The sequence below is a fragment of the Chitinophaga sp. Cy-1792 genome, from assembly GCF_011752935.1.
Classification (GTDB): Bacteria; Bacteroidota; Bacteroidia; order Chitinophagales; family Chitinophagaceae; genus Chitinophaga.
In genome coordinates this window covers 1,211,099-1,268,769 of the sequence record NZ_VWWO01000002.1, presented here as the reverse complement: position 1 = coordinate 1,268,769, position 57,671 = coordinate 1,211,099, and the positions used below count along the sequence as shown (strand labels likewise).

Annotated in this window: 55 protein-coding genes (1 of these 55 cut by a window edge); 34 read left to right on the top strand and 21 right to left on the bottom strand. The window is 46.9% G+C overall.

Annotated elements, in window-relative coordinates; all coding sequences use genetic code 11:
* Positions 1 to 382 precede the first annotated feature (382 nt).
* The 4 genes from F3J22_RS19270 to F3J22_RS19255 are packed head-to-tail and all read left to right on the top strand — an operon-like array spanning position 383 to position 4,590.
* Positions 383 to 1,648: a hypothetical protein gene (locus F3J22_RS19270; RefSeq protein ID WP_167019572.1), complete on the top strand. Its 1,266-nt coding sequence runs from the start codon at positions 383 to 385 to the stop codon at positions 1,646 to 1,648.
* Positions 1,649 to 1,672: 24 nt separating this feature from the next.
* A complete protein-coding gene (locus F3J22_RS19265) occupies positions 1,673 to 2,104 on the top strand; it encodes a ubiquinol-cytochrome c reductase iron-sulfur subunit (RefSeq protein ID WP_167019571.1) in 432 nt (143 codons plus the stop codon).
* Positions 2,105 to 2,115: 11 nt separating this feature from the next.
* On the top strand, positions 2,116 to 3,189 hold the full coding sequence (locus tag F3J22_RS19260; protein WP_167019570.1) for an imelysin family protein: 1,074 nt from the start codon (positions 2,116 to 2,118) through the stop codon (positions 3,187 to 3,189).
* Between the two features lie 21 nt (positions 3,190 to 3,210).
* Positions 3,211 to 4,590 carry a di-heme oxidoredictase family protein gene (locus tag F3J22_RS19255; RefSeq protein WP_205195417.1) on the top strand — a complete coding sequence of 460 codons (1,380 nt, stop codon included), beginning with the start codon at positions 3,211 to 3,213 and terminating at the stop codon, positions 4,588 to 4,590.
* 57 nt (positions 4,591 to 4,647) lie between these two features.
* Here F3J22_RS19255 and F3J22_RS19250 read toward each other — a convergent pair whose 3' ends face one another.
* Positions 4,648 to 5,829 carry a carboxymuconolactone decarboxylase family protein gene (locus F3J22_RS19250; RefSeq protein WP_167019569.1) on the bottom strand — a complete coding sequence of 394 codons (1,182 nt, stop codon included), beginning with the start codon at positions 5,827 to 5,829 and terminating at the stop codon, positions 4,648 to 4,650.
* 296 nt (positions 5,830 to 6,125) lie between these two features.
* Here F3J22_RS19250 and F3J22_RS19245 point away from each other — a divergent pair, with 296 nt between their 5' ends.
* On the top strand, positions 6,126 to 7,025 hold the full coding sequence (locus F3J22_RS19245; RefSeq protein ID WP_167019568.1) for an AraC family transcriptional regulator: 900 nt from the start codon (positions 6,126 to 6,128) through the stop codon (positions 7,023 to 7,025).
* A 14-nt stretch (positions 7,026 to 7,039) separates the two neighbouring features.
* Here the strand turns inward: F3J22_RS19245 and F3J22_RS19240 are convergent, their stop codons facing one another.
* From F3J22_RS19240 to F3J22_RS19230, 3 genes are all read right to left on the bottom strand, one after another.
* The gene (locus F3J22_RS19240; RefSeq protein ID WP_167019567.1) at positions 7,040 to 7,543 is read right to left on the bottom strand and encodes a hypothetical protein; all 504 of its coding nucleotides are present in this window, start codon (positions 7,541 to 7,543) and stop codon (positions 7,040 to 7,042) included.
* A 116-nt stretch (positions 7,544 to 7,659) separates the two neighbouring features.
* Positions 7,660 to 8,643 (bottom strand): aldo/keto reductase, encoded by a 984-nt coding sequence (locus F3J22_RS19235; RefSeq protein WP_167019566.1) that lies wholly within the window; start codon positions 8,641 to 8,643, stop codon positions 7,660 to 7,662.
* Positions 8,644 to 8,847: 204 nt separating this feature from the next.
* The gene (locus F3J22_RS19230; protein ID WP_167019565.1) at positions 8,848 to 11,934 is read right to left on the bottom strand and encodes a lantibiotic dehydratase; all 3,087 of its coding nucleotides are present in this window, start codon (positions 11,932 to 11,934) and stop codon (positions 8,848 to 8,850) included.
* Between the two features lie 241 nt (positions 11,935 to 12,175).
* Here F3J22_RS19230 and F3J22_RS19225 point away from each other — a divergent pair, with 241 nt between their 5' ends.
* The 5 genes from F3J22_RS19225 to F3J22_RS19205 all read left to right on the top strand — a co-directional run bounded on the left by F3J22_RS19225 (position 12,176) and on the right by F3J22_RS19205 (position 14,860).
* On the top strand, positions 12,176 to 12,328 hold the full coding sequence (locus F3J22_RS19225) for a hypothetical protein (protein ID WP_167019564.1): 153 nt from the start codon (positions 12,176 to 12,178) through the stop codon (positions 12,326 to 12,328).
* A gap of 43 nt (positions 12,329 to 12,371) precedes the next feature.
* On the top strand, positions 12,372 to 12,539 hold the full coding sequence (locus F3J22_RS19220; protein ID WP_167019563.1) for a hypothetical protein: 168 nt from the start codon (positions 12,372 to 12,374) through the stop codon (positions 12,537 to 12,539).
* A 41-nt stretch (positions 12,540 to 12,580) separates the two neighbouring features.
* Positions 12,581 to 12,763 (top strand): hypothetical protein, encoded by a 183-nt coding sequence (locus F3J22_RS19215; protein ID WP_167019562.1) that lies wholly within the window; start codon positions 12,581 to 12,583, stop codon positions 12,761 to 12,763.
* Positions 12,764 to 12,890: 127 nt separating this feature from the next.
* Positions 12,891 to 14,111 (top strand): lanthionine synthetase C family protein, encoded by a 1,221-nt coding sequence (locus tag F3J22_RS19210; RefSeq protein ID WP_167019561.1) that lies wholly within the window; start codon positions 12,891 to 12,893, stop codon positions 14,109 to 14,111.
* A 125-nt stretch (positions 14,112 to 14,236) separates the two neighbouring features.
* Positions 14,237 to 14,860 (top strand): response regulator transcription factor, encoded by a 624-nt coding sequence (locus tag F3J22_RS19205; protein ID WP_167019560.1) that lies wholly within the window; start codon positions 14,237 to 14,239, stop codon positions 14,858 to 14,860.
* Positions 14,861 to 14,935: 75 nt separating this feature from the next.
* On the opposite strand, the gene F3J22_RS19200 is transcribed toward F3J22_RS19205, so the two are convergent.
* Positions 14,936 to 15,094 (bottom strand): hypothetical protein, encoded by a 159-nt coding sequence (locus tag F3J22_RS19200; RefSeq protein ID WP_167019559.1) that lies wholly within the window; start codon positions 15,092 to 15,094, stop codon positions 14,936 to 14,938.
* 342 nt (positions 15,095 to 15,436) lie between these two features.
* Positions 15,437 to 16,498, bottom strand: coding sequence for an SDR family oxidoreductase (locus F3J22_RS19195; protein ID WP_167019558.1), 1,062 nt, complete (start codon positions 16,496 to 16,498; stop codon positions 15,437 to 15,439).
* An 85-nt stretch (positions 16,499 to 16,583) separates the two neighbouring features.
* On the opposite strand from F3J22_RS19195, the gene F3J22_RS19190 reads away from it, so the two are divergent.
* Entirely contained in the window at positions 16,584 to 17,366 is a 783-nt protein-coding gene (locus tag F3J22_RS19190) for an AraC family transcriptional regulator (protein WP_167019557.1), read from the top strand.
* A gap of 42 nt (positions 17,367 to 17,408) precedes the next feature.
* Here F3J22_RS19190 and F3J22_RS19185 read toward each other — a convergent pair whose 3' ends face one another.
* Positions 17,409 to 18,080 carry a bifunctional 2-polyprenyl-6-hydroxyphenol methylase/3-demethylubiquinol 3-O-methyltransferase UbiG gene (locus tag F3J22_RS19185; protein WP_167019556.1) on the bottom strand — a complete coding sequence of 224 codons (672 nt, stop codon included), beginning with the start codon at positions 18,078 to 18,080 and terminating at the stop codon, positions 17,409 to 17,411.
* A 106-nt stretch (positions 18,081 to 18,186) separates the two neighbouring features.
* On the opposite strand from F3J22_RS19185, the gene F3J22_RS19180 reads away from it, so the two are divergent.
* A complete protein-coding gene (locus F3J22_RS19180; RefSeq protein ID WP_167019555.1) occupies positions 18,187 to 20,043 on the top strand; it encodes a response regulator in 1,857 nt (618 codons plus the stop codon).
* Between the two features lie 45 nt (positions 20,044 to 20,088).
* Here the strand turns inward: F3J22_RS19180 and F3J22_RS19175 are convergent, their stop codons facing one another.
* Together F3J22_RS19175 and F3J22_RS19170 are read right to left on the bottom strand one after the other, a co-directional pair.
* Positions 20,089 to 20,895: an FkbM family methyltransferase gene (locus F3J22_RS19175; protein WP_167019554.1), complete on the bottom strand. Its 807-nt coding sequence runs from the start codon at positions 20,893 to 20,895 to the stop codon at positions 20,089 to 20,091.
* 306 nt (positions 20,896 to 21,201) lie between these two features.
* Positions 21,202 to 23,109, bottom strand: a complete 1,908-nt coding sequence (locus F3J22_RS19170; protein ID WP_167019553.1) for a T9SS type A sorting domain-containing protein — start codon at positions 23,107 to 23,109, stop codon at positions 21,202 to 21,204.
* Between the two features lie 187 nt (positions 23,110 to 23,296).
* On the opposite strand from F3J22_RS19170, the gene F3J22_RS19165 reads away from it, so the two are divergent.
* The 4 genes from F3J22_RS19165 (at position 23,297) to F3J22_RS19150 (ending at position 26,759) form a co-directional block, all read left to right on the top strand.
* Entirely contained in the window at positions 23,297 to 23,890 is a 594-nt protein-coding gene (locus F3J22_RS19165; RefSeq protein WP_167019552.1) for a TetR/AcrR family transcriptional regulator, read from the top strand.
* 44 nt (positions 23,891 to 23,934) lie between these two features.
* Positions 23,935 to 25,176, top strand: a complete 1,242-nt coding sequence (locus tag F3J22_RS19160; RefSeq protein ID WP_167019551.1) for an MFS transporter — start codon at positions 23,935 to 23,937, stop codon at positions 25,174 to 25,176.
* Positions 25,177 to 25,202: 26 nt separating this feature from the next.
* Positions 25,203 to 25,766: a cysteine hydrolase family protein gene (locus F3J22_RS19155; RefSeq protein WP_167019550.1), complete on the top strand. Its 564-nt coding sequence runs from the start codon at positions 25,203 to 25,205 to the stop codon at positions 25,764 to 25,766.
* Between the two features lie 147 nt (positions 25,767 to 25,913).
* A complete protein-coding gene (locus tag F3J22_RS19150) occupies positions 25,914 to 26,759 on the top strand; it encodes a TIGR02452 family protein (protein ID WP_167019549.1) in 846 nt (281 codons plus the stop codon).
* 46 nt (positions 26,760 to 26,805) lie between these two features.
* On the opposite strand, the gene F3J22_RS19145 is transcribed toward F3J22_RS19150, so the two are convergent.
* Positions 26,806 to 27,624 (bottom strand): hypothetical protein, encoded by an 819-nt coding sequence (locus F3J22_RS19145; RefSeq protein ID WP_167019548.1) that lies wholly within the window; start codon positions 27,622 to 27,624, stop codon positions 26,806 to 26,808.
* A 384-nt stretch (positions 27,625 to 28,008) separates the two neighbouring features.
* Here F3J22_RS19145 and F3J22_RS19140 point away from each other — a divergent pair, with 384 nt between their 5' ends.
* From F3J22_RS19140 to F3J22_RS19085, 12 genes are all read left to right on the top strand, one after another.
* Positions 28,009 to 28,587, top strand: coding sequence for a Crp/Fnr family transcriptional regulator (locus F3J22_RS19140; protein ID WP_167019547.1), 579 nt, complete (start codon positions 28,009 to 28,011; stop codon positions 28,585 to 28,587).
* A 46-nt stretch (positions 28,588 to 28,633) separates the two neighbouring features.
* Positions 28,634 to 30,163: a hypothetical protein gene (locus F3J22_RS19135; RefSeq protein WP_167019546.1), complete on the top strand. Its 1,530-nt coding sequence runs from the start codon at positions 28,634 to 28,636 to the stop codon at positions 30,161 to 30,163.
* Between the two features lie 333 nt (positions 30,164 to 30,496).
* On the top strand, positions 30,497 to 31,852 hold the full coding sequence (locus F3J22_RS19130) for a carbohydrate porin (RefSeq protein WP_167019545.1): 1,356 nt from the start codon (positions 30,497 to 30,499) through the stop codon (positions 31,850 to 31,852).
* Positions 31,853 to 32,153: 301 nt separating this feature from the next.
* Complete coding sequence (locus tag F3J22_RS19125) at positions 32,154 to 33,083, top strand: AraC family transcriptional regulator (RefSeq protein WP_167019544.1); 930 nt, start codon at positions 32,154 to 32,156, stop codon at positions 33,081 to 33,083.
* Positions 33,084 to 33,227: 144 nt separating this feature from the next.
* Positions 33,228 to 34,904, top strand: a complete 1,677-nt coding sequence (locus F3J22_RS19120; RefSeq protein ID WP_205195415.1) for a DUF6377 domain-containing protein — start codon at positions 33,228 to 33,230, stop codon at positions 34,902 to 34,904.
* A 194-nt stretch (positions 34,905 to 35,098) separates the two neighbouring features.
* A complete protein-coding gene (locus tag F3J22_RS19115) occupies positions 35,099 to 35,989 on the top strand; it encodes a sugar phosphate isomerase/epimerase (RefSeq protein ID WP_167019543.1) in 891 nt (296 codons plus the stop codon).
* Between the two features lie 250 nt (positions 35,990 to 36,239).
* Positions 36,240 to 36,896 (top strand): FadR/GntR family transcriptional regulator, encoded by a 657-nt coding sequence (locus F3J22_RS19110; RefSeq protein WP_167019542.1) that lies wholly within the window; start codon positions 36,240 to 36,242, stop codon positions 36,894 to 36,896.
* A 10-nt stretch (positions 36,897 to 36,906) separates the two neighbouring features.
* Entirely contained in the window at positions 36,907 to 37,743 is an 837-nt protein-coding gene (locus F3J22_RS19105; protein ID WP_167019541.1) for a sulfite exporter TauE/SafE family protein, read from the top strand.
* A gap of 24 nt (positions 37,744 to 37,767) precedes the next feature.
* Entirely contained in the window at positions 37,768 to 38,160 is a 393-nt protein-coding gene (locus F3J22_RS19100) for a DUF1634 domain-containing protein (RefSeq protein WP_167019540.1), read from the top strand.
* Positions 38,161 to 38,384: 224 nt separating this feature from the next.
* Positions 38,385 to 38,900 carry a GNAT family N-acetyltransferase gene (locus F3J22_RS19095; RefSeq protein ID WP_167019539.1) on the top strand — a complete coding sequence of 172 codons (516 nt, stop codon included), beginning with the start codon at positions 38,385 to 38,387 and terminating at the stop codon, positions 38,898 to 38,900.
* 43 nt (positions 38,901 to 38,943) lie between these two features.
* Positions 38,944 to 39,579 carry a trans-aconitate 2-methyltransferase gene (locus F3J22_RS19090; RefSeq protein WP_167019538.1) on the top strand — a complete coding sequence of 212 codons (636 nt, stop codon included), beginning with the start codon at positions 38,944 to 38,946 and terminating at the stop codon, positions 39,577 to 39,579.
* 221 nt (positions 39,580 to 39,800) lie between these two features.
* Positions 39,801 to 40,616, top strand: coding sequence for an HAD-IIA family hydrolase (locus tag F3J22_RS19085; protein ID WP_167019537.1), 816 nt, complete (start codon positions 39,801 to 39,803; stop codon positions 40,614 to 40,616).
* A gap of 168 nt (positions 40,617 to 40,784) precedes the next feature.
* On the opposite strand, the gene F3J22_RS19080 is transcribed toward F3J22_RS19085, so the two are convergent.
* A complete protein-coding gene (locus tag F3J22_RS19080) occupies positions 40,785 to 41,144 on the bottom strand; it encodes a DoxX family protein (protein ID WP_167019536.1) in 360 nt (119 codons plus the stop codon).
* A gap of 176 nt (positions 41,145 to 41,320) precedes the next feature.
* Between F3J22_RS19080 and F3J22_RS19075 the strand changes: the two genes are divergently transcribed.
* A complete protein-coding gene (locus tag F3J22_RS19075) occupies positions 41,321 to 41,671 on the top strand; it encodes a helix-turn-helix domain-containing protein (protein ID WP_167019535.1) in 351 nt (116 codons plus the stop codon).
* On the opposite strand, the gene F3J22_RS19070 is transcribed toward F3J22_RS19075, so the two are convergent.
* From F3J22_RS19070 to F3J22_RS19060, 3 genes are all read right to left on the bottom strand, one after another.
* Positions 41,672 to 42,613 carry a leucine-rich repeat domain-containing protein gene (locus F3J22_RS19070; protein ID WP_167019534.1) on the bottom strand — a complete coding sequence of 314 codons (942 nt, stop codon included), beginning with the start codon at positions 42,611 to 42,613 and terminating at the stop codon, positions 41,672 to 41,674.
* Between the two features lie 159 nt (positions 42,614 to 42,772).
* The gene (locus F3J22_RS19065; protein WP_167019533.1) at positions 42,773 to 44,074 is read right to left on the bottom strand and encodes an O-acetylhomoserine aminocarboxypropyltransferase/cysteine synthase family protein; all 1,302 of its coding nucleotides are present in this window, start codon (positions 44,072 to 44,074) and stop codon (positions 42,773 to 42,775) included.
* Between the two features lie 86 nt (positions 44,075 to 44,160).
* Complete coding sequence (locus F3J22_RS19060; RefSeq protein ID WP_167019532.1) at positions 44,161 to 45,147, bottom strand: YncE family protein; 987 nt, start codon at positions 45,145 to 45,147, stop codon at positions 44,161 to 44,163.
* A gap of 122 nt (positions 45,148 to 45,269) precedes the next feature.
* Here F3J22_RS19060 and F3J22_RS19055 point away from each other — a divergent pair, with 122 nt between their 5' ends.
* The 3 genes from F3J22_RS19055 to F3J22_RS19045 all read left to right on the top strand — a co-directional run bounded on the left by F3J22_RS19055 (position 45,270) and on the right by F3J22_RS19045 (position 48,260).
* Complete coding sequence (locus F3J22_RS19055) at positions 45,270 to 46,577, top strand: methyltransferase (RefSeq protein ID WP_167019531.1); 1,308 nt, start codon at positions 45,270 to 45,272, stop codon at positions 46,575 to 46,577.
* 132 nt (positions 46,578 to 46,709) lie between these two features.
* Entirely contained in the window at positions 46,710 to 47,168 is a 459-nt protein-coding gene (locus tag F3J22_RS19050; RefSeq protein ID WP_167019530.1) for a DinB family protein, read from the top strand.
* A 60-nt stretch (positions 47,169 to 47,228) separates the two neighbouring features.
* Entirely contained in the window at positions 47,229 to 48,260 is a 1,032-nt protein-coding gene (locus tag F3J22_RS19045) for an LLM class flavin-dependent oxidoreductase (protein WP_167019529.1), read from the top strand.
* Here F3J22_RS19045 and F3J22_RS19040 read toward each other — a convergent pair.
* Positions 48,257 to 49,009 carry a DUF72 domain-containing protein gene (locus F3J22_RS19040; RefSeq protein ID WP_167019528.1) on the bottom strand — a complete coding sequence of 251 codons (753 nt, stop codon included), beginning with the start codon at positions 49,007 to 49,009 and terminating at the stop codon, positions 48,257 to 48,259. The two genes, F3J22_RS19045 and F3J22_RS19040, sit on opposite strands and share 4 nt — an antisense overlap.
* A 119-nt stretch (positions 49,010 to 49,128) precedes the next feature.
* Here F3J22_RS19040 and F3J22_RS19035 point away from each other — a divergent pair, with 119 nt between their 5' ends.
* Complete coding sequence (locus F3J22_RS19035) at positions 49,129 to 49,509, top strand: YidH family protein (RefSeq protein WP_167019527.1); 381 nt, start codon at positions 49,129 to 49,131, stop codon at positions 49,507 to 49,509.
* A gap of 124 nt (positions 49,510 to 49,633) precedes the next feature.
* On the opposite strand, the gene F3J22_RS19030 is transcribed toward F3J22_RS19035, so the two are convergent.
* Complete coding sequence (locus F3J22_RS19030; protein WP_167019526.1) at positions 49,634 to 51,160, bottom strand: cytochrome c; 1,527 nt, start codon at positions 51,158 to 51,160, stop codon at positions 49,634 to 49,636.
* A gap of 85 nt (positions 51,161 to 51,245) precedes the next feature.
* Positions 51,246 to 52,376, bottom strand: coding sequence for a mechanosensitive ion channel family protein (locus tag F3J22_RS19025; RefSeq protein WP_240155131.1), 1,131 nt, complete (start codon positions 52,374 to 52,376; stop codon positions 51,246 to 51,248).
* 88 nt (positions 52,377 to 52,464) lie between these two features.
* Between F3J22_RS19025 and F3J22_RS19020 the strand changes: the two genes are divergently transcribed.
* Positions 52,465 to 53,997: an MFS transporter gene (locus tag F3J22_RS19020; RefSeq protein ID WP_167019525.1), complete on the top strand. Its 1,533-nt coding sequence runs from the start codon at positions 52,465 to 52,467 to the stop codon at positions 53,995 to 53,997.
* A 51-nt stretch (positions 53,998 to 54,048) separates the two neighbouring features.
* On the opposite strand, the gene F3J22_RS19015 is transcribed toward F3J22_RS19020, so the two are convergent.
* The 4 genes from F3J22_RS19015 to F3J22_RS19000 all read right to left on the bottom strand — a co-directional run.
* The gene (locus tag F3J22_RS19015) at positions 54,049 to 54,501 is read right to left on the bottom strand and encodes a hypothetical protein (RefSeq protein WP_167019524.1); all 453 of its coding nucleotides are present in this window, start codon (positions 54,499 to 54,501) and stop codon (positions 54,049 to 54,051) included.
* 812 nt (positions 54,502 to 55,313) lie between these two features.
* Positions 55,314 to 56,009, bottom strand: coding sequence for a GNAT family N-acetyltransferase (locus F3J22_RS19010; protein WP_167019523.1), 696 nt, complete (start codon positions 56,007 to 56,009; stop codon positions 55,314 to 55,316).
* Positions 56,010 to 56,064: 55 nt separating this feature from the next.
* Positions 56,065 to 57,045 carry a zinc-binding alcohol dehydrogenase family protein gene (locus tag F3J22_RS19005; protein ID WP_167019522.1) on the bottom strand — a complete coding sequence of 327 codons (981 nt, stop codon included), beginning with the start codon at positions 57,043 to 57,045 and terminating at the stop codon, positions 56,065 to 56,067.
* Positions 57,046 to 57,119: 74 nt separating this feature from the next.
* A protein-coding gene (locus F3J22_RS19000) for a Crp/Fnr family transcriptional regulator (RefSeq protein ID WP_167019521.1) crosses the window boundary here: on the bottom strand, positions 57,120 to 57,671 show its 3' portion. Its footprint extends 15 nt past the window's final position; 552 of the gene's 567 nt are visible here — the last part of the coding sequence; its start codon lies beyond the right edge, outside the window; the stop codon is at positions 57,120 to 57,122.

Genomic DNA, 57,671 nt, shown 5'->3' with positions numbered 1-57,671 from the left:
GAAATTTATGTGCGGTGAATGGAAAAGATTATGTCAAATATAATGTTCTTTTAGAAAGACAAACACCACCTGTTCAGGTAGCATTCCAACCTATCCCTGCTCCTTTTATGGTAAAAATCAAGTTCAGAGAAAATTCAAAATTATTGGATAATTCGAACCAGCTATCTCTCTAAAAAATCAAATTATATTTAAATAATATACATTAATCAATCTTCATAAAACAACTAACTATTCCGACTACACGTTCACCCTCGTACAATATTCCTGCCATTACTCCCTAAACAGCATAAAAAGTAATCCATTTATGCTTTCCTGAATTTTCCGTATCGCGTAAACATAGTTTTATTTTTAAAATGAAATTTGCAGCCAATCAAATTTGTATATGACACTAAAAAGAGCCATACCCCTATTGGCGATAGGTTGTATTCTACCCTTTCAATTTCTCTTTTCACAGCAAACGATCACACCGGCACAACGGCTGGTACTTAACACAGGTGAGGATTCGCTGACTGCAGGAACATCAAAAAACAAAACAGTAATTTCCGGCTATGGGTCTGCGTTTTATCAGCGCGACTTCAACGAACAGATGGCACATGCCACCCTGGAAAGAGCGGTGCTTTTTGTAGGCCATCAGTTTAATTCAAAAATTTCCTTCTTCAGTGAGCTGGAACTGGAAAACGCCAAAGTAGCACCTGGTGCCGACAACAACGGCGGATTCAAAGGTGAAATAGCCATGGAACAGGCGTATGTGAAATTCAACCTCAACGCGAGGCAGTATTTCGTAGCAGGATTGTTTGTGCCTCGCATAGGTATCCTCAACGAAAACCATCTTCCTGTCAATTTCAATGGTGTAGAAAGACCATTGGTAGAGACTTACGTGATTCCTGCCACCTGGCGTGAACTGGGCATCGGCTTCTATGGCCACGCACGCACGCTTCCACTGAATTATTCCATCGCCTTGCTGAATGGCCTCAATGACGCCGATTTCACACATGGCACCGGTATCGTGGATGGACGCGCAGAAGGCATGGGCGCCACTGCCAACAACATCGCACTGACGGCCTCCCTGCAATATTACTGGAAAGACTTCCGCTTCCAGGTATCCGGCTATACAGGTGGTACCAACGGCCTGAACGCCCGCAAATCGGACAGCCTGCAATTATCGCATGGCGCTTTCAGTCTGCCGCTATATCTCGGCGAAGCCGACATCATGTACAACCATAACGGGTTTGCATTTAAAGCACTCGGCACAATCATCTCCTTCCCGGATGCGGCTGACATCAATAAAGCCTATGCAAAAAACGTGAGTAAGCTGATGTATGGCGCCTACGGCGAGATTGCCTACAATATATTCGAACACCAGGAAAAGCTGAAACAACAGCAGTTTAATGTTTTTGCAAGATATGAACTGTTCGACCTGAACGCAGCTATCCCAGATAATGGTATCTACGATGGTACGCTAAAACAACAACACCTCATCGCTGGCCTCAGCTATCTGCCGATACCAAATGTTGTCATAAAGGCGGATGTCAGGCTAATGCATACCGGCGACGAAAACCCGGACCTGGTCATCAATCCAAGCCCAGCACGTGTACCTTACAGAACGAGCAATACTTTCCTCAATGTAGGTATTGGCTATTCTTTCTGATTAAGTCACCCTAAACTTTTATCCATGCAAAACGACAGAAGAGGTTTTCTGAAAGAAGCCTGCAGGTTCTGTTTATTAGGCGCAGTTACCTTTTCTGCTGCCGACCTGCTATCTTCCTGTGGCACTGCCAGCAAGGGTTTCACAGCCAGCGCCGTCAACAATCGCGTTGAAGTACCGCTCTCCCTGTTTAACAGTAACAGCTTCCAGGTGATCAGTCCGAAAAACTTCGATTATGAAATCGCAGTGCAAAAAAATCCGGACAACACTTTCCGCGCATTACTGCTTCGCTGCACCCATCACGACAACCAGCTGGTGGCTACGGGAAATGGCTACTATTGCAGTTTACATGGCAGTCAGTTCAGCAAACAGGGAACTGTAACCAAAGGACCAGCCGAAAAGCCGCTACCAGTGCTCGTTACAGAAACAACACCCACCAATCTTATCATCCATATATAAATACGAAAACCATGAAAAAAACCTTCGCTATAATTTTTGTCTGCGCTACTATCATTTCTTCCTGCTCTAAAAGCAGCAGTAATAATACGACCACAGAAGATTTCAATACACTGGAAACCTCCGTATTAAAGGACTTTGTAAATAAAACCGCTATCGGCGGATATGCGGACCTTAAAGATAAAGCCACCAACTTCAACAATGTAGTCACGGCCCTGAACCAGAATGCAACTGATGCCAACCTTGCCGCCGCACAGCAGGCATGGCGCGATATGCGCAGCACATGGGAGCAATGCGAAGGCTACCTGCTTGGCCCCGTAGAAGATGATAGCTATGATCCAAACATGGATACATGGCCGGTAGACTATGTACAGATGGACTCCTTACTTAACAGCAGCAACGCATTGGAACCATCAGACATCGCCCTGTTGAGTACACTTTCCCTGAGAGGTTACCACCCTATTGAATATGTACTCTGGGGCCGCGATGGTAAACGCAAGGCAGCAGATATCACTGCACGCCAGAAGAAATATATCACCAGTCTGACCACCGACCTGAAAGCCACCTGCGCCATGCTGTACGATAGCTGGACAACAACAGACAACTACGCCAGCAAAGTACTCAATGCAGGCGCCGGCACACAGCCCTACGCCAAAAAACTGGACGTATATGTTGCCATCGTTACTGCACTCGCAGATATCTGCGGCGAAGTGGGTGAAGGTAAAATGAAAGAACCTTATGATGCACAGGACCCTAAAATAGTGGAATCACCTTTCAGTGGCAACTCAGCTACAGACTTCAAAAACAATATCCAGGGCGCCTATAACGTATACATGGGCAATTTCCTGGGTAACCAGGGCAACGGACTTAACAAACTGGTAGCGGCAAAAAACATCTCGCTGGACAATAAAATTCAGCAACAGTTTGCAGCAGCCATCAGCAGCTTCAACGCCATCACACTCCCTTATGAACAGGCGATTATCTCTCAGCGCGTGCAGGTACAGCAAGCCATGACTGCCATCGTAACCCTGAAAGCAACACTGGAAGGCGACCTGATGACATATATCAAAACTAATATCAAGGATTAACATCCACAACAATAAAGATTCATGAGAATCAAAAAAGTATACCTGGCAGCAATATTACTGATGCTGCCGTCCCTTTTGATCCGATGTACCAAACCCGCCACTTTCGCCGATGGTGATTACGATCCCAGGCTGAGTGGCGGTATCGCCACTGTATTTGATGAAACCAGCAAAGCATTTGGCAACAGTGTACCAGGACTCAGCGTTTATGATCAGCATATTCATGACCTGGGAGATAAAGCCGTTGACCAGACATTCGTTACCGCACCAGCCCCTATTAACAGCGGACTGGGGCCTATCTTCAACAATGTCAGTTGCAAAAGCTGCCATCATAACGACGGAAAAGGTAATCCTACCACAGGTACCGTTACCTCTTCCATGCTGATACGTCTTAGTATTCCTGGCACTGATGTCAATGGTGGCCCCCTGGCTGTTCCCGGCTTCGGACTGCAATTGCAGGACCTTGCCGTTTTCGGAAAAACACCGGAAGCCAAAGTAAACATCCAGTATACGGAAGAAGTATTTACCTATGCGGACCATAGTGTTACGACGCTGCGCAAGCCCGCCTATACATTACAAAATCCGTATCTGCCTTTACCCGCAGGACTCATGACATCACCGCGCATGGCCCCTCCTTTCTTTGGTTTAGGCCTGTTGCAGTTAATTCCTGAGTCTACAATACTTTCCTACGCGGATGAAAATGATCAGAATAAGGATGGTATCAGCGGCAGACCCAATTATGTATATGATCCGGTACAACAGAAAATAATGCTGGGTCGCTTCGGCATGAAAGCCAATACCGCTACCCTGCTGACACAGACAGCCGCTGCATACCAGCAGGACATGGGCATTACCAGCAGCGTATTTCCCCAGGAAAGCTGCTACGGGCAATCACAATACGATGGCCTGAAAGATGATCCCGAGTTACCGGATACAATACTGAATGCCACCGTATACTATCTCCAGACACTGGCCGTACCTGCCCGCCGAAATACTACGGACCCACAGGTACAAAGCGGGGAAAGACTCTTTACCGTTATTGGCTGCGATAACTGCCATAAACCAACCGTACTAACAGGTGTGGATACACGTTATCCTATGTTGAGCAATCAACGTATACACCCCTATACGGACCTCCTGTTGCATGACATGGGCGACGGCCTTGCCGATGGGCGCCCCGATTTCAAAGCTAATGGCAGCGAATGGAAAACACCTGCACTATGGGGCATCGGACTCTTCGAAAAGACCAATGGCACTCCGTATTACCTCCATGACGGCAGAGCCAGAACGCTGGAAGAGGCTATCCTCTGGCATAGCGGCGAAGGAGAGAAAAGCAAAAACCAGTTTGCTGCACTATCCAAAGCAGATCGCGATAACCTGGTAAAATTCATTAAATCGCTATAAAATATAAATGGCCTGAAGCAGAAGCAACAGGCCATTTATATTTTATATTTCGAAATATTATTGCGCCGCTTTCGCCGCTGGTGGCAGCACTTCATTCAAACAAGCAATCGCATTGAGTGTACGTGGATAACCTACATATGGTAACAACTGCGTCAGTAAACTGATCAGCGTTTTGCGGTCGTTACCCACGTTGGCGTTGCCTTGTATATGCCCTTTTATCTGCGCTTCCGTGCCACCCATGCCTACGAGGAAAGACAGGGTAAGCAGCTCCCTGGTCTTTATATCCAGTCCTTTCCTGGTCACATAATCGCCAAAACAGTTGGCGGAGAGGAATTGCTGAATATGCAACAGGTCTTTAGGCGAATTCTTGTACATATTTTCGATGTTGGTACCGAAAATTGCCTTTTGTAATGCCAGCCCTTTCTCAAAACGCGTTTCCGGCGTGGTAACACCGCGGTTTTCCAATGGCAGGGATATTTTTTTCTGCTGAAAGATATCATTGATAGCATGCAGGAAATCGATCGCTCTCGCCAGTCCAACATATGGCACCGCCTGATATACCACCTCGCGGATTTCTACTGGTGTAATATCATTGTTCAGGGCTGCATGTACGAACATACGGAATTCGCTCACTGCCAGACACCCGATGGTGGCTGCCATAATAGCCAGCAGCCGCGTTTTCAGGTCCATGGAATCATGCTGTAACACTTCGTCAAAAGCGAAGTTACCGAAGAGCTCTTTCAGTTCAGGATCTGTGATGGCTGTCTGCGATCTGTATCCCGCCCAAAGCTGGTCGTGGTTTTCTTTGGCCGCAGCTGATAAATGCTGTAGTACAGGATATGCCGGGTGTACAAATGCATTGTATTCTTCTTCGGTCACGGCCTGTAGCCAGGTAGTTGTATCGTTACTGTAGTCAGATATGATGGCGATATGCCGCATCGGATGATGATGTGTAGCGCCATGCCAGTGTTCTACGTTTTTAGGTATTTTCACCACCTCTCCCTGCATGATCAGCCGGATAGGCTTTCCTCTCTCCTGGTAATAGCCATGGCCTTCCGTAACAAACAATATCTGCCCGGAAGTATGCGTATGCCATTTAGTCCGGGCCGTGGGATCAAAGGTTACAATGGCAATGTTTACATTATAGCCGTCCTCAGGTTTCACGGTCATGTTTATCCATACACGACCGGTAAACCATTCTTCTGGGGCTGGAATGCCCTTATCTGAATATGATTCCATAGTTTTTGCTTTAACATTTGCCGGACAAATTTCAGCATATCCCCGATTGTAGCCAGTATACCAATTACTGTAATTTTTACCATTTTTACTTTTTCCGGAAGATGACCTACAGGTAGTATCAGCTCCTGTTATATCTTCACAATTAACTGGGTAACAATTCAAAAAGATATTAAGTTTATAATTAACAGGGCTATTGTATACCGGCTACGGTTTTATCTACCAATATTACCGATATGACATGCCAGTAACCGATAAATGACCGATAAAGGTTAATTTAGCAGTATTAAGCATTTCCCATGGAAGAGATTGTAAAACTCGATAGTATTTCAGAGTACAACGATATTCGGGGCGTAGCCACCCTGCATCCGCTGGTAACGGTCATTGACCTGTCTAAAGCCAGGCCCTGGCCCGAAACTAAATCATACAATTTTGGCTTGTACGGCATCTACCTGAAGGAAGTGAAATGTGGCGAACTGAAATACGGCCGTAATCTCTACGATTACCAGGAAGGGACCCTGGTGTTTACCGGCCCCGGACAAGTGCTTACCGTACAGCGCCAGGACAAAAACTATCAGCCTAAAGGATGGGCTCTCTTCTTCCATCCTGAACTCCTGAACGGCACCACCTTAGGCAAACATATCCAGGAATATTCATTTTTTTCCTATGATGTAAATGAGGCATTACATCTGTCTGAACAGGAAAGACAGATTGTATATGACTGTCTTCTCAAGATCCAGTATGAGCTGCAGCATGCGATCGATAAACACAGCAGAACGCTCATCGTTTCCAATATTGAATTATTCCTCAACTACTGCATCCGTTTTTACGACCGTCAGTTTATTACCCGCGATACTACCAACCGCGGCGTACTTCAAAAATTCGAACGATTGCTCGCCGATTATTTCAACTCCGACAAGCCTGTCAGCATTGGCCTGCCAACCGTTGCCTGGTGTGCAAAGGAATTACATTTCTCTGCCAACTATTTCGGTGATATGATCAAAAAGGAAACAGGCATTTCCGCGCAGGAGTATATACAGTCCAAAGTGATTGAACTGGCAAAGGAAAGGATTTTTGATCTGGATAAATCCGTAAGTCAGGTTGCTTACGAATTAGGATTTAAATACCCGCAGCACTTTACAAGGCTGTTTAAACAACGCGTAGGAAGTACGCCCAATGCCTACCGGACGATGAACTAATATTGCGCAGGTGCTTAAGGTATAGGTCCATACGATTTCACATCTACGATGTTCATGGAATAATAGGGAAATGTACTTTTTGAAGCTGCGATATCTTTATCCAGCAGCGACATTTTTTTCCACGCCAACAATTCCTCCATACCATTATACTTCGGAAAATAACATACAAAAGGCAGGTAGATATCAAAATTCTGCTGCTTCGCACTGGCAGGAAAAATATGTTTCCAGTCTGCCTCGTTATAAATAGGTAATAAACTCGTCAGAGAAGCCTTCCAGTCAGGCAACACCGACCCTACAAACAACATGGTATCCAGCAGCTTTCCATTCCTGTACATCAGTTTAGCTGTGGCATAAACAGGCTCAACGCAGGTTTCGGCCATACTTCGCGGCACTCTTATATTCTTGCTAATCGCTCTTTGCAATTGTGCTACCGCTGTAGCATCAGTTTGTTGTGCAGCAACCGGCAAAACATTCACCAGCAGAAAACATAGGCAGAGAAATAAAAACGACTTCATCATGCTATAATCTACATAATAAAATTTCTTTTATAAAAAATAAATCCGGCTAAAGGGTTTAATCCCTCTGCCAGATTCATTTTACTTATTTACCTTACGGTGATTTATCAATAACCAACTTATCGCTGGGTCATTTTTTGCATTGCCTCAGGATACCTGGCGCCCTGGATATTGATGCTGGCGGCCGCATTTTCAATAGCTTCCAGGTCGGCTGGGGTAAGCTCCAGGTTTACGGCGCCGATATTTTCGTTTAGTCGTGACAGTTTGGTAGTACCCGGAATAGGTACGATCCAAGGTTTCTGTGCCAGCAGCCATGCCAGGGCTATCTGCGCAGCTGTTGCCTTTTTGGCGGCTGCTATGGATTTCAACAGTTCTACAAATGCCAGGTTAGCTTTCCTGTTCTCTTCTGCAAACCTTGGCAGCGTATTACGGAAGTCGTTGGCATCGAAGTGCGTATTTTCATTGATGGCGCCTGTCAGGAAACCTCTGCCCAGCGGACTGAAAGGCACAAACCCGATACCCAGTTCTTCCAGTACCGGGAAAATCTCAGCTTCAGGCTCTCTCCACCATAAGGAATATTCACTCTGCAATGCAGCTACCGGCTGTACGGCATGTGCCTTACGAATAGCGCCCACACCGGCTTCCGACATACCCCAATGACGCACCTTACCTTCTTTTATCAGCTGCTGGATAGTGCCGGCCACATCCTCCATTGGTACGGCAGGATCTACACGGTGTTGATAGAAGAGATCGATATAATCGGTTCTGAGACGTTTCAAAGAGGCTTCCGCCACTGCCCTGATGTTTTCAGGGCGACTATCAACGCCCAATGGTGGCTTTCCTTCTTTAAATCCAAATTTTGTAGCGATCACCACTTTGTCACGTATACCTTCGAAGGCTTCGCCTAAAAGTATTTCATTATCATAAGGCCCATAGGCTTCAGCAGTATCAAAAAAGGTAATGCCTGCTGCATAGGCATCGCGTAATAATTTAATAGCGTCCTGCCTGTTCATTGCTTCGCCATAGGCAAAGCTCAGGCCCATACAACCCAATCCCAGCGCGGAAACTTCCAGGCCACTTTTTCCAAGTACTCTAGTTTTCATTTTTAATAAGGTTTAATATGTAAACAATCAGATGCAATGCTTGCAGATCTTTTAACCGAAATGCATAGCAAAGATCAGAAGAGTACCGGAAAGTGTTTGTATATAAACTACCGGTTCTCCTACCATTTTTACATATTAACGAAATACACCCACCTATTGTTAGCTATATGGGTTTTTAGAAATATGACCGACGCGGATCCCCTCTTAACGTGCTGCTGGTTGCTGCTTACCCGCCCTTGCCAAAGCAGACTGATAGTACCTGTCCAGGAAATGATAGATGACCAGCTCATGCCTGCGTTGTCCGGCCAGCAGCATCCTGTTGAGAAACATATGAATATAGCTGCTCAGCAACTGATACTTGTCGAAGTTATTACTGGCAGCGGTGGCTTCCCGCAAACGGTTGCTACGCTGCGCGAACAATGGCAGTACCACTTCCGGCAGTTCCCCACTCAATGCTGGCTCAATCACTCCCCGGTTTTTTCTGAACTTATCATTCAACAACTGCATCAGGTCTTTATCTCCCTTAAACTCCTGAAAAAATCCCTGTTGCAGCTGCTGCATATAATGTGCTTTCTCTTTCAGACTGAACCCGAATATATCCAGCAGCTGGTCTGTACCTGCCACCCCCATCAGCCAGCGGTAATCTTCTCCGGCTTCATCGTCCAGCAAGTCGATCACACCCAGCACAAAGTCACTGTCTATATGGAATACTGTTTCACTGAAATCCATCGTTGTGGTACCGTACCTTTCCAGTTCACGTGTATACGTGTCCGTTTGTAACCTGCTCACCAGCGACGTATTGCCGGAGGCACTCATTTTTTCGTACAGCCGTTCCAGTACGATCGCCCAGAATCCTTTACGGGAGCCATGGTGAAAGCGCAGGCGCAGGTGATGGTCGGGGTCTGTATAGCGGATGAAAAACCATTTATCAATAACGGCATCCTCCTGTAGTCCGGCGACCAGCGGCAGCACTACCTCTTTCAGCATATCTTCCGCGGTGCGGGTACCACAGTATACCTTTACATACAGCCATTCACTACCGGTAACGAACGTACGTTGTACGACATCCTGCTGTGGTGGCAGTGGCGGCAAAACGATGCCCCCGGCATCATTAAAGAGCGGAATGATCAGTTCATTGGTGTATTTCCCAGCGTCTCCTGTCACCCAGCACTGGTCCGGCGTCTGTAGGTATTCCTGCAACATGAGCCTGTCCTGCTTTTCCATGGATTTACCCAGCAGCATACAGGAGGCCGCATTGTCGAGGTCAAGGAGCAATTCATTGTCACCCTCCACCAGCACCACAAACCGCGGCACCTGCCAGCGTTGCCGGAAGGCATTGATTTCTTCCTGATAACGGCCACGGTTAAACGTAGCTTTATCTTTACGCCAGGTCCAGGTATTTTTACTAAGGATTATTTTACCGTAGGTTACCCTGGGCAGGCGGGTCCAGTCGTCCGGCACCAGCCATTGCCAGGAGTAGCCCGTGCGGTAGTCCTGGTGTTGCAGTTCACAGAGAAACCTGTAAATACCGAGACCGTTGCGGTAATTATGTGCGGTGCTCAGGCGCGGTATGATCCACTTGTTGAGGCGTTTGGAACGTAGCCGTACTTTTCCGCCCCGGATGCTGACCATCAGGTCGTCGACAGGTATTTGCATTTCCCTGGGAGCCTCGCTGGCAGCCAGGTACACGATTTCGTAGTCGCGTAACCGTGGCCGCATGAGGATATTCCCGGTACGTGATTCCGGCAGGTGTACGATTTCTGCGTAGATCGCATCAGGTTGCAGGGCTTCTTCCTTTCTCAGGGCGGCTGTTACTTTTCCGCTGAGGTCTGCATCCCCATGGCAGAAGCGCCCCAGCAGGTTCCCTGCCGAAGGCCCGCTGATGCCGCTCATATCAAAGGTGTAGTCGCCTGCATCGATAGCATCATTGCTGGCAGCCATCAGCTTACCCATCAGGTACATACTTCCCGGGAAGGGTATTGTACTTTTTTCTGAAAGTCTGGCGAGGCCCTCCTCCGTAATACGTATTTCCTGCCAGCCATGGGCCGCACTTTCCCGCAGCTCCCTGATCTGGTATTCCAGCATTTTTGAGCGCTGGATGGTATCAGTGCCGGCGACGCCGGGTAGTACCAGGTCGTCGAGCAAGGGCGTATGGTCGGCTCCGTTACCCTGGGGTCCGTAGCCGATCCCTGCTTCGGTGTCCAGCGCCAGGTTCAGTGGCACTTCCTGGTCTTCGTAGCGCGCTGAAAAGGCAGCAATGAATTTCTCCATGTCTTCCCCGGCGCCGGGCCTTGACAGCTGCATCAATGCGGCGGCCTGTGTACTCAGGTCTGCGAGCAGACTTTCAGACAACTGCGCCTGGGGTGTGTTTAAAAATAAGTCTGTCTGTAAGAGGTCTTTGCTGCTGGTGCCCGGCAGCAGCGCTTTCACCAGTCTGCTGATTTCCATATAGGCGGCGAGTCCGGGCGTTTCCAGCTGTTGCGCGATGGCCTTTAGTGCCGGCAGTATTTCTGCTGCTGCGGGGATTTCTGCCAGCCGGCGTAATAACCGCCTAAAAAACTCTTCCCCTGTAACCGTGGCTTCCAGCTCACTTACCAGCAGCTGGTTGGCGATGAGTTCCTCTGTAAATGCGGAGGCATCATACCAGGTGATATCATTTTCTTCACTGACTACCGATTGTCGTATAGCCTCCAGCGTAGCCCCGCCGGCAGCTGTTTCCAGCATGGCGTCGAGGTATTCACTGCTATTGACGGCGGTCAGGAAGTAGTTACGGAATTTATTTTTAATGGAATAGGCCGCATAGCGGTACCTGTTGCCGGATCTGTACAATGAGTTGTTGGGGTAGAACAGCAACTGTTCTTTAATTTCCGGAATGGCGACAATACTGGCAGCCAGTTCTGCTACGTAGTTCATATCGAGGCGACAATGCCTGCGGTGCTGTTGCGGTGCCGATAACGATATTTTCGTATAGTCATTGGCGGTACCCGTGGCACAGCCGGCAAAGAGTCCGTAGGGTGTACAGCGGGAGCTCATACGTAGTACATAGCGGTATAATGCCGTGCTTAGTTTGGTTTCTTCCTTTTCCGGGAGTGAGTCGCCATCGAGCCATCGTTTCATTTCCTGGAAAAGCTCAGGAGAAGCAATATAGATGGCATCCTGCATGAACGGGTCCTGGAATATCTCCTTCATGGCGGCGGGCAGGGTTTCCGGTGTAAGCTGTGATAAACGAAGGATAAAGTCGGCCGGTAACAATGGTGTACGTACCGCAAAAAATTTTTCTGCAGAAATCATGGTTATTTATTGATAGATACTGAAGGTAAATGTTAATGCGCTGGCGGAACATCACGTAAAACCGGGATATTATACGTTTAAACATCTATCAAAAAATCACGTTTTTCCGTGATTCACTGCAATTCAGTTTGTTGCTACTTTTATAAAACAACGATAACACCTGTAAGTACAACAAATTTAAATCCTCGAAATAAACCTACGCCCACGATATTCATTTTTTAATCTTCCAAAAAAAACGGTTATGAGAAAAACAACAGCAAAAAAGCTGACATTGAACAAGATCAAGGTGGCCAAACTTGACAACAGCCACAATGGTGATGCTAAAGCTCCTACCTATATCGGTTGCAGCAACTTTAAATGCACACCTCCGATCACTAAAGACACCTGTATTTAATCAGAACTAATCCTTTTGATCACCCAAAAACAGACCTGTTTTTATGAAAAAAGCTGTAGTTAAAAAATTGAGCTTAGGCAAAATAAAAGTGGCTGCGATGGGCAGCAAATCGTTCATTGATACATCAGTGAGTGTGGTGTCCATTTCATTCAAAATTGCCTGTCTGAGCCAGGGTGCACCTATCTGTAGCGATGATTCCTGCAGACACTAAAGCAGTGATCCTACTTAAATTCATGTAATCAATCACGTTTTATGAAAAAACAGTCTCAGAAAAAATTGCAACTGGGCAGAATCAAGGTAGCCAGTCTGAATACCGTAAAAGTTGATGCACAGGCATTGACAGCCGGTACCTGCACTATCCTCTGTTCTACGGTTTGCCGCGCCAACACGAGCATGGGTGCTCCTGTTTGCAGCGACGACTCCTGCAGATTCTGATCCCACGGATCAGCTGCAGCGAATGGCATGGCCATCTATATTCATTAATAATCTGTTGGCAAAACATGTACATAGTCAGGTACATGTTTTGCCTTTTTATCTATACTCAACAGAGAAAATATTTTTTATGGAGAATAAAAGAATGGCAGCAGCAATATTGGAGCGTATCAGCATAGCCCTGGACGACTTTTCCGCCAATACGGAATACCCGGGTCTGCTGGGTGGGTACAGCGGCGCTGCCCTGTTCTATGCGTATTATTATCAGCTCACCGGTAATGAAGCCTTCCTGGACAAAACCTATCATATCATCCAGCGCAGCCTGGAGGCCATCAGCAATTTAACGCTGGACGGCTCCCACTGCAGCGGACTCTCCGGCATCTCCTGGCAGCTGCTCCACCTGGCTGAATGTGGCTATATCGACCAGGACGACCTTGACGAAACCTTCGCAGAAATAGATATGGCCCTGGCCGAATTTATGGAAGCTGACCTGAACCAGCAACATATCGACTTCCTGCACCAGGGACTGGGAGCTGCCCTGTATTTTCTGAAAAGACTGCCGGATGCCCATGCCAGGCGACAACTGGAGAAACTGGTACTCGGACTCCATGCACAGGCTCACCAGCTGCCGCAAGGCATCGCCTGGAAAGACTTCTTCTCTACCACCGCCACCTCAGAAGATAATAAGCACCGTAACCTCTTTAACCTCGGCCTCGCACATGGCAACCCGGCCATCATCTCCATACTGGCACGGATATACGAAAAAGGTGTTGCCCGCGATATGATCGCACCAATGGTGACCAGCGCTGTCAACTGGCTGCTCAGCACCCGCAATAAAGACCGGGATCCCGGCCACTCCCTCTTCCCCGTGCTGATAGACGAACAGGATATCACCGCAGGAGACACCAACAGCCGGCTGGGATGGTGCTATGGCGACCTTGGCATCGCTGTGAGTCTCAAAGACGCCGGCATACGGATGCAAAAACCGGAATGGACCGCTATCGCTTATGAGATCTTTAATAATATCGCGGCCCACCGCAACCAGGAAAACGGTATCGTTTACGACGCCTGCCTCTGTCACGGCAGCGCAGGCATCGCCGTCATCCTGCAACAGGCCGGCATTTACAACAACAACGCCGCACTCCTGGAAAATGCAGATCACTGGTACCAGCATACCATTCATCAGAGCAGATGGACAGATGGCGCCGCAGGATATAAATACTATCAGCATCCTGATTTCCAGACCAGCTACAATATGCTGGAAGGGATCAGCGGTATCGGCCTCTCACTCATCAGTTTTGTAAACCCGGACATCAGACCCGGATGGGCAGAAGCAATGCTCATCATGTAATGTTATTGCACTAAAATATTTTTTCTCTATCTTAGATACTGGCACATGAAACCTTTTTTAAGATAACCCGATAAGGCTATGCCACAAAATCGCAAGCCCGCCTTCACAGCAAACAAAGAAAAACCATGGCTCGTCTTTTTATTGTAGATGATCATCCAATGATCCTGGAAGGACTGAGAGCATTGTTGCACCTGGAAGCCGGTATAGACATCAGTGGAGAAGCAAGAACAGCCAGATCATGCCTGGACTTTCTCGCCCGAAACCCCGTTGACCTGGTATTGCTTGATGCCGCATTACCCGATATGGACTCCGCAGATTTATGTCATCGCATCAAACAGTTATACCCTTCCGTTTGCATCCTTGCACTCAGTTACAGCAAGCATGACAACAACATCGAACGAATGATGGAAAACAGTGCCAGCGGCTGCCTGATCAAAAACGCCGATAAACAGGAACTCATCACCGCCATCCGCACCGTCCTGCAAGGGAAAATATTTCTCTCCCCGGAACTGGAAGCGCATGCAAAAAACATCAAATCTTCGCTGCATATCACCAAAAGAGAAAAAGAAGTATTGTCACTGATCGCTGATGGTCATACCAATCTCGAAATTGCAGCCAAACTGTTTATCAGCTCCGATACCGTAGATAGTCACCGCCGCAACCTCATGGGTAAACTAAACGCACGAAATACAGCCATGCTGATCAAATGCGCCTTTGCCCACCGGTTACTGACTGATCTTAGCTTCTGAGAAATTCGCCTGCACACAAAAAAATACGCGTCTCTCTACCTGGTAGAAAGACGCGTATTTTTTTCTGCCGCTGTATTATATCAGGTCTGTGCAGTTAAAAGAACAGATGGTCAGACAAACACGACTGCAGCTGGAATTGCTTAACGCCTGTGCCTGCGCTCCAGACGCCACTTTGCTCAGTGGTGCAATTTTTATTACCTGCAATTTCATCTTCTTGGCATTTACCGCTTTCATAATTTTTTTTTTAGAGAGATGATTTAATTATCTAACAACTGATGATAAAAGTATTATACCAGACCAGTCGTACAGTTGAGTGAACAAACGGTCGGGCAAATATGACCACAGCTCGAATTACTTGCTGCTACTGCCTGCGCGCCGGATGCATTCTGTTGAAGGGGTGCAATTTTAATCACACCAAGCTGCATTTTTTTAGAATTTACAGGTTTCATAAACAAAATTTTTAGGGTGAAAATTAAATGTCTGTTCCTGAAATTACCTGATATCTATCATAAAATAATCACCATTTAAATAAATCACGGAAAAGCGCCAGACCTTCTCCCCTTCTGTATTTAAGCCTTACGGAATAATTTTCTTCCTGCGCATTTCATCAAACAAATCATAAAACATTTTTTCTGTATCTGCATATTCATGAAAACCCATTCTTCTTGCCTTACTGCCATCCGCAAAGAAGTCATAATCCCAGGAGAAAACGAAGTCGCCAAAACCCCAGGACGACAACTCCTTATAACTATAGGCATCCAGACCGTGTTCCTGCTGTATTTCCTGCCACAGGCCTGCTTTATCGGCCATAACGGTGTGCAATGGCATTGGCAGCGGCTCCGCTACTGCCATATCGAAATAACGGGCAATCTTAGGCCAGAGTTCATTCCACCGGAACAAATCGCCGTTATTGATATTAAAAGCCTGATTGGCGCTCTGCGGATTGGTGGCCGCCCAAACAGTGGCCTTTGCCAGTAATCCCGCATCCGTCATCTCCATCAGTTTATCATATGCACCGGGCTTTCCAGGGAAACGCAACGGTATACCCAGCTTTTTAGAAATAGTGGCATATACGGCAATGACCATGGCCAGGTTCATCGGGTTGCCTACCGCAGTACCGCCTACTACAGAAGGACGTATTGCCGACCAGCTCCATGCCTTTCCCTGCTGCCTTTCTTCCAGGAACCGCTGCTGGTCCATGTTAAACTCCGGCGGCATATGCATGCCTGCATCTGTTTCCCTGGCAGGGGTCTTAAATGGCCCCAGATGTGCACCGTATACTTTATATCCCTGCATCAGACCCACATGTTGCAAGTGCGTTGCGACAGGCTCTATTGCATTTACGGTATTGACCAGCATGGCCAGGTTCGGCGCTACCAGCTCCGCCCAGCTACTTCTGTCCTGGTACGCAGCATAAAATATATGCGTTACCGTAGTCAGTGAAGATAATTGCTTACGGGTGTCCTCCGGGTCCAGGAGGTCTACCGCCACATAATGGGTATGGCCTTTTTCAGGCCCGCCACGCCTTGATAACCCTATAATATCCCAGTTGCCCAGCTCCCCGAGGTAATTGATCAGATTCGTGCCTATAACGCCATTGGCGCCTACTACTAATGCGGTGTTCCTGCCTGTATTCATGTCATATCGTTTTCGTAACACAAAGATCAGCAGTGACCTACCGGCGATTTTGTATAATTCTAATAATATTTTGTAATTTTCCGACATGAAGCGTTATAAGCAGTTTGAACCGGTACTGGTATCTGATTTTGAGCTATCCGAATGGCACCATCCTGTTCATAATCATAACCACTACGAACTGATATACATTCAGCACGGTAGCGGATTACACATGATCAATGACGTGTCAGCCCCCTACCAGCCCGGCAATATCTATCTCCTGGGCCCTGAAGATCATCACCTCTTCCACATTACCACTGCTACCCGCTTTATCTACCTGAAATTTACTGACGCATACCTGTACGAAAGCGCCGGGCTTCCCGTACAAGACCTGGAATACCTGCTCAAAAGCCGGGAAACGCACCAGGCAGGCTACCTGCTGCCAGCACCCGATGCAACCACGGCCAGACTGCTGTTTGAGGTAGTCAGTAGCCTGAAACAGGATATCCTCGCCAATCAGGACCTGCTACGCATGCAAATCCTTTCACTGGCACAACTCCTGAAAAGAAATATGCCGGAATTAAAGGCTACCGGTAACCGCAGCCGCGATATGCAGGCGGTATACTGCTATATCCATAAAAACATCTACGAGCCCGACCTGCTGAAAGCCCCTGCCATCGCCGCACATTTTAACCTGTCGGCAGAATACGTTGGCCCCTTCTTTAAGCGCAATACGGGAACCACATTGAGTCATTACATACAGCAATACAGAAATACGCTGATCAGACAACGCCTGACAGCAGGCAGGTTCAGCCTGAAAGAAATAGCATTGGAATTTGGGTTAACAGACGCCAGCCATGTCAGCAAAATTATGCACAAAGAATACTAGCAGCATACTTCAGGCATACATCAAACATGCTGCTGACAAGGATCAGCATTCCAGCTGAAAAATGATAGATGCCGGCACCTTCGTTGCCGGGTGCAGGGGCTCCAGGATTTTGTCGAGCTTCAGGCGGGAAGCATGAAAAAGCGTGGTCCAGTCGGCCAGCGTACGGAAATACCATTCATAGGGCATGGTAAAATCCCTTTTCAATCCGTTCCAGCTGCCTTCTTTCCAACCGGAAATATAGTCGCCCTGCATGGCCATGGTCAGCGGGTGCAGGGTTTGTATGAAAATTTTAGCATTGGGCTGCACCAGCAGATGAATACGCTGGAGCACAAAAGCACTGTCCAGCTCGTCCAGCAAAGCGAAGTTGATCACCGCTGCTGCTGTTTTTACAGGAAGATATAATTTGCCTTCGCCCAGCTCCCGGAAGGTGGCCACGGCATAGTGTGCCCCTCCTTTGTGGATGGCGTTTTCTATCAGGGCCGGCACCGCATCTACGCCAAAAGCATTCATACCCGCTTCCTGCATGGCCCGTGTCAGCCATCCTTCCCCACAACCTATATCCAGCACAGATTTCACTCCGGCCGATACAACCGCCTGCAATATCGCCTCATTGGTAACCAGGTTCCGGCTCTCTATCTCCGCATGGTCGATAGTGGCAATCCAGTTACCGGCATTGGCTTCCCAGGAAGCGGCTATACGTGCATTGTGGTCCATCTCCTTGTATTTGGTTATTACTGTTAAATATAAGCATTCTATCCTTGGCGGCTAAACTTAAACCTTTAAAAGACCTGCTTTGTTACTCATTTAATCTTAGCTGGTTATGAGTATAAAAGTCAACAGAAAGGCAGTGCTTTTCGTGAGCGATCCCAAACGTGTTATCACACGCTTTTTTTATCCATCCCCTGAATCGAGGATTATCTCTATCCTGGAAAAAGTGAAGGCCATGCCGGAACCGGCCGCTGCGCTGGTGCTTAACCAGACACTCCGCGACTTCGCAGGCAGGCACAGGAACATTTCCAAAATATACAAAAAGCATTTTGAACGGGCATGCCAGCTGCTCAACGGCAGGATCATCGACATGCTTGCCCTCTCTGAAAATAAACAACTGCTGATCGGCGCCTATTTCACCTCGGAATATTCTATTGAATCGGCAGCCTTCTTTAATCCATCTATCATGGAAGACCCTGATCAATCGGGCCTGCGCCTGGGGCAAAAACGTGTGATCATCAGTTTCCGCGCTACCGGCGAAGGACATGTGTCTTCCATCGTTTTCAGGGGAGGCATACTGGATGAAGAGAACAACCTGGAAATCAGGCACGCCACCCGGCTGGTGGAAGAAGCGGAAGTCATCAAACATTATGTGTATGAAAAAAATGAACTGGTGACACAGTTACAGGAGAAAAACTTCAACCCCAACATCATCGAACATGTTGTCAGAAAACTCAACAATGAATTTGACTATTACGAATTAAATACGGCTATTACGGAAAGTCTTACCGGTGAAGGCCTGGAAGCGGAAGACAAAAAGATGCTGGAAGAAGCACGTGCCTTTGGCGATGCCTATTACGAAATTCATTTTTCGTTAGATACCAGTATATCCAACCGGGTTATTTTCCCGATAACGGCGGAGGAGTCCAATGGTATTGAAGATGCGCGATTTGTGAGATTTACGGGAGATGATGGCCTGGTAAATTATTATGCCACCTATACGGCTTACGATGGCAGGGCAATTTCTCCAAGGCTCATCCAGACGCGGGATTTCTACCGCTTCAGTATTATACCTATTCATGGTAAAAATGTTCAGAACAAGGGCATGGCGTTGTTTCCACGCAAGGTGAATGGCCGTTATGCCATGCTGGCCCGTGTGGATGGTGTCAACAACTATATCATGTATTCCGACCACCTGAATGTTTTCGGAGATGCCCACATGCTCCAGCAGCCCGTATACCCCTGGGAGTTTATACAGATAGGCAATTGCGGGTCGCCCATTGAAACGCCGCAGGGATGGCTGGTAGTCACGCATGGCGTCGGTACGATGCGCAGGTATTGTCTGGGTGCAGTATTGCTGGATATCAACGACCCTACCATCGTCATCGGTGCCCTGAGTGAGCCACTGATCATTCCCAACGAAAACGAGCGGGAAGGCTATGTTCCCAATGTGGTATATTCCTGCGGTGCTATCGTTAACGGCAATGAGCTGGTGATACCTTATGCCATGTCCGACACTGCCTCTACCTACGCCACAATTTCCCTGGATGAACTGCTTCGCCAGCTGCAACCGACGAACGACCTCGTAGCAAAAACGGCTACACCATCTAAAGGAAAAATCCTGCTTGTAGAAGATGAAGCATTGCAGCAGCACCTGATCACCCGCATCCTCAAAGATGACGGCTACGAAGTGGAAATTGCCTCCGATGGCATCGTTGCCCTGATGAAAATCGCGCAAAGCTCCTTCGACCTGATCGTATCAGATATCTCCATGCCTAATTTCGACGGATACCAGCTGCTGGGTTATCTGTCTACCAATAAATTTAAAATACCGGTGATACTGCTCACTGGCTTCGAAAGCCACCTGGAAGAGGAAAAAGGTCTTGGGCTGGGCGCCACCTGTTTCCTTAAAAAACCTGTCTCGAAGTCTATCTTACTGGATGCGGTAAAAACTGCGCTTGGAAAATAAAAAGCCTGGCGACTTTATATTTCCCAGGAGTTAAGTGCTTATAGATTAGCCTTTTTGTTGTTTTATGGCGAGATAATTAAATCTGTCTACACGTTCAAACCTGAAGTCCGCCAGCGCCGACAGTTTATTATTAACGGTATTATCATCTTCATACCGTTCAAAAATAATACGCAAATGACGGCAGCTACTGATAAAATTTCTGGCTCCTTCCAGTACTGCTGTTTCCATACCTTCCACATCCAGCTTAACAATTATCTGCTGCTGCAAATCTATGTCCAGTCCGGGTAACAGGTCATCCAAACGCTCTATCGGAATGCTCCCTTCCGCTGTATTTTCTCTGTCTACATAACTTGATCCTGTTACAGTACGCATAATTTTAAAATTCACTTTTTCCTGTGTGTTGCCAAGTCCGCAGGGAAATAACCTGATTTTTCCTGCCAGTTTATTGAGTTGAATATTTTCTTCCAGCGCTTTATGATTTACCGGTTCAAATGCGATGCAATGTACGCCCTGTGCGGCCAGCCACACATCATATTCCCCAATGCAGGCGCCAATATCAATGAAAACATCCAGTTGTCTGGCAACTACCTGCTGCTTCAGAAAATCTCTTACCTGGTGTTCATAGGCGTAATTGATAAACTGAAAATCTGTGGTACCTTTTCTGATCTTAAACCGACCCATTGCAGATCGGGTGTACCATTCCCTGTTGCCGGGGTCGTTCAGTAATACCATTCTCAAGGAAGCCAGGACCGACTTCCAGTCGCCATAACGCAGGTATTGACCAAAATAATTCAGGTACTGACGGTATTGGGAAACGTTTTTCCATGAAGGGTAGTAAGCTTCATCTTTCATAGCGGGATAAATTTCAGTTAACAAAAAATACAGGTTCAATTAATCAGTGGGTATATAAAATATCAATAATTCTTTTTTAAAAAGTATAATAATGTGGCTAGATAAAATGCGGAGGATAAAGGTTTTACCAATCATCTGCCTGCAATATTTTAAATATTAAAAAATAAATAAAATAAGATTTAATACAATTCATTCAACTTATCTAAAAGCCATTATCAGTATCCAGGTTGCTGTGCTGCACTGATGTTATAAAAAGCAGAAACGTCTCTACCAGGTAGAGACGTTTCTGCTTTTATTTTCCAGGTATTATTGTAATATAATTTTTCCGGTGTAGACAGTGCCATCTGCCTGAATAATCTTTATCAGGTAGATTCCTGGCTGACCGCCCACTACGAAAGTATTATTCCTCAACAACTGCGTCTGTAGCAGGTTTCCTCCCGCATCAAAAATTTGCAGCTGTGCCCCTGCAGGGTCTTTCAGATTGTTTATGCGTACCAGTCCGGAAGTTGGATTAGGATATAGTGCCAGGTCGCCGGCTATGGCCATTCGACTAAAACTCAGATTTGTTCCATTTACCGCCGTTTTATTGATACAGTTGTTGGCCTGAACTTTCACTGGTCGTCTTACAGGATATTCGCAGGCGAAAGCCGCAGTAACATAGTAAACGGCAGTAGCCTGTGGCGACACCGTATAGTAGTTACCGGTAGCCAGCAAATTGCCGCCACTGGCAGCGTCGTACCAGCGTACCTGCGGTGTGGCAGTACCCGGAATAAAGGCATGCAGCGTAATACTATCGCCTGTACAAAGGTTTACACTGTCTGCATCCACGGAAGGCAAGGCCGCATGGCCCCCAAAATAAAGCGATCCCTGTACACTATCAGAAAGGCAGCCTGCAGCATTGGTGGCCTGCACCGTCAGGATGGCATTGGTAATCCTGTAGCCAATCAGGTCCCTGACAGGAATATTGGCGCTGTTGCTGACAATATAACTGGTATCTGTTACCGGGCCGAAGTCTTCCGTATAAACCAGGTGTATCTTATAGCTGATACCCGCCTGATAATTCTGTACCGGTACGGAAATATCCCCGCACTGTACACCTACCGGCAATGTAAATACCGGCGCAGGTAATTTATTTACAATAACGGTAACGGGCACACGTACCGGATATTCGCATACAAATCCGGTGGTAACATAATAAGTGGTGGTGGTATCAGGACTAACCGTATAGTAATTGCCGCTGTATAATGGTGTTCCGCCGGACGGTGCATTATACCATAACACATTCGCCTGTGTATTATTGGCAAGATAGCCATGCAGCGTAACCGGTACGCCTTTGCAGGTCACTACGGTATCAGCATCTGTCTGCGCTTTGGCGCCGGCGCCACCAAAGAACAGCAAGCCATGGACGCTGTCTGATCTGCAGCCGGTGAAAGGGTTCACCGCTGTTACATAGATATCTGTTTGCGTATAGGAGAAATTATAATAAGGCAGTACCGGCACATAGGGTGTATTCGACAGGGAGAAGGCAGTATCCTTCAGTGTATTGCCGAACAGGTCGCGGTAAATGGTGTGTACATCATAGCGGTTAGCTGCTACGTAATTCTGAATGGATAACGTTTGCTGGCCGCACACAAATCCGGAAGGCGTGGTATAGACCGGTGCTGCCGGCTGGCCCGGATTGCGGTAGGCATAGTATATATTGAGTGCATTCAGTAATCCAAGAGTGCTGCTGTTCAGCGTCACCTTTACACGGTCGAAGGGGACACCCGGGTGCAGCAGCACCTGTGCCTGTGTATTATTCTGCAATAGTCGTATACTGCTGCTGTCTATAATATGCGCGTCGTTGTTGGGTGTGGCGCCATTGAACGTTTGTACGGTTACTCCGCCGAAAAGATTGGCGGAGAGTACCGCATTGCCGCTGCCAAGGGTTATTACCAGCGAATCGCAGGTACCGCCGGCAGTCGGGAAGATGAGGGTCTGGTAAACACTCACCCCCAGTAATCCCGCCGTGATGTTGAGCGTGGAGTAATCGGTGAGGTTGCTGTTATCTACTGCATTGTTAGGGTTGCTGACGCCGCAGAGCAGGCATAATCCGGTAACGCCGTTCGATTGCGTAGTGGCATATACCTGTGCCTTTACCAGAGCCGGTAAGGTTAACAACAGCAGGAAAAAAATACAGCAAAGGGATTTGCGTAGTGGGTAAAGTTTTGTCATAGATAGTTATATTTAGATAGATGATACAGTCAGTAGGGTCCGCGTAGGGTCAAAACAAATGTAGCCCGCTTCCCTGCGGTATAAGTTCATTGCAGACCCCGCTGAAAAAAATCATCTGAAATTAATTTTTAGACCAGATTTTGATTTTAGTCCAAAAAGATTACCTTTGTTCAGATTTCATATCTGAATGGCAGGCAATAAGCGTGATATTATCATTTCCACAGCGCAGAAACTCTTTCAGCAGTCTGGCCTCTGGAGCATCACCATGGAAGACGTGGCGAAAGCCGCCGGCATGGGGAAAAGCTCTATGTACTACTATTTCAAAAGCAAGGAAGAGATCTTCACCGCCGTACTGGATGCTGAAATGAACGGAATCATCCTGGAAACCATTCGCCAGGTAGGCAGTAAAGAAACGCTGCTGCAACAGCTGGAGGCCTTCGCCATGGTAAAATATGAAATGGTCAGAAAACGGAAAGCCCTCTACAAGGCCACCGAGACCAGCCTGGACGATGAAATGCTCAGTAAATACACCGACATCAAACTACAGGTCCATAAAGTATACTTACAAAAAGAAAAAAACGTTTTGTTACAAGTGCTCATCGGCGCCATGCACCGCCATGAGATCAGGAAAATGAATAACGAAGAGCTGGACCATGCCATATTCATCTTCCTGGCCTCCATCAGGGGCCTTAACAGGGAATTCATCCTGCACGGTACCGACCTTAACCCGGTTACCATCTTCCATACCTTTTGCCATAATTTCTGTACCGGACTGCATTGATTTTTTTTGATTTTTTTTCGACCATTTTTTGATTTTAGTCTAAAATGAAGATAAGTAATGCTTTTTCAGTTTTCCGCTCACGGGATTACCGCCTGTTTTTTGCCGGACAACTGATATCGAGGATTGGCATGTGGATGCAACGTACTGCCGTAGTATGGGTGGTATATACCATCACACATTCTGTGTTATGGGTGGGCCTGACAGTATTTGCAGAACAGTTTCCCTCCATGTTGCTCTCGCCGGCAGGTGGCATCGTGGCAGACCGCCACGACCGGTTCAAAGTACTGATGTTTACACAGGTAGGCTCCGCGCTCCAGGCCGTAGCACTAACGGCGGTCTATTTCCTGGGCTACCACTACGTATGGCTGATATTATTACTGAGCACACTACTGGGTGCGGCCAATGCCTTCGATATACCCGCCCGCCAGGCAATGGTCAATGATATCGTTCCCAGCAGTGAAGAACTGCCCGGGGCTATTGCCATGAATGCTTCGCTGAACAATTTCACCAGGCTCGCAGGACCGGCACTTTCCGGTATTGTACTGGCCAGATTTGGCGCCACGGCATGCTTTGCCTCCAACGCTATCAGCTTCATCGCAGTAATTGTCTGCCTTAACCTGATGAAAATTCCAAAAGTAGCACCAGGCTCTAAGGAGAAACATCCATGGAAGGACTTCAGGGATGGATGGGCATTCACCATCAGGGATCCTGAAATCAGCAGTATGATGCTACTCTCCGCAACACTCTGCCTCTTTGTGGCCACCTACGATACCTTACAGCCCTACTTCGCGACAGATGTATTTAAAGGCAACGCCGCCATCTATGGCTATATCAATGCCTCTTCCGGGCTGGGCGCATTGTTAAGTACATTGTACCTGGCCAGCAAGAAAGGTACTACCAACCTCAAACCAATACTCTTTGTAAATCTTTTACTGCTGGGCGCCAGCCTATGTATCATGGGATTTGTAACATCCCTGCCTTTATACTTATTACTCTGCTTCCTCTGTGGCTTCGGGATTATGTCTGCACTACCCATCTGTAACATGGTGGTACAAATGGTCAGTCCTTCGTATATGCGTGGCCGTGTAGTATCTTTTCTTGCCATGAGTACTTTTGGCACCTTGCCCTTAGGCAGCGTACTGACCGGATGGCTGGCAAAAATGATACATCCGCAGTACTGCCTCCTACTCCAGGGATGCATCGCCATCATCATCGCAGCCTGCTTCTACAAATACCTGCACCGTTCGATCAGACAACCGGCGCCGGCCATGGCAGAACAAATATGATTAATCATTTCTCCAAATAAATTACAATGGCACAAAACAAAGAAAACACCGCCCTGCTCGTCATGGACATGCAGGAACAAATGCTGTCCCACCTGCCCGGAGCTGCTGCTACTATTGCTCCGGTAGCTGCTGCTATCAGTCATGCCAGGGAAAATAATATCCCTGTAATATATGTGGTGGTAGGTTTCAGAAAAGGGTATCACGAAATTCATCCGGAAAACAAAACCTTTAGCCAGGTTCCTAAAATGTATGGGGATATTGATCCGGCAATTACCATGAAAATAGCGCCGGCACTGGCACCGCAAGACAATGAACCGGTAGTGGTAAAAAAACGCTTCAGCGCTTTTGCGGGGAGCGATCTTGAACTGGTATTAAGGTCCAAAGGCATCCGTCATATCGTGATGTGCGGTATCATCACCAGTGGCGTAGTATTATCGACACTGATCGAAGGTGCTGATAAAGATTATATCATGACGGTATTATCTGATGGTTGTGCTGATATGGATATAGACCTTCATCAGACGCTATTGCAGAAGGTTTTCCCTCGTCATGCGGATGTGAAAACAAGTGAAGAATGGATAAATTCCTGATGCAGGAAGAATGGTATAGAAAAATGCTCTGTACGTGTGTACGGAGCATTTTTTATATAAAAAATCATTGACTGGAATATATATATTATTAAAATATTCTTATACCTTTGCGCCCGAAAATAGTTTATTAACCCAATTATTCCTCTTATGAAAAAGTCAACAAGAGTAGAAAAAGCGAAGGAAACATTAAGGATTATCGAGCAAGGCACTTATCAGGCAGGCGATTCCACCATCGATGTAAAAAAACAGATTGACGACTCCATTCAAAACAGTCATCTCTACCAACCAGCAGCACTGGATCAGCTACTGAATGCTAATACAAACAAACTGGCTGCACTGAATTACGACACCGAAATTACTGTGGTAAACAATACTGTGTTGCAAGCCGGCAGCCGTCTGGCTTTGCTGGGAGAGAAAACAGGTTGTCTCAATTTTGCATCTGCCAGAAATCCCGGTGGTGGCTTTCTCGGTGGTGCGGTGGCACAGGAAGAAAGTCTGGCGCTTTCCTCCTCACTGTATGGATCACTGATGGCGAATTTTGACATGTACGAATACAACAGAAGTCAGCCTACCCTGCTGTATTCCGACCTGATGATCTGGAGCCCGGAGGTGGTGATGTTCCGCAACGATCATGGGGAACTGCTGGAAAAGCCATACACAATGTCCATCATTACCAGTCCGGCGGCAAATGCCGGCGCTATCCGCAATACGCGCCCTTTTGAAATGGCGGAAGTACCTGCGGTCATGATGGCCAGAACAGAAAAAGTGCTGGGCCTGATGCTGCACCATGGTATGGAACATTTGCTGCTGGGAGCCTGGGGCTGTGGCGTATTTCAAAACAATCCTGCAGACGTTGCTGCTTATTTTGCTGCTTTCCTCAAGCCTGGCGGAAAATATGCACGCTGCTTCAAATCTGTGGTATTTGCGGTATTAGACAGAAGTGATGACGAAAAAAATGTCTCTGCCTTTAAAAAAGCCTTCGGTTTACAGTAACAAAAACATAAAAGTCCGACACCAGGCCCGGACTTTTATGCAATGATTATGGTTTAGTACCTATTTTTTCCCAGGCCTCTTTGGTAAGCACATACAGCTGATTACGGTAACAATCCCATATAGACACATAATTAGCGGAAATTACATAGTGCTGCTTCCACCTGGCCACTTTTTCATACAACATCAAAGTACATATATCCGTTGCCGTTATATAGTCACCTGTTTCAGGCAAATGCGAATGCATAGTAGCCACGACTTCCTTATCTTTTTCTGCATATCCAATAGGTATCAGGTTTTTGTGCAGACGTTTCTTTTCCAGCAATAATCCTTTATCATCAAAGGTCAGCAGGTAATCATTTCCTATCAGCACGGCACCATTTTCTTTAGGCCCTGTTAATACATATACCTTTTTTGTTTTGTTGTGAATGATGGGTATGATGTTCAGACTTGTATTCTTATAATGAAGAAAAAACGAATCACTACTCACCAATTCGAGGGTAGTCTGGCGGATGGCATAGTATTCCAGTTCCAGTTTTGTGGCAGCTCTTTCCTCATTATTTACACGTGCGTTTACTATTTCCAGTGTACTGTCGAAGGTTACAGCAAATATTATTTTAGGAACAGCATCCCTGTTAAAAAAGACACAGTTGATTTCATTGCTGTTTTTCTCATAAGAAAAATAGCCACCGATTTTTTCAAGATCTGCCCCTTTAAACTTTTCAAGCATCAGGTCAGTACCATTCCAGGAGGCCATCTCACTGCGATACAGCATCTTTCCTTCCTGTACAATCATGTCTGTGTTATTCTGCTGCGCAAACATCGGCGCGCTTATCAGCAGCATTATTAGCGTCAGTATAGGTTTCATTTCTTTAGGTATATAGTTATAAAAATACATTTTTTTTCTGGCAGATGCCCGCATCTGCTGTTATAACTGGTACGCATATATTTTTCCGGCAGATGACAATAGCGATCGCGACCACCGGCTTTACCATCTGCCCGAATAATATAAAATACAATTTCCGCACGTCTTTAATTATTTGACATAAGTCAAAACCATTTTCGTATATCTATCGTTTATTTGTTTCGGATAACCATAATAAGGAAGTAGTCCTAACTACAACCCGCCTCAAAATAGGCCCGCAAACATCATTTCGCCATGCATAAAGTTTCTGACCAGTAATCAGCTGATCAACAATTTTCGTTAACAGCCGGCATAGTATCTATGCCGAATACACCTGTACATTTGCTTATGGAGCTGCCTCTTAAAATGATGGCTATATTTTCTGACATTCACCCGATGACAGAAGATTTCCTGACCGATCTCTCTGGATGCCTGGAACCCGTTTACGTACCCAAAAAAACACCCTGGCTGTCTGCCGGCACTATATGTAAAAAAGCGCTCTTTCTCCATGAAGGATTGCTATACAGTAGTTATGAAGAAGTCAGGTATACCGCTACCACCTGGTTTATGAAAGAGAATGAATTTGTGATTGCGGTCGAAAGCTTCTTCCGGCAAATACCATCCAAAGAATCCATCACCGCCATTGAAGATTGCAGAGGCGCAGCGCTGTCGCACAGCCACCTTCATATGCTACTGGTAAAACATCCCTGCTTCCGGCATGTATATACCAGGCTACTGGAACACTATTATATGCTCAGTGAAGAACGCGCCTTTAATCTGCGCAAACGGGAAGCTACAGACCGATATAAATTCCTGCTGCAATTCTACCCCGAAATCATTCAACGGGTGCCACTCAGCCTGATCGCTTCCTATCTCTGCATCAATATGGAAACATTAAGTCGCATCCGCGCCAAAATACTGACATAAAAAATATACGCACTGTCTTTATTTTCCTCACCATAATCACTAAGAAATGAAAAAAATCCTCACGACCATTATTTTTGTGCTGGTACTGGGAGCTGCATTCTTCGGCATACGGCGGGCTACTACCAAAGCTACTGCTGCCAGCACCGCTACTGCTGCACCTGCTGCCAAAGCTGCCGCCCAGTTCAACATCACCTTCGTGCCCTACCCTCCCAAAGACCTCAGCAGCCCCAACGCCAGCGAGGAAGAGCTGATCAGCTTCGCCTGGAACGAATTCTTTGCCCTCAATTGGAAATCCAGGTATTATACGACCAATTCCAACTTCCGTCGCGGCCTCCCGGATACCAACTGGGATTATGACAAAGATGCTGCACCGGCGCCAGACCTGCTGGTATGGGAAACCTACGCCCACCGCGTTGAACTCAGACGCTGGAATGATGTCATGAATAACTTCGATACCGTTCCCTATTACCAGTACAGCAAACCTATCCTGGCTGATCCCGGTGTAAAAACCAACCTGTTCAACAACCTCGACGAAAACAATGAAATTGGCTCCTGCGACGTATATGCACAGGTATATAAATACTACAAAAAATACCAGGTGCTCTACCAGGCCAAAGCCAACAGGGATGAATTCAATTATATCAAAGACCACTACCCCACCAAAGAAAAACTCGATTCCGCCACCAGTAAAACCGCCAATAATATAACACTCGATTCCGCCTATTTTAAAGGTGCAATAGGCAACTGCGATCTGCCCGACTCTGCAAAAATATTCTGCCTGCCTTGCGGCACCACTGTAGGCACCAGTCTGGAAGGCGCTATGGAAGTGAAAACCGCCTGGAGGCAACTAACCCCGGAAGAAGATAGTAACCGGTACCTGATGAGAACAGTACTGACCTATGAAAACGGGCCTAATGGCCAGGCAAAGGCGGTCAACAGAAGATATGCCCTGATTGCCATCCACATCATTCATAAAACTAAGAACTATCCCAATTTTGTATTTGCCACATTTGAACAGGTAGATGTAGACAGCAGCTATATGGGCTATGTGGAACTGGACAAGAAAGGCCATGAGACCGACAATTTCCATAAAAACTATCCACGCCAGCACCCTATTGCCGCCATTACTGCCGCTTCTACGGTATATGTACACCAGGAACTGAAGAAACGTAATCCCAGATCGATCTGGCAATACTACCGCCTCGTAGGGGTTCAGGGCCAGCCGGATACCACCGTCAGTTCAGCAAATTTCTTCCTGGCAAACTATGTAGTGGAATCTGATTCAGTTCTGGCCAGCTTCCATGGAAGCAGCATAGGCCATCCTTTTGATAAAAAAAGTAATATCCTTCATAATAACAAATTCCTCAGCATCGGCGGATGCCAGGGCTGCCACGGCGCCGCACAGGTCAATCTCGGCACCGACGGCTCCTTCCTTTGCGATACCGTCGATAAACCCGTACGGATGCCGGACCCGCTGAATTACGGTAACGCCAAACTGAGCAACTATATACATACCTTCCAGGCATATGACCGCGTACATACGCTGTTACTGGAAAAACAAAAGCAACAAAAGTAGTAACCAATTACGTCGCTTTTCTTTAACCTACGGTAAATAAACAACAGATCATTAACACAAGCTGTGATCTAATGCAGGATTTCACAACAACCTGCATCCAGGAACCCGGACTCGTCCGGGTTCAGCTTTTTTAAATCCTGTCTTAAGGAAATTCTAATCTTTTTTTGTACGCGCTCTAACGGTACTTATTTTCTGCCCCGCCTATTTTTGCTGCGCATTCATCCGGAAAGCCTACGGCCACCCATACACGAAAGGTTTATTGGATAAAAACCCGTAAATTAAGGATGGAATGATAATAACATATATCCCCGGAGATTTTCAAACCTTGCACCCATGAGGCGTCACAGCAGGACCTTAGCAATTATCATTTTACTATCAGCATTCGTATCGGCGGCAAACGCCCAGATCGGCCAGGATACCACGGTGAAACATAGTGGCTGGTCCTTCCATTTCCAGACTACCGTTATCGGACAAAAACATTCCGGCTTCAAATCCCCGTATAGTGGCATCAACAGCCTGGCCGACAGCGTAGAACCTACTGCCGTAAGTCAGACAGCCACCCTCTTCATTGGCCGGAAACTCTGGAAAAATGCTACGCTGATCTTTAACCCCGAAGTAACCGGTGGCCGGGGACTCAGCTCCGCTTCAGGCGTTGCCGGCGCCCTCAACGGCGAAACCTATCGTATCGGGGACCCCAAACCGGAAGTATACATCGCCCGGGCCTACCTGCAACAACATTTCCCTTTAGGGAAAACATCCTACACCTGGCAGGAAGATGATGTCAACCAGGTAGCAGCCCTTGTACCCGACAGCAGGATATCTATTTACGCAGGGAAGTTTTCCATCGCCGACTTCTTTGATGATAACGCCTACGCCAAAGATCCACGCGTACAGTTTTTCAACTGGGCCATGTGGGCAAACGGTGCCTGGGACTATCCCGCCAACACCCGCGGCTATACGGAAGGACTGGCAGCCGAATTCGTAAAACCTACCTACGCCATACGTATCAGCAGCGTAGCCGTTCCACGAATTGCCAACTACCACCTGATGGAGTATAACAGGAACGCACATTCCGAATCCATAGAACTGCAACACCAGCTGCACTTCGGCAAACGCAGCGGCACCATCAGGTTACTCGGCACCGGCACCTGGTCCAAAGCACCTGCCTATAAAGACGGCATCAATGCCGTACATAACCAGGACACCTTCCTGCTCAACGTTTTCAGAGGACTGTCGGAGAATACCACCTACGGCGGACATAAATACGGAGTGGGAATAAACATGGATCAGGAGCTGACCCAAAACCTCGGCTTCTTCTGCCGGATAGGATGGAATGATGGTCAATACGCCAGCTGGGCTTTTACAGAAATTGACCGCACCCTCACCGCCGGCCTCAGTATGAAAGGCGCCCCCTGGAAACGTCCCAACGATGTTTGCGGTATCGCCAATGCGATCAACGGTATTTCCAAAGAACACCGCGACTTCCTCGCCGCCGGCGGGTACGGCTTCATCATCGGCGACGGACAACTGAACTACGGCCACGAAAATATCCTGGAAACCTTCTATAATGCTACCATTACCAAATTCTTCCAGGTAAGCTTCGACTACCAGTTTGTTAGTCACCCCGGCTACAACAAAGACAGAGGCCCCGTACATGTGTTCGCACTCCGAGGACATATCTTCCTGTAAAACAGACGTACCTTCCTTTAAATAAGAAAGCCTTACCTGGCGGTAAGGCATTTTTTTATCTCAAAATTACCAGGTGGTGTTTAACTATATACTTAATTAATCTGTTATGAATACAAGCTTTAGTTTAAATGGCGGAAAGGAGCTACAGTTACCATAACAAAATAGCTGTACAGAACCTCTATATAAAATTGCTGGTTTGCTGGCAAATTCAGCGGGACAATCCTCCAAAAGAATAGCACAATTATACCTGAGTTTGGATAAAAGCCTGATTTTACGTAACTTAAAACAAAGACTGCAGCAAATGCCCATAAAGCATCTCATACAGGGAGTCACCACCACCGCAATCAACCAACTGGAAACACTGGTAGAAAACCGCCGTATATTCAATCTGGTTAACTGCGAACTTAATATCTTCGAAACACACCAGTCATCCTATCATATCCCGCTCTCCTTCAATGAGCTTATCGTTACCAGCATGGTGCGCGGCAAAAAAGTGATGCACCTCTCCGATAAACCTTCCTTTGATTATCTCCCCGGAGAAACGGTGATCCTGCCACCACATGAAACCATGATCATCGACTTCCCCGAGGCCACCCTGGCAGATCCTACCCAATGCATCGCACTGGCCATTAACGAGGAGTATATTAAAGACACACTTATCTACCTGAACTCTTTTCATAAAAGTCAGGATGAACATAAACAATGGAAACTGCAGTTCAACCAGTACCATTTCCAGCATAACAACGAAATCTCTGACCTGATCAGTAAACTGATCCGCGTATGCCAGAGCAAAGACACCGCAAAGAATATCTTCGCAGACCTCACCCTGAAAGAACTCCTGATCCGGCTACTGCAAAGCCAGTACCTGGAGCAGGTAAGCTTGGAGGCGAGTCAGGCTACGGACACCAATAGCCACCGGGCCAATTTCGTATTAAGTTATATACAGGACCATCTGACCGAAAAAATCGCCATAGATGCCCTCAGCCGCAAAGCATACCTGAGCAGGAATATCTTCTTTAAATGGTTCAGGGAACAATTCGGCATCACACCCGTGGAATATATTAACAGGGAACGTATACGGATGGCCAAACAACTGCTCGTAAACAGTGCCATGTCCATCCAGGAGGTAAGCGATTACTGCGGCTTCAGTGATGCCAATTACTTCATCCGCGTATTCCGTAAAATGGAAGGCATTACACCTAAGACCTACCAGATGCACTGCAGAATGTAACTTTCCCCACTTTCTTTCTCCCGGTTATACTTTAACTTCCGCCTAATCAGTAATTTTTTATAAAATTGCAGACCTGCGGATTAATTCGCCGTGCCAACATCGGGAGACTTTGAAAAAATGAAGATTATTGTGAAAATCAGGTTTTTGTTCTTATTACTTCTTGCCAGCGTACGGAGTCAGGCTACCGGCGTATCCGATTCTCTGACAGCGGTACTGGAGCAGGCCATCGCGGATAAGCCCGCCATTACCAAACAGAAAGAAGCCACGATACTTGCCATCAAACAGAGCCTGAGCCCGGAAATACCGCCTGCCGTTACCATAGAACTCAATACCCGCCTGTTTAAAGAATACCAGAAATACCAGATAGACAGCGCCATCGCTTATGTAAATAAAAGTCTGGCCATCGCCGACCAGTACCATGTCAGCGACTGGATCATTACCTCCAAGCTGCAACTCAGCAACCTGTATTCCTTTACTGATAAGTTCCTGGAAGCAAAGGAGCTGCTGGAAACCATTCCGGTGACCCGGTTGAGCAGCAACCAGCGGGCAGACTACTACGAGGCATGGTTATCTTTCTATGAGCACAGGGCAGCCAATGGCTATGATAAAAGCCAGGGAAGCAGGATCATCGCCTACCGCGACTCCCTCCTGTCTGTCCTCGACCCTGCCAGCAACCGCTATAAAATCAACCTGGCAGTGAAATCGGTTATCAACCGCCAGCCCGAAGAAGCCAGGGCCATCCTGCTGCCGCTGGACCAACCCGGAATGGCTAAAACCAAGCCGGAAGAAGCCATGCTGACCTACCTGCTCGGCGTCAGTTACCTCCAGCAGAAAAATAATGAACTCGCCCGGCAATACTTCACCCGCTCCGCCATCATCGATGTGCAAACCGCCATTAAAGATAATGCCAGTCTGCAAGGCCTTGCCATCATGTACCACAAGGAAGGAAATATAAAACTGGCCTATACTTTTACCAAATCCGTGATAGAAGATGCCATCTTCTGTAATATAAAATTCCGCACCCTCAGCATATCTGAATTATATACCATCATCAATACCGAATACCTGGCGAATGAAGCGGATGCCCACGGCAAACTGCAGCTCTATCTGCTGCTCATCAGCACTCTTTCCGTGTTCCTGGTTATTTCACTGATATATGTTTATAAGCAGATGCAGAAGGTGTCCCGTATCAAGGAAGCCCTCGACATCAGCACACAGGAACTGCGGAACCTGAACGAAGAAATTACCGCCACCAATAAAAAACTCACTGAAAGCAATACACAATTATCTGAATCTAACCATATCAAGGAAGTATACATTACACAGTTTCTCGATTTATGCTCTACCTATATAGATAAACTGGAGACCTACCGCAAAAATCTGAATAAGCTGGCCATCGGTAAACAGCTGGAGGAGCTGTACAGGGTATTAAAATCTACCCATATCATCGAGGATGAGGTGGAAGGGCTCTATGCAATTTTCGACCGTATCTTCCTGGGACTGTACCCGAATTTTATCCAGGAGTTCAATTTATTGCTGCTGCCGGAAGAGCAGGTAAGCGTAAAACGCGGAGAATTGCTGAACACGGAATTACGGGTTTTTGCCCTGATTCGTTTAGGCATTACCGATAGTAATAAGATCGCTGAGTTCCTGCGTTACTCCGTGAGCACCATCTATAATTACCGCACCAAAACGCGGAATAAGGCCGTCGGAAAGCGGGAGGAATTTGAAAAAATGGTGATGAAAATCGGTAATGAAGCAGGCGCATCAGGAGATTTCAATACGAAAAGCACTACTTTTTCCGACCAGACAGTGAACTAATTTTAATTGATTTTCAATATCTTACAATCTGCAAGGCACTACTTTTTTACTTTCTGTTTAATTTTCGGTGAGTAGAGACCGTAGTTTTGGTCATCTGCCAGCGAGGTCAGTTTTCCGGGCAACCGGGGATGCACCAGGAGCCAACAGCAGCCAACAATAATCCACGTACTTTAATCAACAAAACAATTTGCATCATGCAAAAAATTTCCAACTTTTTCCTGGGTATGTTATGTGCCGCGTCGGTTGCAGCTTGCAACAACGGCAACAGCGACAAGTCCGCTACCGATTCCACGACCGTACATGCTGATACAGCTGCTGCTGTAGCTGGTGTAAATTACAAACTGGGCGTACAAATGTGGACATTCCGCATGTTCACCTTTGCGCAGGCTATTGACAAGGTGGACAGTGCAGGCATTAAAAACATTGAAGCCTTCTGGGGCCAGGACCTGGGCGCTGGTATGAAAGGTAAGTTTGGTGGCGACATGACCGATGCAGAAAAAGCACAGGTTAAAGAACTGCTGGGCAAGAAAGGTATCTCCATGGTAGCCATGGGTGTTATTGTGCCACAGAACAAAGCTGAATGGATCAAAGCATTTGAACTCGCGAAATATTTTGGTCTGAGTTACATCACCTCCGAACCAATCAAATCACAGTGGGATATGGTTGATAGTCTGGCTGGCGCCTATGGCATCAAAGTGGCTATCCACGATCACCCGAACCCAAATCCATACTGGTCTCCTGACTCTGTGCTGGCAGCTATCCAGGGTCATCAGAACCTCGGCGCCTGTGCTGATATCGGTCACTGGTCACGTAATGGCCTCAACCCTGTTGAGTGTCTGAAAAAACTGGAAGGACATATTTATGGTGGTCACCTGAAAGACATCACCAAATTCGGTTATACCAAAGCGGAAGATACTGTTGTTAGCAAAGGTGTAATTGATATTCCGGCAGTATTCGCGGAACTGAAACGTCAGAACTTCGCTGGTATGCTGTCTATCGAGCATGAGTCTAACTGGTACAACAATCTGCCTGATGTGATTTTCACCAAGCAGTACTTTGACGAGCAGACCGCTAAGCTCAAGTAATTACGGGAATTTAGAATCAGAATACGATAAGGGGTTCTCTTGCGAGGGGGCCCTTTATTTTTTTATGCAGATGATGATTTTTTGTTGACCTGTATACCTGCTCCCAAATCCCCCCAATACAAACACCTACACATATAATATATTTATAATTACATTATCACATCTACCCAAATCATTGATTTTACAAAAAATAAACATCAGATGTTTAATTTTCTACCCTACCTTTGTCAAACATCTGATGTTTAAATGTATGTCGAAGAGAGAAAAACTGGCAGACCAGGTGATAGCCAGACTGCAGGAGCAGATATCCCTGGGCAAATGGAAAAAGGGCGATAAGATTCCGGCAGAACCGGAATTAATGGCCGTCTTCCGTGTAGGTCGCTCTACGATCCGGGAAGCCATCAAAACACTGGCAAAGAATGGGGTACTGACTGTACAGCAAGGCAACGGCACTTTCGTAAACGACAGCACCCAGCTGGAAGAGCCACTGGAGCAGCGACTGCGCCGCGCCGCTCAGGAAGAACTGAACCAGGTACGTACCATCGTGGAAAGGGAGATTATCCGGCTGGCCATTAAAAACCATACAGCCACCCATATTCGCGACATGCAGCAGGCCCTGCATGAAAGGCGCCTGGCCGTAGAAGCAGATAACTATGAAGCCGCCATCAACGCGGATATCCGCTTCCACACCACGCTGGCAATAGCGAGCAGCAACAGCGTACTGGCCGACCTCTTCGCCAGCTTCAGCCACGTACTGCGTACCTCCTTCCAACGAAGGGATGAAGGCAGCGTCGTGCAATTCGGACAAACACATATCCTCCACGAACAACTCTTGCAGGCAGTGGCCGGCAAAAACGAAACTGCCGCACTGGCAGCATTCGATGCCCTCCTGGATTATAATCTTTAATATTTTTTTTATGACCGTTCTTGTATTTACACTGATCATGTTTGCAGGCGCCTGTGCAGCAGGACTGATCGGATCACTGACCGGCCTCGGTGGCGGCGTCGTGATCATTCCATTACTAAGCGTATTTCTTGGTGTCGACATTCACTATGCCATCGGCGCAGCACTGGTATCTGTTATTGCAACGTCTTCCGGTTCCGCCGCTGCCTATGTCCGCGAAGGCATTACCAATATGCGCATAGGCATGTTCCTGGAAATAGCCACCACCATTGGTGCGGTGGTAGGCGCCCTCATCGCCACCTTTGCGCCAACGCATTTCATCGCCATACTTTTTGGCTGTATCCTGATCTTCTCGGCCATGAACTCCCTCCGGAAAAAGGCCCTGCATATTTTACAGGAATCGAGTCCGCTGGCACAAAAGCTGAAACTGTATGGCAGCTACCCTACTCCTTCCGGCGAAATCATTCACTACGGCACCAAAAACGTTGCCGGCGGCTTTGTCATGATGATCGTGGCGGGTATCCTCTCCGGCTTGCTGGGCATAGGTTCCGGCGCACTGAAAGTAATCGCTATGGACAATATCATGCGTATCCCTTTCAAGGTATCTACCACCACCAGTAATTTTATGATGGGCGTAACCGCCACTGCCAGCGCGGTAGTATACCTGCAACGCGGCTATATTCAACCCAGTATATGCATGCCCGTTATGATCGGTGTACTGCTGGGCGCACAGGCCGGCGCACGCATACTCATCCGTTCTTCTCCTGAAAAACTCAAGGTTTTCTTCAGCATCATCATTACGCTGCTGGCTTTACAGATGATCTATAACGGTGCCACCGGTAAAATCTAATTCACTCACCTCATCTTTTTGCATATGGAAACAAATACACCAGTATTAAAAGATAAAGACCTGCAGCTGATCATCGGTAAGCTGCTGCGCTACGGCGTATGGTCATCCATGGCCATTGCCATCATTGGCGGTATTCTCTACCTCATCAACCACGGGCAGGAGATAGTACATTATCCAACATTCGTAGAACAGGACCGCGGTATACTGGAAGTATTAGGCGGCATGTTCAGCGACCTGGCTGCCGGCAAAGGCATGGCCCTCATTCTGCTTGGTATCATGCTGCTTTTTGCTACGCCCATCCTCCGCGTAATTTTTTCCCTGATAGGATTTATTTTAGAGAAAGATAAAATGTACGTGATCATCACTTTAATTGTGCTGATGATTATCGGCGTAAGTATTCATGGCGGACTGGGATAAATTCCGCCTCATTTCCGTAAAAAATACGCTTCCCTGACATAAAAGGATCAGCTGAGAAGGGCTATACCAGTGTATCTGATGATATGTAAATTGAAATTATATATTCGGATGACCCACGTAATTTTTTAACAATCGCGATGGTTATCCGTTTTATAAAAGTATCTTTATACAACACGATAGTGCACTGTTTAGCCCTTCCTACTTTATTTTTTATCGGAATTTTTATGAGTACACCTAACTACAATATCAGAAAGGAAACCGCAAGCGACACACACGCTATTCACGAAGTTACCCGCAAAGCCTTTGCTACAGCGGAACACACCAGTGGCACCGAACAATTTATCGTCAATGCCTTGAGGAACAACCAGCAGCTGACCGTATCACTCGTAGCGGATGCGGAGGGTGAGATCATCGGGCATGTGGCCATTTCTCCGGTAAGGGTTTCGTCCGGAGATACAGGCTGGTATGGATTAGGACCGGTATCGGTGCTGCCGGAGTACCAGCAGCATGGAATTGGCAGCAGCCTGATCAAGGCTGCCCTGGCCATTCTGGAAGTGCTGGACGCCAATGGTTGCGTAGTCCTCGGCGACCCTTTCTATTATCAGCGCTTTGGTTTTGAAACGACGCCTGAACTGGCCTATCCTGGTGTTCCGGCAGAATATTTCCAGGCACTGGCTTTCAAGGAAAATACCCCTGCAGGCATCGTTTCCTATGATGCGGCCTTTGAGGCGGTGAGCTGATAACATTTCCCTCGTATTTTCTTTTTATCTTCAGGAAGATAATATGAAAAAGGTTTCAGCAGCTGCGGATGTCTTCGACCGCCGGGCACTTATTTACCAGGAAAAATATATGGACGTCAGCCATTACGGGGATGGCCTGGAAAAGCTATGCCAGCAGCTGAAACCCAATGCCAGCATACTGGATGTGGCCTGTGGCCCCGGCAATATCGCCAGGTATGTGCTGGCACGGCGCCCCGACTTCCAATGGCATGGTATAGACCTGGCGCCCGCCATGGTGCAGCTGGCCGCAGCCAACAATCCCGGCGCCCTGTTCACGGTAGCGGATATACGTAGTATTGCAGGCATGGGCGTTACCTTTGATGCCATCATCTGCGGCTTTGCACTCCCCTATCTCAACCAGCAGGAAACGGCTGATTTCATCGTTACGGCATATCATCACCTGCATACCGGTGGCTATCTCTATCTCAGCACCATGGAAGGAAATTATGAGGAGTCGGCCCTGCAAACCTCCTCTTCCGGCGATACGCTCATGATTTATTATCATCATGGCAATGATATACTACCCTTGCTGCAACAGCAGGGTTTCTCCATCGGGTACCAGCACCGTTGGATAAACGGAAATCAGCCAGAACTAATCATCATCGCGCATAAACCTGATGGTGAACAAAAGTCATATTAATAACTTGCACGACTATACGATCTCCTCAGCCTATCTGCTCATAAAAAATTCATATTGGGATAAAGAAATAATTACTATCTTAGTGGACGTCAGGTCATTCTCAGATCTGTTCCCCATTACGCTGTATCTACGCAGCATTCTTGCCTTTATTCTTTCCATAGTTATTCGGCCAGGTAATTATTTATCATTAACAATAAGCTATTAACCAACATCGAATTGCTATGAAAAAAAAGGGATTTCTTATCGACATGGATGGTGTAATCTACAAAGGCAGCGAACCGATTCCGGGTGCCGTAGATTTTATTAACGGCCTCAGAAAAAAGGGATTACCTTTTCTCTTCCTCACCAACAACAGCCAGCGTACCAGCAGGGATGTCTGCTACAAACTCAACAAACTGGGATTTGATGTAGAAGAAAATGACATCTTCACCTGCGCCATGGCTACTGCCCGCTATCTTGCCTCCAAAAAACAAAACGGTACAGCCTATGTGATTGGAGAAGGCGGACTGCTTACCGAATTATATAATGCAGGATATTCTATAGTAGACGATCAGCCCGATTACGTCATCATTGGCGAAGGCCGCACGATCATGCTGGAATCGGTAGACAAGGCCATTAACATGATCATGAAAGGCGCTAAACTGATTGCCACCAACCTTGACCCCAACTGCCCCGTTGCCGATGGTAAATACCGCGCCGGCTGCGGCGCACTGGTAGCCATGCTGGAATGTGCCAGCGGCGTACAGGCCTTCAGCGTTGGCAAACCGAGTCCGGTGATGATGCGCATGGCCCGAAAAGCACTGCAACTCACCACAGACGAAACCGTCATGATCGGCGATACCATGGGCACGGATATCCTCGGCGCCGGCTCCATGGGCTTTACTACCGTACTTACACTTACCGGCGTCACCAAAGAAGAAGACCTTCAGCATTTTGGTTACGCCCCCGACTTTATTATCAAATCCATCAGGGACCTGTTAAACGAAGACCTGTTTATGCGCGTACTCGGCGAATCGCTGGTAACCGCCGACTATTAACCTGTAAAATATTGTTGCTGTAAATGCCGGGTGGCAGGGAGTTGCAGCTCCCTGCTCCTGTTTTCGTATATGCATTACTGTTATAATGCGGTATCTTTCCAGTTGCAATAATCTTATCAGGCAATGATAAAACCGCATCAATATTGCATCAGTGCGGTTTTCAAGGTATCATGATAACTTGTACGTTTTACGGAAAGCGATATACGAAACCAGCAGGAGCGCTTCCATACACAATGGTCCGGCTATTTTTCCGGCATCATCTCCTGCCAGCGCATGGGAAGCAGCCGCCCCGATAAACAGTACAGAGAAACCGGCATATGGCCATTCTTTAAGGCGGAAACTCCCCGGAACGGCAAGGATCACCGCTCCTGTTATTTTACCAGTACCTACCAGCAGTGGCAGGTAACCGGGGTAACCCAGGTGCCGGATCATATCAGCTACAAAAGCCATCCGCGTAAAGTCTGTATAGGAAGTGACCAGCATTAAACCAATAAATAACCAGTTGGTGATGCGATAAGTAAGTTTCATGTATTAATATCAGGTAATTTAGGATGATGAATGATTACGTGTATTATTCCTGCGCAGGAGTTATATTCGTAACTTTACAGCTCCAAGTTATTAATACATTGATAATCAAACAATAAGGCACATAGAAGTAGGTTACGCACGGGAAGGTGCGCATTATTGAAAAACAATAAGTTAGTATGAAAATATTTTCAAGGAATGATGAGCAGGTAGATTTTTGTCCGGTGAGAGATGTCTTTGAGCGGATAGGTAATAAGTGGGCCACCATGATTATACTAACGCTGGGGCAAAAGGAATCGCCGATGCGCTACCATGAGCTATTTGAGGCGATCAACGGCATCTCACAGAAAATGCTCACCACCACATTGAAAAACCTCCAGGACGATAGATTGATCATCCGGGAAATGTTTGCAGAAATCCCTCCCAGAGTGGAATACCGCCTCTCTGACAAAGGCCTTAGCCTGCAACCGCATTTGTATAACCTGGCAGCATGGGCCAATGAAAATATGCGCGGTGTGAAGCAGGTGTGATCAAAAAATGCTGTCCCGCTCCAGCTGCCATTGTTTAACCAGCTCCTGCGGCATGTATTGAAAATCCAACGGATGAATTTTCCGTGCCTGGAGATCTGCCAGCTTCACCTGCCTCCCAGGCATGGCGATATGAAGCGATAACAATGTATTCTGTCCTACATCTGCAAATAACCAACCGGAAGGCTTCCCCTTAAGTGTCGTAAAAATCGTATTGTTAATAGATAGTAGTGGATTTTTATAGATACTCAACTCCTCTATTGAGCCAGCCAGGTAATTGAGCGCCGTAATCTTATTATCTCCAATATTTAGTGTCCTCAAAACAGGCAGATATTGTAAGCTTTCCGGTAAAACTTTCAGCTGATTGGAAAATAAAGAAAGGTTGGTTAATTTATGCAGATGACCAACAGTAACCGGCAAAACGATCAATTGATTGCTACTTAACTGCAAATATGTTAGCGACCGCAGGTTGCCTATACTATCCGGCAAATGCTGCAAATTATTATCAAAGAGATTGAGCGTTTCCAGGTTAGCTAAATCGCCAATATTTTCAGGCAATGACGCTATTTTATTCTCCACCACCAACAGAAACTCCAGCTTCGACAGCTTCGTAATAGCATCTGGTAGATATTCCAGTTGGTTGCCGTTTACAAAAAGCCTGCGCAACTGCTGCAACGCAGCAATTTTATCCGGGATAACTTTCAGTCGGTTGTTATTCAGGTAAAGCACTTCCAGGGAAGGCAACAAAGTCAATACAGCTATATCTTCTATCTCATTATTATCCAGATATAGTACCTTTAACTGCTGCAACTCAGGTAACCATTCGGGTAAAAACCGGATCTTATTATCAGACAGATTAAGCGAAGTAACCGTTGTATATCCCCTTATCTCTTCCGGAAATATTTCCAGATTATTGCTACGATAGCTTATCAAACTATTCTCCACAAAAATTCAGATTTTAATTGCAGCATTAATCATTTAATGCAATGTTATGATTAGTATAGGAAGATATCTCATCCGGGTATAGGTTTGACTAAATATACAAAATAAAAAGCCCATCACTACTAAATAGAGACGGGCCATATAATTTATTACGATCGTATTTTATATTGCAGCAAAAGCCTGCGCGATATCATCCTTGATATCTTCAATATGTTCAACGCCCAGGGATATACGCAGTAATCCCGGCTCCACGCCTGCTTTGCGCTGTTCCGCCTCACTCAGCTGCTGGTGCGTAGTGGTGGCAGGATGGATGATCAATGTTTTAGAATCGCCTACATTGGCGAGGTGGTAGATTAACTCCAGCGCCTGTACGAATTTATCAGCTGCAGCGGTACCGCCTTTTATTTTAAAACTTAGTACGCCACCAAAGCCGTTCTGGAGGTACTTTTTCGCCAGTTCATGATATTTGTTGCCTGGCAATCCCGGATAGTTCACAAACTCCACCTGCGGTTGCTCCTGCAGCCATTGTGCCAGTGCCAGCGCATTATCGACGGTGCGTTGTACACGCAGGGAAAGAGATTCCAGCCCCTGAATAAACAGGAATGCGTTCTGTGGCGATAATGCCGGGCCCCAGCTTCTGAGACCTGCTACACGTGCGCGGATGATGTAGGCGATATTGCCGAATGGGCTATGGTCACCGAATACTTCCCAGAACTTCATGCCATGGTAAGCATCATCTGGTTCGCTGAACTGTTTGAATTTACCATTGCCCCAGTTGTAGTTGCCGCCATCTACGATAACGCCGCCAATGCTGGTACCATGGCCGCCTATCCATTTGGTGGCGGCTTCCACTACTACATTGGCACCATGTGCCAGTGGCTTCGCCAGGTAACCTGCTGCGCCGAAGGTATTGTCTACTACCAGCGGCAGGTCATGTTTACGGGCAATAGCTACCAGTTTTTCGAAGTCAGGAATGGCGAAACCAGGGTTGCCGATGGTTTCCACATATAATGCTTTGGTATTTTCGTCTATCTGTGCTTCGAACGACTCCGGGTTATCAAGATCCGCAAACCGCGCATCAACACCGATACGTTTGAAACTTACTTTAAACTGATTATAGGTACCACCATAGAGGTAGGACGAGGTGACGAAGTTATCTCCCGGCAGCAGGATATTATGCAGGGCAATGAACTGCGCTGCTTGTCCGGAAGCCACAGCCAGTGCACCAACTCCACCTTCCAGGGCTGCTACACGCTTCTCAAAAACATCCGTTGTCGGGTTCATGATACGGGTATAGATATTCCCGAACTGCTTCAGCTGAAACAGGTCTGCCGCGTGATCTGCACTGTCAAAGGTGTAGGAAGTGGTCTGGTAAATAGGTACTGCTGCCGAATGGGTGGTGGGGTCAGGCTGGTAACCAGCGTGTACCTGTAATGTGTCGAAATGTAAAGGCTTTTTGGACATAACCGGGAAAATTTAAAAGATAGTCAATAGTCCACAAATATAGTAGACTACATGAGACCACAAAATAAATTTTCCCGGTTTAGGTTTTATTTAACAGCGAGCACCTGGAAGGTACCTGGTACCATCGGCGGACGCTTTCCTTCGAAATTACCTTGCTGGAATTCAGCAGTAGGCAGATAAACGATGTGTGTCTGCGGATCGAGGGTAATCGTGCGGGCACCGGTTTTAGTGGCCAATGTTTGCACTACTTTGAAATTATCTTTTGCTTCTTCTTTGATAATGGTAACAGATCCACTGCCATTGGCAGCAAAAATGGTTTTGGTAGCTTCGTCGAAGGCAACACCATCACAGTCTTCCCCTATAGGCAGGGTCTTTACTATCTTACCATTATCGGCATTCACTACCACGAGTTGTTTATCGCAGCCGGCAAACAACCTGCGGGTCTGTTTATCGAATGCCAGTCCGGTAGGGCCTTCGGCAGATAATGCCCAGGTATGCAGCAGCTTTCCGGCTTTCATATCTACCACGGCTATACTATTCTTATCTTCCAGGTTTACAAAAACAGTTCCTTTATCGTCAGATACGGCTGTTTCAGGTTTACCGTTCAGCGCAATAGTGGCTACCACCTGGTCTGTTGCCGGATCCACAATACTGAGGTTTCCGCTTTTGCCATTGCATACTACCAGATGACCACTGAAAGCATCCAGCATAATAGCGTCCGGCTTTTCTCCTACTGCTACCTGCTTTAATACCGCATTTGTTTTTAGGTCAAAAACAGTCAGGTTATTGAGTTTACCATTGGTCGTATAACCTTTACCGTTAGCAAAGGCGATACCATGTACACCGGTGGTATTAGGAATTACGCCGACAGAATCGCCTTTGGCTTTATCCAGTACAATGACCTGCGTACCGTGAGATACGTATAAATTATTTTCATGCACCGCGAGATAGTCCCAGCCGCCTTCACTTTTGATATGAAAAGTATTGGATACTTTATACGGATGTTCCTGCGCATAGGCAGCGCTGCCTGCCTGAAGGGCCAGTAAACAGCAAATGGAGAGAATTGACTTCATCTGATAGGAGGATTTGGATGTTTTATCCTGCAATACTATTATTTGATTTTGGAGATTTTCTGTAGTAAAACTGACAGACCGTTGCAGCACTTTAACCGAAATTCCATTTAAACAAACCTGCTATGACCCCGGACGCGATGCCATTCAATCACCAGTGGTTCAATAACTTCCTGGACCAATCCGACGAAAAGCCCGTCATCATTGACGCTATAAGGAAAATTCTCGGCAGAAGCCCCCGCCAGGCATGCCTCGAAATCGGCGCCGGAACACAACCGGTTTTTTCCCTGGCCTTCCTGGAACAGTTCCAACAGTATACCATCGTGGAAAATGATAACATTAAATTAAAACTCCCCACAGGCGTGGAACTCCTCCGGCAAGACTGGGAACAGGTACAACTGAGCGGCCAGTACGATGTCATCATCGCTTCCCATGTATGTTATTACTTCAAAGACCAGCGCAAAGCCATCCGTAAAATGTACGATGCCCTCTCCGACGACGGTATGGTGATCGTGGTGGTCAATGGCCAGGAGGGCGACTATGGCGCGCTGAAACAGTTTTTCTATCAGCTGATCAATAAAACATACGAGCCTACCGCCAACCGGCTCAGCAATGCTGTGGCGGATATGCAGCCGATTACGTTCACTGTTCCGGCCAGCATTCACTACCACGACTATACGTCGTTGTTCAATTCACTGGCTTTATTCTTCGATCAATACCCCGATGAATACCGCCGCCATCAGCAGGAAATTATCGCCTGGCTCTCGGAAAACCTCCGCCATAAACCATTTCGCATCTACCAGAAAATAATGGTCATCTGCAAAAAACCTGTGCCATGGAAATACCTGCTGCATCATCCGGATTATGAACTGCCCAATAACGGCATTCCCATCTGGGTCAGAGACGGCGTGTTTGCCCCGGACCCGCAACTCACCAATTCTACCCAATTGCTACTGCAACATATGCCCAACGTCGACGGATGTACGATTTTAGACATTGGCTGCGGCTCCGGCATCATCAGCGTCACCGCAATGAAAAACGGTGCCAGTAAAGCTGTAGCAACGGACGTCAGTGTCAAAGCACTGGAAAATACCCGCTTCAACTGTCAGGCTCACCAGCTGGGCAACAGCGTACTCACCATCCATACAGACATCTTCGACCATGTAGAAGGCCGCTTCCATTATATATTCGGCAACCTTCCCATCCTGGATGATATATGGAGCAAGGACGCGCCACCTTTAAGTATCCTCAAACGCTTTCTCACGGCCTCCAAAGACCATATTCTCCCCGGCGGGAAAGTATATTTCAGCTGGGCATCCTTTGCACCACTGATGCCGGTAGTGGAGATGCTCAAACAGCTGCATTATGGCTATACCATGCACGCAGAACACCGCAGCAATACCATGTGGTATTTATTTGAGATCGGTTTTTAAAGAAGATGACCAACAGGATGTTTGTCTGTACCCCGGAGCTGCTGGCAGTTCCCGGGTGTTTATTGTCCTTTGTGGCGCCATGTTTTATCCTTACCTTTCGATCCTGTAATCCATCTTACAACTACTTTCACTATGAACACAAAAATTGATCTTCTCAGAAAAGCCAATGCACAGGCACTGCAATTGTTTGATAATTATTCCGAGGAACAACTGAATCTGATCCCCGCAGGTTTTAATAACAACATCATCTGGAACCTGGCACACCTCGTTGCCTCCGATGCCATGATCCTGTATAGTGCCACCGGCAATACTTCCATTGTACCGGCAACGCTTGTTCAAAGCTATAAAAGAGGTACCCGCCCCGAGGGGCCTGTGGATGCGGCCACCCTTGCCCTGGTAAAAGAACTGATGGTAAATACCATCGACAACCTGGAAAAAGACCAGCAGAACGGTATTTTCCAGCAGTATACCACATGGACAACCTCCTTTGGCCATACTATTTCCAGTATCGATGATGCGGTGACATTCTGCATCTATCATCATGGCATGCACGGCAGTGCTATTTCCGCACTCCGGAAATTTATCCAATAAGCAAACATTTTTGCCTCAGTGGCTGTCTGATAAATAGCATTAATCAAGAAATCACCGGATATGGAAATTGGAATAGACAGCTTCGCTGCCACTAAATCACAGAGCGGCGCACACGATGCCGCGGCAGACATGAAAGAAATGGACAACCTGCTGGCCAGGATCACCCGGGCTGATCAGGCAGGATTGCATGTATTCGGGATCGGGGAACATCACCGCAAGGAATTCCTCGATTCGGCGCCTACTATGATCCTGGCAGCGGCTGCTGCACAGACAAAAAACATCAGGCTCACCAGTGCTGTAACCGTACTGAGCGCCGCCGACCCGGTAAGGGTATTCCAAAGCTTTGCTACGCTGGATATCCTCTCACATGGCCGTGCTGAAATGGTGGTAGGCCGCGGCTCCTTCGTAGAAGCATACCCGCTGTTCGGGTACAGTCTGCACGACTATGATGAATTATTTATAGAGAAACTTGATTTACTCCTGACTATCCGCGAAAGTGAGCAAGTGCGCTGGAAAGGTAAATTCAGGGCACCTTTGCAGGATGTCGCCATCTATCCCCGCCCGGTACAGGAGCCTTTGCCTATATGGCTGGGAGTAGGCGGAACGCCGCAATCCTTTGCCAGGGCAGGTACCCTGGGGCTCCCCCTGATGGTAGCCATCATTGGCGGGGAAACGCATCGTTTCCGCCCGCTGATAGACCTCTATCGGGAAGCAGGCCGCAAGGCAGGTCATGCCCCTGAAACCCTGAAGGTAGGCCTCCATTCGCTGGGGTATATCGCCGAAACTTCCCAGCAGGCCAGGGATGAGTTCTTCCCCGGCTACGCAGAAACATTTACTAAAATAGGTCAGGAAAGAGGTTGGGGGCCGGTTACCCGCGCCCAGTTTGATGCGCAGACAGGACCTTTCGGCGCCCTCCTGGTAGGGAGTCCGGCTGAAGTAGCAGAGAAAATCCTGCGGCATGCAGAAGCGCTGGGCGGCATTTCCCGCCTTACCTTCCAGATGGACAATGCTAAGCTATCCCAGGAAAAACTGCTGCATTCCATCGACCTGATCGGCAAAAGCGTGATCCCGGCAGTTAATAGCCACCACTAACGGGCAAGCACATACGATTTTAGTGTTTCCAGGTTACTGACTGCTTCACCGATCGTATTATTGAAATAAGCGTAGACATCTTTTCCGGCATCAAGCCATTCCCGCACATATTGCGCATATTCATACAGGTAACTATCGTCGTAGCTATGGCGGTAGTTGCCTTCCGGCCCATGGAAACGCACATAGATTACATCTGACTCCTGGTCATCCATGGTAATGGCGCCCTGGCTTTTATCGTGGTAAACCATGATGGCCTGATAGTCGCCCAGCATGGTGCGGGTTTCATCACGGTACCACGACTGGTGCCTGAATTCCATCGCCAGCTGCCAGCCCTGGCTTTCTTCGGCAGCCCTGAATACTTCCAGCAGCTCTTTCACCTTCGTAATGGCGCCCGCTCGCAACGATGGCGGGAACTGAATCAGCAGACAACCCTTATGATCCCCTACCCCATTAATCACCTGTAAAAAACGGATGACATCTTCCGCAGAAAAATTCAGATCGCGTGCATGGCTGATGCCCTGCCACAGCTTGAAGCTGAATCGGAACGCTTCCGGCACAGTAGCTGCCCAGCGTTCCATGGTTTTGGGCATAGGTAAATTGTAAAAGGAGCTGTTTATTTCAATGGAATTAAACAGCTTACCATATACCTCCAAGCGGCTCATTCCCTTGTATTCTTCCGGAAAAAACGCTTTGTTCTTAAATGGCAAAACCAGGCCGCTGGTGCCTGTAAAATAATTTCCCTTTCTCATGCAAAAACTGTAATACTTATAACCCTTATTCTAAGTACGACAATATTCCCGCCAGCAATTTGTCTGAATCGTTGAAATTCAGTAATTTCTCTATACATTAACATAAAATAACGTTAAACATGGAGCAGGGAAAACAAGGCGGACCAAGCGATCATCTGGCCAATGAAAGAACCTTCCTGGCATGGATTCGCACTGCCGTTGGCATGATGGCATTCGGTTTTGTGGTCGTTAAGTTTACCCTCTTCATAAAGCAGATATCCCTCGCACTTGGCAAGGCATATACGATACCTACACATGGCTATTCCGGCATTGCCGGTGTCATCATCGTTGTGGCAGGAATGCTGACTGCTGTTTTCTCCTATAAACGCTATCTTACTGTTAAAAAAGAACTGGAAACAGGCAGCTATCAGCACACCTCCGGGCTGATCACACTCCTGACTGGTTTTATTGTACTGATGAGTATATTCCTGGTCATCTATCTGATCAGTAGTATTTCCTGAAAATCATCTTACTAAAATATTTGTATAAATGATTTTTCCAGGGAGATGATGATGTCTTATCCTGCCTGCGATGGAGATCGCGGAGAATTACTACCGATAAAATCCGTTATATAATTATGATGCGTTAATCTATTTTTTCTCCTGTCTTACATTTTGCGGCCTGCTGTTTCCAATAGGCATATTTTTCCTCTAAGCTCGCACCTGGAGCTGGTTTCGGAAAATCCCCATCTGCCGTAATTTTATTCACGGTTGTCGATAAACCTTTATCTGCGCCAATCCTGGCTATCGCTTCTTCATATACCTTTGGATCAGATTCCTTTACATCCAGCTTCAGATCAAGCTGCAATTGTGTTGTAAAAGGTGTCATACCAAAGAGAAATTTGTTGCCCGCTTCGGCTATTCCCAGCACATAGGCAGATTTATTTATAGGAAGATAAACGAGACTGTCTGTGCCATAAAAGCCATAAGACTTCCCATCAACTAACAAGCCCCCAAGTGAAAAAATCCTGTCATCTGGTATTACCAGGAAAATATGTAAAGATGGATCTGCAGGCTGGGTCAGTGCTACACTTAATTTACAGGCACGGGTAGCAGCAATACTGCGTGTTTCCTCGTCTACGTTTTTCCAACCGAAATTATTGATCTTAACAGTATAATATTTTGCTTTTTGTTCCTGCCCGGTTTGATCCTGCCCGGCTATACTTATTTTTCCATAACCATACACCGTATCAGCAGTACGTAGGTCCGTGCGCGTTACAAAACCTTCGTTATCATTACCATCCACATCAACACCATTCTTCTTCAATTTCTTTTTAAACTTTGTCGCCTGCATTCTTGCAAATGTACAGGGATCACATACCTGCGTAGCATATGACTGTTGCTGAGGTTCCTGTACTTTCCCATCCCTTCCCACAAACTCAATATATTCCAGGATGCTGTTTATTTCATACTTGCTTAAAGCAGGAAAGACTGTCATCGCCGTTTTGTTGTATTCAGTAAACAGGCATTCCCATCGCATATCCTTCCCAAACAAGGAATTCCCATCATTAATGATGGTATAAACGGTTGCCGTATCATGGTCCCAGCGTTCCATTACATTATACAATGCCGGTCCGGTACCCCGTTTCAGCGGATCGTGACAAGATGCACAATTCTGCCGGAACAGGAGTTTCCCTATCGCCAGGCTGGTTTTATCACTATCTACTATTGGCTCAGGATATCTCCAGTCCGTTTGTCCGTTGATGCCAACACCCTGATATAACTGCATACCATCGGAAATCTTTGAAGCAGGGACTTCCACCGTAAGTGGTTTTTTAATGCTGATTTCCTCTCCTTTAGCCGGCAAAATGCAGAACATGCCGCCACTGCTAAGTAAGTGCCCGTTGGTGGTTGTGGTGAGCCCTGCCCGGATCATATCCTCTATGGTTAAGGCTTCCAGCAGCTCCAGCTTTGCCGGATTATTTTTAGAAGCCAGCGCCCCGGCAGGAATGGTGATTCTTAAACCCTCCGGCAATACCAGGACGGTATCACGGGTGGTATTGATCTCAACTTCGTGAAGGGGCAGATTTTCAGCACGCGTAACACGATTCAGCGGCGCTTTGCAGGACGCAACAGCCAATAGGCCCAAAGAAAGGTAGCAGCTCAGTTTCATAAGTGAAATTAAAAATCCATCGCAAATATACAGTCGGACTGCATTAATGCGATGGATTTATATACGATTTTTTTGCTATAACGGTTTAGCCTAAACGCGGCATTTCTTCCTCTTTTAATTCTGCCCGCGTCCTTGGCAGGCATTCAGGATACTTATCTTTTATAAATTTCAATAACTGCTCCCGGATAATACAACGCAGATCAAAAGCATTCCCGGAATTCGACGAACTTATCAGGCACCGTACTTCCATGGTTCGCTCCGTAATATTCGTAACCACCATGGTACGTACACGCTTGTCCCATAACGGCGAATCCTGTACGATCCTTTCAAACTCGGCCCTGATAGCATCCAGCGGCGCCGTATAATCCAGGTAGAAAAATGCAGTCCCCAGGATTTCAGCACTTGAACGGGTCCAGTTCTGGAAAGGTTTTTCTATAAAATAGTTGATAGGAAGAATTAACCTGCGCTGGTCCCAGATACTCACCACTACATAGGTCAGTGTGATCTCTTCCACACGCCCCCACTCTCCTTCTACCACCAGTACATCATCTATCCGTATAGGTTGCGTAAAGGCCAGCTGAAAGCCTGCCAGCAGGTTGCCCAGCGATTTCTGCGCAGCAAAACCAATGATAATACCACCTACGCCCACACCTGTCAGCAGACCTGCGCCGAGCTTACGCATACTGTCAAAACTCAGCAGGATAATACAGGCCGTCACCACCAGGATGATCCCAATCAGCAGCTTCCGGATAAATTCCAGCTGCGTCCTGATCTTGCGTTCCTTCAGGTTATTGGACTTTTTCAGGTCATAACTGCTGTAGATATAATCTTCCATGACATGTACCACACCAATGACAATAGCTGCAAAGCCTATGGTGAGTGCTATCTCCGCGATTCTGCCTAAAAGCAGCGTATACTTTTCGTTGAGCCGCATCAACGGGATACTCATGTTCAGCAGCAGCACAGGCAGGAAATAGGTGAATGCCTTTCCCAGCCGCAGCAGAATACTATGAATCAAGGAAAATTCGCTGGTTTTTCCAACGGATTTCTTTACAAAAAAAGCCAGTAAATACCTGAGTACTAATCCGGCCAGTACAGCGATGCCTGCCAGCGATAGATTCCAGATAAATCCCGGCAGGTGGTCCACATTTTCTATAAATTTATTCCACATGAGGCAACCGGTCACAAAGATGGTGCCGTCAGCGGCCATCAGCATATATTCTTACCGTATTCTAATATCAAAAGGCTCGCAGATGGAACATTATAGCACCTATTCCTGTTAATTTTTTCAGTATTAAAAAATTATGTCTACCGTTTCACTCAACAGTACAGCAGGCCGATGGGTAATGGTTTCCACTATCCTGGCATCCGCGATGGCGTTCATCGATGGTACGGCTTTAAATGTGGTACTTCCTTCGTTGCAAAAGCACCTTCATGCTACGGCAGAAGCGCTTTTCTGGGTCATCAACAGCTACATGCTGATACTGGCGGCACTGATATTAATCGGCGGGAGCCTGGGCGACAGGCTAGGCCGTAAGCGTATATACATGACCGGTATTACCATATTCGTGCTGGGTTCCGCTGCCTGTGGCTGTTCTTCCACAGCGGGTATGCTGATATTTTTTCGCATTATCCAGGGCCTGGGCGGTGCGTTGATGATTCCCGGCAGCCTGGCCCTGATATCTTCCAGCATCAACGAAGATGAGCGTGGCCGGGCGATCGGCACCTGGTCTGCCGTTACCACGCTGGTGACGATGGGCGGCCCTGCGCTGGGTGGCGCCCTCGCCGATGCAGGCCTGTGGCGGGCGATCTTCTTCATCAACCTGCCCATCGGGATCATTGCCTGGCTGATACTTGCCGCCAAAGTAGCGGAAACAAGAGATACCGAAGCCCCTTCCACCATCGATTATCCCGGCGCTTTATTGATTGCCGGCGGACTCGCAGCAGTAACCTTCGGCTTCCTGCGTATGCCCACACTGGGTTTTGCGCATCCGCAGATCTATGGCACTATCGGCACCGGCGTGATATTGCTCGTTCTTTTTGTGATGGTGGAAAAGCGAAGCAGGTACCCGATGCTACCAATGACCTTATTCAGCAACCGTGTTTTCAGCAGTACCAACCTGCTAACCTTCTTTCTGTATGCGGGTTTGAGCGGTGGCATGTTATTTCTGAGTCTGAACCTGATACAGGTACAGGGCTATACACAACTGGAATCTGGCCTTACCTTCCTCCCATTTACCATCCTGATGATATTTTTATCGCGGTTAGCAGGGAGTCTGGCCGATAAGTGGGGGGCACGTTATTTTCTCATTGCAGGCCCTGTAATCGCCGGATTCGGGCTGTTTCTGTTATCGCGTGTGGGCCAGACCACCGGCGCAGGTGCATACTGGCAAACATTTTTCCCTGGGATATTCGTATTGGGACTGGGGATGTCGCTGACGGTGGCGCCATTGACGGCTACGGTGATGGGGGCTGTCAGCAGTCATTTATCCGGTACTGCCAGTGGCGTCAACAATGCCATCACGAGGATAGCAGCGGTATTTGCCGTAGCAGTATTGGGTGCATTGGCCGTAGTTTATTTTTCGGGAGATGTAGCCCGCGATATCCAACATTTACAGGTAAATTCGGCGGAGCAAAAGGCTATCCTTGCACAGACCGCCGACCTGGGAAATGCTACTGCCCCGGCCGGACTACCGCCTGCCGTTCGTAGTACCGTCACAGAAGTATATCACCGGAGTTTCATCCATGCCTACCGGCAGGTGATGTGGTGGGCGGCCGTCAGCGCATGGTTTGGCGCATTGATGATCCTATTGTTTGCTAAAAAACGAAGTAGCTGAAAATAAAAAATCCCGCAGCATGTGCAGGATTTTTCAAAAGAGATATACTTATCAAGCGCGCCACATACGGCGTCCGGCAATAAAAAATCCCGCTGCCATCAGACCCATCACCACAAATGCGGCGATAATGGTAGCATAATTATGTTCTGGTACTAATGATGGTATCTGGAATAAATTCACCACAACACCTAATCCAAATATGAAAGCTAAAAAATAAAAGAAGCAGCCAATAATCTTATAAAGGACAGATTTAGCGCCCCTTACCAAATCATTAGACTCCACCGGAGGTGCCGCCGGTTGCTGGCGGTAATCGAAACTTCTCCTGACACCTTTCGCCATAAACTGCGTATGGCAATAATTGCATTCCACCAGCGTCGAATCATCTTCCCACTTACTCAGATCAAAATCCGGATTATTCCTGCCATCCCAATCGGCATTCACTGGCTTAGCCGTAAATTCACTACTGTTACACTGGGGACAACGAGTTGGCGTTACCAATTCCATAGGTCGTTTTTTTTTCTTTCAAAGATGCTCAAAAAAGCGTGAATAATGTGAAAATATAGCACAGAACAGCATGATATAATTATAACTGATCCATGACGCAAAAATAAGACAATACATTTCAACTACATACTGTAAAGGGATTAGTCAAAGGTATACATCTTAATAAATAAGAATATTAAGATAATAAAAATATTATGTGGCAATAAAATGATTGATATTAAACCTGATAATCGTTATAACATATAAACGATTATACCATTCGTTAACCACTAGATAAGAGTACAGGAGCATGATATTTTTTACAAGACTTTAAACATTATATAATTCTTTGTGTTAGTAACTGTTGATAAAAAGACACAAAGGACCATTATTAAGAAATCGTCGCGTTATAACCAGGAACAAATGATATAAAAGAAATTCCAAAGCAGTTACATAAGCAGCATCATCAACCAATAAAAGTAACGGTACAATAAGTACTAAAAACCGGTACTTTCCTGAAAGATTTTTCACCCTGACATTTAACAGTGTAGGTAGATACAAGCGTTAACTTATAACATTTCTATGCGGAGATGACCGGTAGATTATGTTATATCAGCAACAGTATTTCCTCCGTTATATTCCACCTGCGATTAAATAGCTTATTTCCCGCAAGCCGGTAGTGCGAAGGGAATTAACTTTTGATGATTGCTAATTTGTTTATGCTTAGGAACGGTAGTGTCTTTTCAAAGACGCTACCTTTTTTTATGTAAGAAGGGTGCACCAAAAGCAACCTGCTTTGATACACCCTTTATTATTGCGTTGAAAATTTAAATCTATTTCACGGCAACCTTCCAGAAGGAAATCTCTCTTCTCACCTTAAATTTCAATTGTTCGTAAATAGCAACAGCTCTCGCATTTGTTTTTGTAACATGCAGAAACGGAATATCCCCTGCATCAAAAATAACACGGCACAGGTGTCTCACCAGCGCGGTGGCATGGCCTTTTCCGGTGTGGTCCGGATGGGTAACTACGGCACTCACCTCTGTGAGTCCGGCCATCTGCATCCGCTGACCGGCCATTGCAATCAGTTTTCCTTTTTCCCGGATTCCAAAGTAATTTCCCAGCTCCGGTGTTTCGGGCAGGAAATATCCTGGCTGCACCTGGTTAACAAATTCAAGCATGGCTGCTTTATCAGTTGCGGTGAGTGCAATAATTTCCCTGCCTTCGTTCTTATCTTTTTCCGGCTTTTCTTCACAAACCATTTGCAGGCAAACCAGCTCGTTGAGCAACGACCAGCGTTCGGGCAATGCAGGTAATTCCCCTACGATAAATAATGATTCTCCTCCCGGTGCCAGCCATGGCCTGATTTCTTCCAGTGTGGTAAAGGTTTCGGGATCAAAGCCCATAAATGGCAGCACATCCGTTTTGTAGCGTTGAATCTGCTCCGTTCCCAGGGCAAAATAACGTTGAACTGTTTGTAATGAATGCCATACCGGGTTGTCTAGTGGTAAATAACTTTCCCTCGTCATACAATTCCGAATTATTGGTGAATACCGAACAAATTATCACCTCTAATATAGACAATCAGGGGATCACTACCATGCGTTTTCCTGCCTGGTCAGCACTCGCCCATGCGCTGGCGATATCCTGCAATTTTACCGGTGTAGTATCAATTTTCAGTTTACCTATAGCTGCCAGCTGAAACAGTTCTGGTAAAGTACGCGTAAAGGCTTCTTTCAACACTTCTTTAGGCACACTGCCGGCGCCCACCCCATATAATTCGAGACTGTTGCTCCTCAATGCGGCGGCCGAAAGACGGATCACAGGGCCGGCCATCTCTCCTACCTGTACATATCTTGTTCTGTGCGCAACGGCATGAAGGTCGTGACCAGTCAGTACATCCAGTAATAATTCTGCCGGATGCCCCCATACATAGTCCAGCACTACATCAAAGGGGTGTTTACTCTTCTGGTGCTGGATACGCGCTTTTATATCGGCTTCACTGCCATTGAGGGAAACGGTTTCATCGGCGCCAAGGTCTTTCAGGGTTTCCAGTACGGCTTCATTACGGCCGGCGGCAATAATTTTTCCTGCGCCCTGCGCTTTTGCCAGCTGAATAGCTATTTTTCCTGTAACACCAGTGGCACCTAAAATAAACACGGTTTCGCCAGGCTGAAGCGCTGCCCGCCAGGCCAGTGAAAACCAGGCCGACAATGCCGGGTTAGGCAATGCTGCCGCCGTAATATCATCTACATTATCCGGGATCTGAATGGCTGTATTTCTATTGATCAGGGCATACTCTGCCATCATACCATATGGAGCAATCGCCTGGGCATATACACGTTCTCCGTCTTCCAGGGTACCAATTCCATCCAGGCCTACTACTGCCGGAAAGTTTTCATAAGGCCTGGAATAATGTTTTCCTGCCACAATACCTTTATCAAGGTTTTTGATAGAAGCGGCATTGACAGATACGATGGCCTGACCGTCCTTTATGTGTTGAGGTTGCTTAATGTCGCCATACTGGGGGATTTCTCCGTATGCATGAATAATTGCTGCTTTCATAAGTGATACTTGTTTTTGCAAAGATCCATCAGGAGCAACAGGCAGACGATAACATTTGTTAAGATCTTTCCCGCTTATTTTTTCTGCCGGAGAATGCTGTTGCGGATACGGCTCAGTGATACGGAGGTAATGCCAAGGTAAGAGGCAATATAATGCTGCGGCACTCTTTGCAGCAAGGCAGGATTTTCATGGAGCAGGTTCAGGTAACGTTCTTTGGGTGTATCCCGGATAAAGGACATAAAATGGTTCATATAATTCAGCTGTCGTTCAAACATCACGTCCATCATCTCTCTTAAAAATGCCGGATCATTTCCCAGCTCCTGCATCACCCGCTGATAATCTTCTTTGTGTAATACCCTGATAACAGAAGGTTCCAGGGTTTCGATGGTCACTTTACTGGGTGTGCCTTTACGGAAGCTTTCTGCAGATGCCAGCCCTTCGCCTTCGAAGAAGAACTGAAAAGTGATATCCCGGCCTTTGTTATTAAACCATACCCTGATAGCTCCTTTCTCTATAAAAAAATATTTATGGGAAACCTGCCCTTCCTGCAGCAGGATAGTTTTTGCAGGAACTTCCAGCCTGCGTTGGGTAGTTGCCAGTGCCTGGAATTGCTGTTGGAATTTAGC

What these genes read in the sequence shown, in the direction of transcription:
- F3J22_RS19240 (WP_167019567.1), bottom strand. Translation starts at nt 7,543, where the DNA reads ATGATGAAGTCGTTTTTATTTCTCTGCCTATGTTTTCTGCTGGTGAAT.
- F3J22_RS19205 (WP_167019560.1), top strand. Translation starts at nt 14,237, where the DNA reads ATGGCTCGTCTTTTTATTGTAGATGATCATCCAATGATCCTGGAAGGA.
- F3J22_RS19255 (WP_205195417.1), top strand. Translation starts at nt 3,211, where the DNA reads ATGAGAATCAAAAAAGTATACCTGGCAGCAATATTACTGATGCTGCCG.
- F3J22_RS19035 (WP_167019527.1), top strand. Translation starts at nt 49,129, where the DNA reads ATGGAGCAGGGAAAACAAGGCGGACCAAGCGATCATCTGGCCAATGAA.
- F3J22_RS19125 (WP_167019544.1), top strand. Translation starts at nt 32,154, where the DNA reads ATGCCCATAAAGCATCTCATACAGGGAGTCACCACCACCGCAATCAAC.
- F3J22_RS19060 (WP_167019532.1), bottom strand. Translation starts at nt 45,147, where the DNA reads ATGAAGTCAATTCTCTCCATTTGCTGTTTACTGGCCCTTCAGGCAGGC.
- F3J22_RS19150 (WP_167019549.1), top strand. Translation starts at nt 25,914, where the DNA reads ATGAAAAAGTCAACAAGAGTAGAAAAAGCGAAGGAAACATTAAGGATT.
- F3J22_RS19095 (WP_167019539.1), top strand. Translation starts at nt 38,385, where the DNA reads ATGAGTACACCTAACTACAATATCAGAAAGGAAACCGCAAGCGACACA.
- F3J22_RS19005 (WP_167019522.1), bottom strand. Translation starts at nt 57,045, where the DNA reads ATGAAAGCAGCAATTATTCATGCATACGGAGAAATCCCCCAGTATGGC.
- F3J22_RS19235 (WP_167019566.1), bottom strand. Translation starts at nt 8,643, where the DNA reads ATGAAAACTAGAGTACTTGGAAAAAGTGGCCTGGAAGTTTCCGCGCTG.
- F3J22_RS19225 (WP_167019564.1), top strand. Translation starts at nt 12,176, where the DNA reads ATGAGAAAAACAACAGCAAAAAAGCTGACATTGAACAAGATCAAGGTG.
- F3J22_RS19140 (WP_167019547.1), top strand. Translation starts at nt 28,009, where the DNA reads ATGGAGCTGCCTCTTAAAATGATGGCTATATTTTCTGACATTCACCCG.
- F3J22_RS19200 (WP_167019559.1), bottom strand. Translation starts at nt 15,094, where the DNA reads ATGAAAGCGGTAAATGCCAAGAAGATGAAATTGCAGGTAATAAAAATT.
- F3J22_RS19105 (WP_167019541.1), top strand. Translation starts at nt 36,907, where the DNA reads ATGACCGTTCTTGTATTTACACTGATCATGTTTGCAGGCGCCTGTGCA.
- F3J22_RS19195 (WP_167019558.1), bottom strand. Translation starts at nt 16,498, where the DNA reads ATGAATACAGGCAGGAACACCGCATTAGTAGTAGGCGCCAATGGCGTT.
- F3J22_RS19265 (WP_167019571.1), top strand. Translation starts at nt 1,673, where the DNA reads ATGCAAAACGACAGAAGAGGTTTTCTGAAAGAAGCCTGCAGGTTCTGT.
- F3J22_RS19180 (WP_167019555.1), top strand. Translation starts at nt 18,187, where the DNA reads ATGAGTATAAAAGTCAACAGAAAGGCAGTGCTTTTCGTGAGCGATCCC.
- F3J22_RS19100 (WP_167019540.1), top strand. Translation starts at nt 37,768, where the DNA reads ATGGAAACAAATACACCAGTATTAAAAGATAAAGACCTGCAGCTGATC.
- F3J22_RS19245 (WP_167019568.1), top strand. Translation starts at nt 6,126, where the DNA reads ATGGAAGAGATTGTAAAACTCGATAGTATTTCAGAGTACAACGATATT.
- F3J22_RS19170 (WP_167019553.1), bottom strand. Translation starts at nt 23,109, where the DNA reads ATGACAAAACTTTACCCACTACGCAAATCCCTTTGCTGTATTTTTTTC.
- F3J22_RS19250 (WP_167019569.1), bottom strand. Translation starts at nt 5,829, where the DNA reads ATGGAATCATATTCAGATAAGGGCATTCCAGCCCCAGAAGAATGGTTT.
- F3J22_RS19230 (WP_167019565.1), bottom strand. Translation starts at nt 11,934, where the DNA reads ATGATTTCTGCAGAAAAATTTTTTGCGGTACGTACACCATTGTTACCG.
- F3J22_RS19190 (WP_167019557.1), top strand. Translation starts at nt 16,584, where the DNA reads ATGAAGCGTTATAAGCAGTTTGAACCGGTACTGGTATCTGATTTTGAG.
- F3J22_RS19030 (WP_167019526.1), bottom strand. Translation starts at nt 51,160, where the DNA reads ATGAAACTGAGCTGCTACCTTTCTTTGGGCCTATTGGCTGTTGCGTCC.
- F3J22_RS19220 (WP_167019563.1), top strand. Translation starts at nt 12,372, where the DNA reads ATGAAAAAAGCTGTAGTTAAAAAATTGAGCTTAGGCAAAATAAAAGTG.
- F3J22_RS19215 (WP_167019562.1), top strand. Translation starts at nt 12,581, where the DNA reads ATGAAAAAACAGTCTCAGAAAAAATTGCAACTGGGCAGAATCAAGGTA.
- F3J22_RS19110 (WP_167019542.1), top strand. Translation starts at nt 36,240, where the DNA reads ATGTCGAAGAGAGAAAAACTGGCAGACCAGGTGATAGCCAGACTGCAG.
- F3J22_RS19075 (WP_167019535.1), top strand. Translation starts at nt 41,321, where the DNA reads ATGAAAATATTTTCAAGGAATGATGAGCAGGTAGATTTTTGTCCGGTG.
- F3J22_RS19065 (WP_167019533.1), bottom strand. Translation starts at nt 44,074, where the DNA reads ATGTCCAAAAAGCCTTTACATTTCGACACATTACAGGTACACGCTGGT.
- F3J22_RS19145 (WP_167019548.1), bottom strand. Translation starts at nt 27,624, where the DNA reads ATGAAACCTATACTGACGCTAATAATGCTGCTGATAAGCGCGCCGATG.
- F3J22_RS19045 (WP_167019529.1), top strand. Translation starts at nt 47,229, where the DNA reads ATGGAAATTGGAATAGACAGCTTCGCTGCCACTAAATCACAGAGCGGC.
- F3J22_RS19135 (WP_167019546.1), top strand. Translation starts at nt 28,634, where the DNA reads ATGAAAAAAATCCTCACGACCATTATTTTTGTGCTGGTACTGGGAGCT.
- F3J22_RS19090 (WP_167019538.1), top strand. Translation starts at nt 38,944, where the DNA reads ATGAAAAAGGTTTCAGCAGCTGCGGATGTCTTCGACCGCCGGGCACTT.
- F3J22_RS19085 (WP_167019537.1), top strand. Translation starts at nt 39,801, where the DNA reads ATGAAAAAAAAGGGATTTCTTATCGACATGGATGGTGTAATCTACAAA.
- F3J22_RS19050 (WP_167019530.1), top strand. Translation starts at nt 46,710, where the DNA reads ATGAACACAAAAATTGATCTTCTCAGAAAAGCCAATGCACAGGCACTG.
- F3J22_RS19160 (WP_167019551.1), top strand. Translation starts at nt 23,935, where the DNA reads ATGAAGATAAGTAATGCTTTTTCAGTTTTCCGCTCACGGGATTACCGC.
- F3J22_RS19025 (WP_240155131.1), bottom strand. Translation starts at nt 52,376, where the DNA reads ATGCTGATGGCCGCTGACGGCACCATCTTTGTGACCGGTTGCCTCATG.
- F3J22_RS19185 (WP_167019556.1), bottom strand. Translation starts at nt 18,080, where the DNA reads ATGGACCACAATGCACGTATAGCCGCTTCCTGGGAAGCCAATGCCGGT.
- F3J22_RS19270 (WP_167019572.1), top strand. Translation starts at nt 383, where the DNA reads ATGACACTAAAAAGAGCCATACCCCTATTGGCGATAGGTTGTATTCTA.
- F3J22_RS19155 (WP_167019550.1), top strand. Translation starts at nt 25,203, where the DNA reads ATGGCACAAAACAAAGAAAACACCGCCCTGCTCGTCATGGACATGCAG.
- F3J22_RS19080 (WP_167019536.1), bottom strand. Translation starts at nt 41,144, where the DNA reads ATGAAACTTACTTATCGCATCACCAACTGGTTATTTATTGGTTTAATG.
- F3J22_RS19260 (WP_167019570.1), top strand. Translation starts at nt 2,116, where the DNA reads ATGAAAAAAACCTTCGCTATAATTTTTGTCTGCGCTACTATCATTTCT.
- F3J22_RS19055 (WP_167019531.1), top strand. Translation starts at nt 45,270, where the DNA reads ATGACCCCGGACGCGATGCCATTCAATCACCAGTGGTTCAATAACTTC.
- F3J22_RS19130 (WP_167019545.1), top strand. Translation starts at nt 30,497, where the DNA reads ATGAGGCGTCACAGCAGGACCTTAGCAATTATCATTTTACTATCAGCA.
- F3J22_RS19015 (WP_167019524.1), bottom strand. Translation starts at nt 54,501, where the DNA reads ATGGAATTGGTAACGCCAACTCGTTGTCCCCAGTGTAACAGTAGTGAA.
- F3J22_RS19175 (WP_167019554.1), bottom strand. Translation starts at nt 20,895, where the DNA reads ATGAAAGATGAAGCTTACTACCCTTCATGGAAAAACGTTTCCCAATAC.
- F3J22_RS19040 (WP_167019528.1), bottom strand. Translation starts at nt 49,009, where the DNA reads ATGAGAAAGGGAAATTATTTTACAGGCACCAGCGGCCTGGTTTTGCCA.
- F3J22_RS19115 (WP_167019543.1), top strand. Translation starts at nt 35,099, where the DNA reads ATGCAAAAAATTTCCAACTTTTTCCTGGGTATGTTATGTGCCGCGTCG.
- F3J22_RS19020 (WP_167019525.1), top strand. Translation starts at nt 52,465, where the DNA reads ATGTCTACCGTTTCACTCAACAGTACAGCAGGCCGATGGGTAATGGTT.
- F3J22_RS19210 (WP_167019561.1), top strand. Translation starts at nt 12,891, where the DNA reads ATGGAGAATAAAAGAATGGCAGCAGCAATATTGGAGCGTATCAGCATA.
- F3J22_RS19165 (WP_167019552.1), top strand. Translation starts at nt 23,297, where the DNA reads ATGGCAGGCAATAAGCGTGATATTATCATTTCCACAGCGCAGAAACTC.
- F3J22_RS19010 (WP_167019523.1), bottom strand. Translation starts at nt 56,009, where the DNA reads ATGACGAGGGAAAGTTATTTACCACTAGACAACCCGGTATGGCATTCA.